Annotated in this window: 38 protein-coding genes and 1 tRNA gene; 20 read left to right on the top strand and 19 right to left on the bottom strand. The window is 34.6% G+C overall.

Annotated elements, in window-relative coordinates:
* Positions 1 to 86 precede the first annotated feature (86 nt).
* The 3 genes from uvrC to Q0543_RS06970 are packed head-to-tail and all read right to left on the bottom strand — an operon-like array spanning position 87 to position 6,586.
* Positions 87 to 1,886 (bottom strand): excinuclease ABC subunit UvrC, encoded by a 1,800-nt coding sequence (uvrC, locus tag Q0543_RS06980; protein WP_299250739.1) that lies wholly within the window; start codon positions 1,884 to 1,886, stop codon positions 87 to 89.
* Between the two features lie 10 nt (positions 1,887 to 1,896).
* On the bottom strand, positions 1,897 to 4,188 hold the full coding sequence (locus tag Q0543_RS06975) for a transglycosylase domain-containing protein (RefSeq protein ID WP_299250737.1): 2,292 nt from the start codon (positions 4,186 to 4,188) through the stop codon (positions 1,897 to 1,899).
* A 34-nt stretch (positions 4,189 to 4,222) separates the two neighbouring features.
* Complete coding sequence (locus Q0543_RS06970; RefSeq protein WP_299250735.1) at positions 4,223 to 6,586, bottom strand: tetratricopeptide repeat protein; 2,364 nt, start codon at positions 6,584 to 6,586, stop codon at positions 4,223 to 4,225.
* A 115-nt stretch (positions 6,587 to 6,701) separates the two neighbouring features.
* Here Q0543_RS06970 and Q0543_RS06965 point away from each other — a divergent pair, with 115 nt between their 5' ends.
* The 11 genes from Q0543_RS06965 to Q0543_RS06915 all read left to right on the top strand — a co-directional run bounded on the left by Q0543_RS06965 (position 6,702) and on the right by Q0543_RS06915 (position 15,227).
* Positions 6,702 to 6,941: an AtpZ/AtpI family protein gene (locus Q0543_RS06965; RefSeq protein ID WP_299250733.1), complete on the top strand. Its 240-nt coding sequence runs from the start codon at positions 6,702 to 6,704 to the stop codon at positions 6,939 to 6,941.
* A complete protein-coding gene (locus Q0543_RS06960) occupies positions 6,919 to 7,332 on the top strand; it encodes a hypothetical protein (protein WP_299250731.1) in 414 nt (137 codons plus the stop codon). Before Q0543_RS06965 ends, Q0543_RS06960 begins: the two co-directional genes overlap by 23 nt.
* Positions 7,322 to 8,407 (top strand): F0F1 ATP synthase subunit A, encoded by a 1,086-nt coding sequence (atpB, locus tag Q0543_RS06955; protein ID WP_299250729.1) that lies wholly within the window; start codon positions 7,322 to 7,324, stop codon positions 8,405 to 8,407. The genes Q0543_RS06960 and atpB overlap by 11 nt, the downstream gene beginning before the upstream one ends.
* Positions 8,408 to 8,446: 39 nt before the next feature.
* Entirely contained in the window at positions 8,447 to 8,686 is a 240-nt protein-coding gene (atpE, locus tag Q0543_RS06950; RefSeq protein WP_299250728.1) for an ATP synthase F0 subunit C, read from the top strand.
* Between the two features lie 79 nt (positions 8,687 to 8,765).
* A complete protein-coding gene (locus tag Q0543_RS06945) occupies positions 8,766 to 9,269 on the top strand; it encodes a F0F1 ATP synthase subunit B (protein WP_299250726.1) in 504 nt (167 codons plus the stop codon).
* Between the two features lie 9 nt (positions 9,270 to 9,278).
* Positions 9,279 to 9,827 carry an ATP synthase F1 subunit delta gene (gene atpH, locus Q0543_RS06940; RefSeq protein WP_299250724.1) on the top strand — a complete coding sequence of 183 codons (549 nt, stop codon included), beginning with the start codon at positions 9,279 to 9,281 and terminating at the stop codon, positions 9,825 to 9,827.
* 12 nt (positions 9,828 to 9,839) lie between these two features.
* On the top strand, positions 9,840 to 11,420 hold the full coding sequence (atpA, locus tag Q0543_RS06935) for a F0F1 ATP synthase subunit alpha (RefSeq protein WP_299250722.1): 1,581 nt from the start codon (positions 9,840 to 9,842) through the stop codon (positions 11,418 to 11,420).
* Positions 11,421 to 11,423: 3 nt separating this feature from the next.
* A complete protein-coding gene (gene atpG / locus Q0543_RS06930; protein WP_299250721.1) occupies positions 11,424 to 12,311 on the top strand; it encodes an ATP synthase F1 subunit gamma in 888 nt (295 codons plus the stop codon).
* Positions 12,312 to 12,371: 60 nt separating this feature from the next.
* Positions 12,372 to 13,211 carry a hypothetical protein gene (locus Q0543_RS06925; RefSeq protein ID WP_299250719.1) on the top strand — a complete coding sequence of 280 codons (840 nt, stop codon included), beginning with the start codon at positions 12,372 to 12,374 and terminating at the stop codon, positions 13,209 to 13,211.
* The gene (locus Q0543_RS06920; protein WP_299250717.1) at positions 13,208 to 14,422 is read left to right on the top strand and encodes an RsmB/NOP family class I SAM-dependent RNA methyltransferase; all 1,215 of its coding nucleotides are present in this window, start codon (positions 13,208 to 13,210) and stop codon (positions 14,420 to 14,422) included. Before Q0543_RS06925 ends, Q0543_RS06920 begins: the two co-directional genes overlap by 4 nt.
* Positions 14,423 to 14,510: 88 nt before the next feature.
* The gene (locus Q0543_RS06915; protein ID WP_299250715.1) at positions 14,511 to 15,227 is read left to right on the top strand and encodes an OmpA family protein; all 717 of its coding nucleotides are present in this window, start codon (positions 14,511 to 14,513) and stop codon (positions 15,225 to 15,227) included.
* A gap of 51 nt (positions 15,228 to 15,278) precedes the next feature.
* On the opposite strand, the gene Q0543_RS06910 is transcribed toward Q0543_RS06915, so the two are convergent.
* The 8 genes from Q0543_RS06910 to guaB form a co-directional block, all read right to left on the bottom strand.
* On the bottom strand, positions 15,279 to 15,755 hold the full coding sequence (locus tag Q0543_RS06910; RefSeq protein WP_299250713.1) for a CYTH domain-containing protein: 477 nt from the start codon (positions 15,753 to 15,755) through the stop codon (positions 15,279 to 15,281).
* Positions 15,756 to 15,900: 145 nt separating this feature from the next.
* A complete protein-coding gene (locus Q0543_RS06905; RefSeq protein WP_299250711.1) occupies positions 15,901 to 16,866 on the bottom strand; it encodes a MoxR family ATPase in 966 nt (321 codons plus the stop codon).
* A gap of 1 nt (position 16,867) precedes the next feature.
* Complete coding sequence (locus tag Q0543_RS06900; RefSeq protein WP_299250709.1) at positions 16,868 to 18,211, bottom strand: peptidylprolyl isomerase; 1,344 nt, start codon at positions 18,209 to 18,211, stop codon at positions 16,868 to 16,870.
* Positions 18,212 to 18,355: 144 nt separating this feature from the next.
* Positions 18,356 to 20,674 (bottom strand): peptidylprolyl isomerase, encoded by a 2,319-nt coding sequence (locus Q0543_RS06895; RefSeq protein ID WP_299250708.1) that lies wholly within the window; start codon positions 20,672 to 20,674, stop codon positions 18,356 to 18,358.
* A 115-nt stretch (positions 20,675 to 20,789) separates the two neighbouring features.
* Positions 20,790 to 21,212: an ATP-binding protein gene (locus Q0543_RS06890; RefSeq protein WP_299250707.1), complete on the bottom strand. Its 423-nt coding sequence runs from the start codon at positions 21,210 to 21,212 to the stop codon at positions 20,790 to 20,792.
* Positions 21,202 to 21,537, bottom strand: a complete 336-nt coding sequence (locus Q0543_RS06885) for an STAS domain-containing protein (protein ID WP_299250705.1) — start codon at positions 21,535 to 21,537, stop codon at positions 21,202 to 21,204. The genes Q0543_RS06890 and Q0543_RS06885 overlap by 11 nt, the downstream gene beginning before the upstream one ends.
* Before the next feature lie 43 nt (positions 21,538 to 21,580).
* A complete protein-coding gene (locus tag Q0543_RS06880; RefSeq protein ID WP_299250703.1) occupies positions 21,581 to 23,632 on the bottom strand; it encodes a GAF domain-containing SpoIIE family protein phosphatase in 2,052 nt (683 codons plus the stop codon).
* Positions 23,633 to 23,652: 20 nt separating this feature from the next.
* The gene (gene guaB, locus Q0543_RS06875) at positions 23,653 to 25,125 is read right to left on the bottom strand and encodes an IMP dehydrogenase (RefSeq protein ID WP_299250701.1); all 1,473 of its coding nucleotides are present in this window, start codon (positions 25,123 to 25,125) and stop codon (positions 23,653 to 23,655) included.
* Between the two features lie 156 nt (positions 25,126 to 25,281).
* Here guaB and Q0543_RS06870 point away from each other — a divergent pair, with 156 nt between their 5' ends.
* The 4 genes from Q0543_RS06870 (at position 25,282) to Q0543_RS06855 (ending at position 30,508) form a co-directional block, all read left to right on the top strand.
* A complete protein-coding gene (locus tag Q0543_RS06870) occupies positions 25,282 to 25,704 on the top strand; it encodes an Rrf2 family transcriptional regulator (RefSeq protein WP_299250699.1) in 423 nt (140 codons plus the stop codon).
* Positions 25,705 to 25,855: 151 nt separating this feature from the next.
* On the top strand, positions 25,856 to 28,474 hold the full coding sequence (locus Q0543_RS06865) for a TonB-dependent receptor (RefSeq protein ID WP_299250697.1): 2,619 nt from the start codon (positions 25,856 to 25,858) through the stop codon (positions 28,472 to 28,474).
* Between the two features lie 224 nt (positions 28,475 to 28,698).
* Positions 28,699 to 29,457 carry a DUF2490 domain-containing protein gene (locus Q0543_RS06860; protein ID WP_299250695.1) on the top strand — a complete coding sequence of 253 codons (759 nt, stop codon included), beginning with the start codon at positions 28,699 to 28,701 and terminating at the stop codon, positions 29,455 to 29,457.
* Between the two features lies 1 nt (position 29,458).
* Positions 29,459 to 30,508 carry a sulfite exporter TauE/SafE family protein gene (locus Q0543_RS06855; protein ID WP_299250693.1) on the top strand — a complete coding sequence of 350 codons (1,050 nt, stop codon included), beginning with the start codon at positions 29,459 to 29,461 and terminating at the stop codon, positions 30,506 to 30,508.
* 25 nt (positions 30,509 to 30,533) lie between these two features.
* On the opposite strand, the gene Q0543_RS06850 is transcribed toward Q0543_RS06855, so the two are convergent.
* Together Q0543_RS06850 and prmC are read right to left on the bottom strand one after the other, a co-directional pair.
* On the bottom strand, positions 30,534 to 31,628 hold the full coding sequence (locus Q0543_RS06850; RefSeq protein WP_299250691.1) for a glycosyltransferase: 1,095 nt from the start codon (positions 31,626 to 31,628) through the stop codon (positions 30,534 to 30,536).
* 46 nt (positions 31,629 to 31,674) lie between these two features.
* A complete protein-coding gene (gene prmC, locus Q0543_RS06845; protein WP_299250689.1) occupies positions 31,675 to 32,547 on the bottom strand; it encodes a peptide chain release factor N(5)-glutamine methyltransferase in 873 nt (290 codons plus the stop codon).
* A 69-nt stretch (positions 32,548 to 32,616) separates the two neighbouring features.
* Here prmC and ribD point away from each other — a divergent pair, with 69 nt between their 5' ends.
* From ribD to Q0543_RS06830, 3 genes are read left to right on the top strand one after another with little or no spacing between them, the layout of a single operon-like run.
* Entirely contained in the window at positions 32,617 to 33,675 is a 1,059-nt protein-coding gene (ribD, locus tag Q0543_RS06840) for a bifunctional diaminohydroxyphosphoribosylaminopyrimidine deaminase/5-amino-6-(5-phosphoribosylamino)uracil reductase RibD (protein WP_299250687.1), read from the top strand.
* Positions 33,653 to 34,312 (top strand): DUF2461 domain-containing protein, encoded by a 660-nt coding sequence (locus Q0543_RS06835; RefSeq protein ID WP_299250685.1) that lies wholly within the window; start codon positions 33,653 to 33,655, stop codon positions 34,310 to 34,312. The genes ribD and Q0543_RS06835 overlap by 23 nt, the downstream gene beginning before the upstream one ends.
* Before the next feature lie 7 nt (positions 34,313 to 34,319).
* Complete coding sequence (locus Q0543_RS06830) at positions 34,320 to 35,147, top strand: nucleoside-diphosphate sugar epimerase (protein ID WP_299250683.1); 828 nt, start codon at positions 34,320 to 34,322, stop codon at positions 35,145 to 35,147.
* Here the strand turns inward: Q0543_RS06830 and Q0543_RS06825 are convergent.
* The gene (locus Q0543_RS06825) at positions 35,144 to 35,341 is read right to left on the bottom strand and encodes a hypothetical protein (protein WP_299250681.1); all 198 of its coding nucleotides are present in this window, start codon (positions 35,339 to 35,341) and stop codon (positions 35,144 to 35,146) included. The genes Q0543_RS06830 and Q0543_RS06825 overlap by 4 nt on opposite strands.
* A 116-nt stretch (positions 35,342 to 35,457) precedes the next feature.
* On the opposite strand from Q0543_RS06825, the gene ilvA reads away from it, so the two are divergent.
* A complete protein-coding gene (gene ilvA, locus Q0543_RS06820; RefSeq protein WP_299250679.1) occupies positions 35,458 to 36,711 on the top strand; it encodes a threonine ammonia-lyase IlvA in 1,254 nt (417 codons plus the stop codon).
* Positions 36,712 to 36,750: 39 nt separating this feature from the next.
* Here the strand turns inward: ilvA and Q0543_RS06815 are convergent, their stop codons facing one another.
* Positions 36,751 to 39,297, bottom strand: coding sequence for an AsmA-like C-terminal region-containing protein (locus Q0543_RS06815; RefSeq protein WP_299250677.1), 2,547 nt, complete (start codon positions 39,295 to 39,297; stop codon positions 36,751 to 36,753).
* Between the two features lie 100 nt (positions 39,298 to 39,397).
* Between Q0543_RS06815 and Q0543_RS06810 the strand changes: the two genes are divergently transcribed.
* Positions 39,398 to 39,475 (top strand) — tRNA-Val (locus Q0543_RS06810).
* Between the two features lie 771 nt (positions 39,476 to 40,246).
* Here Q0543_RS06810 and Q0543_RS06805 read toward each other — a convergent pair.
* Genes Q0543_RS06805 through Q0543_RS06790 form a run of 4 tightly spaced genes read right to left on the bottom strand, consistent with a single transcriptional unit; the run spans position 40,247 to position 45,025 of the window.
* A complete protein-coding gene (locus Q0543_RS06805) occupies positions 40,247 to 41,833 on the bottom strand; it encodes a DHA2 family efflux MFS transporter permease subunit (protein ID WP_299250675.1) in 1,587 nt (528 codons plus the stop codon).
* Between the two features lie 52 nt (positions 41,834 to 41,885).
* Positions 41,886 to 43,037 carry an HlyD family secretion protein gene (locus tag Q0543_RS06800; protein WP_299250673.1) on the bottom strand — a complete coding sequence of 384 codons (1,152 nt, stop codon included), beginning with the start codon at positions 43,035 to 43,037 and terminating at the stop codon, positions 41,886 to 41,888.
* A gap of 34 nt (positions 43,038 to 43,071) precedes the next feature.
* Positions 43,072 to 44,403: a TolC family protein gene (locus tag Q0543_RS06795; protein ID WP_299250671.1), complete on the bottom strand. Its 1,332-nt coding sequence runs from the start codon at positions 44,401 to 44,403 to the stop codon at positions 43,072 to 43,074.
* Complete coding sequence (locus Q0543_RS06790) at positions 44,387 to 45,025, bottom strand: TetR/AcrR family transcriptional regulator (RefSeq protein ID WP_299250669.1); 639 nt, start codon at positions 45,023 to 45,025, stop codon at positions 44,387 to 44,389. The genes Q0543_RS06795 and Q0543_RS06790 overlap by 17 nt, the downstream gene beginning before the upstream one ends.
* Positions 45,026 to 45,351 lie beyond the last annotated feature (326 nt).

Genomic DNA, 45,351 nt, shown 5'->3' with positions numbered 1-45,351 from the left:
ATACGATAACCCTGTTATTCATAAAAAACAAAAAAATCCCGCTATATGCGGGATTTTTTTGTTTTTTATGAATAACAGAATCAATTTTAATTTATTTCTTTATTCAATTGTTTAAATATCTTTTCAGCTTTAGAATTTCCGATCACCTTAGATAAGTCATCAAAAGATGCCTCTTTCATTCGCTTTAGAGATTTAAAATGTAGTAATATCTTTTTCTGAGTTGCGGGGCCTATTCCTACTAATGCACTAAACTCTGTCTTTACAATAGTATCTGCACTTCGTTTTAATCGATGAAATGTAATTGCAAATCGATGCGTTTCATCTCTTATTTGCTGAATTAACTTTAAACTTTCAGAACGCTTATCTAAATACAGCGGATCATTATCGCCAGGGAAAAATAATTCTTCTAAATTTTTCGCAATACTAATAATTGGTATCTGTCCATAAATCTCTAAATCCTTTAACGCTTGGCAAGCAAACGACAATTGTCCTTTGCCACCATCTACTATAATTAAGTTCGGAAATGGAATGGATTCATCTTTCATTCTTTTGTACCTGCGGTATACAATTTCGTACATAGAGGCAAAATCATTAGGCCCCTCAACTGTTTTAATATTAAAGTGTCTGTAATCTTTTTTAGAAGGCTTCCCATTCTTATAGCAAACCATTGCGGCAACAGGATTTGTTCCTTGAATATTGGAGTTGTCAAAACATTCAATATGTGTAGGTAGATCTTTTAAAGACAAATCTGCTTGCATTGTTTTCAATATCCGAGTCTCAGGTTTTTCTTTTTTATTTTCGTCATATCGTGTAAGGGTGTGCCATGCATTTTTTAAGGACAAGTCAATCAATTTTTTCTTATCTCCTATAATGGGAATGCTCACTTTGCAATAATTGCTTAAAATTGGCAATTCGATATTACAAATGACTTCTCGATTTGAATCCCATCCTTGCTCATGTATCATAAATAAAGCATGCATGAGCAATTCTTCGTCAGACTCTTCTAAAACCGCTTTTAATTCGATTGTGCGCGTTTTGATTATAGAGCCGTGTAATATACTCATAAAATTTACTGCAGCTCTTAAATCGCGTTTAGCTATCGTGTAAACTTCAATGTTATTTATGTCTGGGTTGACAATCAAATTGCTTTTCTCTAAGCCTGAAACAGAGTCAAATCGCTCTTTATAGAAGAGTGCTTTTTCAAATTGAAGATCTGAAGCAGCATGATTCATTTTTTCTTGATAAAATCTCTTAACGGATGTGTAGTTTCCCTTTAATATATTCTTGACTTGGATGATTGATGTGTTATAATCCTCAATTGATTGTTTTCCTTCGCAAGGTCCTTTACAATTGCCAATATGATATTCTAAACAAACTTTAAATTTGCCGGATAGAATGTTTTTTTCTGAAAGATTTAAATCGCAGGTACGAATAAAAAATGTTTTACGTAGCGATTCTACTAATGAATTCATTGCCCGCACACTTGTATATGGGCCATAATAATCCCCTTTACCCTTCTCTATTTTTCTCGAAGTGATTAATGTAGGGAAATTCGTATCTGTCAAACAAATAAACGGATAGGTCTTATCGTCTCTTAATAATACGTTATACTTCGGTTTGTTTTCTTTTATTAAATTATTCTCTAATAAAAGAGCTTCGTATTCAGAGTTTACTAATGTGTATTCTGCATGGTTGATCTTGCGAACCATGCTACGTGTTTTTTGATCTAGGTTTTTCTTATTGGTAAAGTAATTCGCAACTCTTTTTCTTAAACTTTTAGCTTTACCAACATAAATCAATTCATTCTCATTTGAATAAAATCGATACACCCCTGGTGAAAATGGCAATTCTTTTAATAGCGCACGTATTGATTCTGTGTCTAACATACATGAGATATTAATAATCTTGAATAACTTGTTTTTTTGTTTTCTGGTTGGGATTAGAAGTATTTGTACTACTTGATAAGGTATCTGTCTTTATTTTTTTGCAGTTTATTTCTACGCTCAACGGTTTTGAAGGCATGGGGAAACGTTCTTTAATAATCCCTGTTTTAGGATCGTTGTATACTTTGTTCATGAATATTGCCCATATAGGCATTGCCATTCGAGCCCCCTGTCCATCATCCATCGTTCTGAAGTGAATGCTTCTGTCATCACCACCAACCCATATACCTGTGGTTAATTGAGTTGTTATTCCAACAAACCATCCATCTGAATAATTTTGAGTGGTTCCAGTTTTACCACCAATTTCCGCACCATTCCAAAGCAATCCATATTTATTTAAGCCCAATGCTGTGCCACCTTTTTCTTCGGTTGCTCCTTTTAACATGTGAACCATTAAATAAGCAGTTTCTTCACTTAGCACCTCTCTATGTTTAGGAACAAACTCTTGTAAGATTGTTCCATTTTTATCTTCTATTCGTGTGATAAACATTGGTTCTATCCAAACACCTTGATTCACAAATGTGCTGTAAGCGCCAACCATATCATATAATGACACGTCAAATACACCTAAACATAATGCTGGGACAGCTTCTAGATGAGACGTAATACCCATCCTTTCGGCATAATTCACCACCGTTTGTGGACCAACCTTTTTAATTAAATTCGCTGTTATACTATTGATGGAATTTGCCATGGCTTTCCGAATGGAGAAAAGCTCGCCGCTATATTTACCATCGCTATTTTGGGGGGTCCAAGTTTCATTCTCGTCACCTGTTTGAAATGTAACCGGTAAATCGGGAAGTTCATAACAAGGGCTATACCCTAAGTCAATTGCTGCAGTATATACAAAAGGCTTGAACGTTGAACCTGGTTGTCTTGCACCCTGTTTTACGTGGTCATATTTAAAATGCTTGTGATCGATACCTCCAACCCACGCTTTAATATACCCACTGTGTGGATCCATTGATAACATACCTACATGCAAGAAATGTTTGTAGTAACGAATCGAATCCATTGGGCTTAACATCGTATCAATTTCACCTTTCCAACTAAAAATACGCATGGGTATTTTTCGATTCATTGCCATCCAAGTTTTTGAAGTATCACCTTCATAAATAGCTTGAAACATTTTCCAACGATCGGAGGATTTTGCTACGCGTTCAATAAAGTTTGGTATCTCCTTAAATGCCTCATCTCGCCAAGGAGTTTTATTTTTCCAATAGGCAAAAAATTTATTTTGCAGATACGCCATGTGTTCATAAACAGCTTCTTCAGCATGCTGTTGAATGCGTGAATCAATGGTTGTGTAAATTTTTATTCCATCTTCATACAGATCTAAATCTCTGTCTTTGCACCACTTTAATAAATAGCGTGTAATATAACTCCTAAAGTAAGTAGCAGAACCGTTGTTGTGATTTTCGACTTGATATTTCAAACCAATGGGCTGACTAGACAATTGCAATTGTTGTGCCTTACTAATGAATGCGTATTTCTCTAACTGTTGAAGAACGGTGTTTCTTCTTCCAATCGCATTTTCGGGATTATAGATAGGACTGTAAAGAGTTGGTGCTTTAAGTAAGCCAACAAGCATTGCAGCTTGATTAATTGTTAAACTGTCTTGAGGTATACTGAAAAATGTATTTGCAGCAGTAACAATTCCAAATGAATTACTGCCAAAATCTACTGTATTTAAATACATGGTAATAATTTCCTTTTTTGTATAGGAACGCTCAATTTTAACAGCAGTTATCCATTCTTTTGTTTTATTAATAGCTAAGCGAATTTTATTGTTAGATTTTGAAAGTTCACCTTCATACTTTTCACCTCTAGTTTTAAATAGATTTTTTGAAAGCTGTTGTGAAATTGTGCTTGATCCACGTTTGTCACCTTTAAAAAGGTACCATAATATAGCAAAGCTACCTTGCAAATCAATGCCAGAATGTTTTTCAAAACGAATGTCTTCTGTTGCTAATAAGGCATTGATCAAATTAGGGGAAAGGTTTTCGTAAGAAATATTCGTCCTGTTTTCTCTATAATATTTTCCGAAAATAATTCCATCAGCAGTGTATAGTTCAGATGATAAATTTGTTTTGGGATTTTCTAAGGTTTCTAAATTTGGCATTGGACCAAACCAATTTGACGTATTTGAAGAGACCATGTAGAACCAGCCCCAAATAAAGGCTACTCCTAAGATGGAGAAGATCCAAATAAGACTAATTGCTAAACGGACAATTTTATGTTTCATTCAGATGTAGTTTATTTCAAATTAAATTAAATAATTATTTCGCTTCTATCGTATTAGAATTATCAATCGGGGGATTTGGATTCTCTTCGATAGTACTGTCAGGTAAGGGCTGTGACGTGTCAGATTCTTTCAACTTTAAATCCTCCACTTCTTTCGCATCAGTACTTGCTCGTTTATCAAGCGCTTCTGACAACTTTGTTGCCAATGGAACGAGCTTACTTTCAGGATAAAGCTCTGTGAATGCCTTTATATCTGATTGTATAACGTCTAATGCAACAGCAGTGTTTGGATTCTTTATTGTACAAAGAATTTTCATATACGCTAACTTGTCTAAAATACCGCTGTCGGGATATTTTAAAATAATACTACTAGCAATGGAATCTGCTTCCGAATATTGATTGTTTTTATACAAATTGTAAACATCTTTATATTCAGACTCAGCAAATTTATTTGCAATTTTTGAATCTCTATAATAATTGGGGTTGCGAATCAATTTTGAATAAATCGAATTTGGATGTTTTGTGAATAATTCATTTTTATAAAAAGCCACTTTTTCAGAGTCCTTTTTATTAAGATAAATGAGATATAAATTATACAAAACTTCTGGCTCATATTCTGTATCAGGGTATCTTTTCAATAAGGTGTTGTAGGTACGAATGGCCCTGTCTGGCTCATCTAACTTATGATTATATATGGATGCAACTTGAAATAGCGCCTCTTCAATATTTTTATTGGATTTTATTTTTGCCTCTTCAGAATACGGTATATCAGCGAGATATTTTTTTCGATCAATCTTTAACGTTTTTACATCGCTCTTTTCTTCATCACTGGCTGCGGTGCTATCTGTTGGAGTATTTAAAGAATCTGCTTTAGCGTCTCCTGCAAAATCTATGTTTGCTTCTTTTTTAGATCGGCGCCAATTGTCTTCAAGTTTTCGCGTGCCCCACTTTTGTTTAAAATCTTGTTGGCCATTTTGTACAGCAGCAGCATTTGAAAAATACCAACTTTTTGCATTTGGATCATTATTTGTAATTGCACCAATTGGCGCATCAGTGGAATTTGCGGCTAGTTCCTTTTGTTTTTTTAGAGCTAATTGCTGCGCTTTATATACAGCTTGTTCTCGAGCAACAAGAGTATCTATTAATTTATTTAAGGATATGGTATCTAACTTTGCTACCGCTAAAAGACTGTCTTCTCGTTTGATGGTATTTAAATGTTTAACAAACTCATCTAAGACTTTATCGCGTTTTGCAATTAATGGATATCGTTTATCTTTTTTATTAAATGTTTGAGCCGTACTGTCATAATAAGCTGCAGCATTTTCATAGTCTTCAAGATCTTCGTAATAAATCTCAGCTAATTTTAAATAGGTAAAACCTTTCTGGCTTCCACCAGACTTGCTGGCTTGAGAAGATTTTTTCAGATATTCAATTGCTTTGGGTTTATTCTTTTGTTTGTATTCAAACAATCCCATTTCATAATAAATCTTATCTTTATATTCTTCGTTTTTAAGATCTTTTAAAAGTTTTGTATAGTATTTATTTAATTTCTTTACTGCATCCGGGTTATTAACATCCGTCACTTGAAATAGATTTAATTTTGCATTGAAAAGCATTTCATAAGGCGGATTAGATTTTACCACCTTATGGTAGTTTTTGTAAGCCATTGTATCGTTATTATTGAGTTGGTAAAGTTGGCCAACTATAAAATACATACGTGAGCGGATATCTCTTTTTTTCTGTATTGGTGCGGCTTCTTCAAGTAATGGAATCATCTCATCATACCGTTCAAAATAACGCAAATAATCGGCTTGAGTGACATTAAACAATGCCGTATTTTTTTTTGTAAGTTTCCCTTGTTTTAAAATATGATCCGATACCGTTTTAGCATTGTCATATTGATTGGCGGCCATATATGCTCGCATTAAATATATCAATCCTTCTATTTTGTCATCTTCATTTTTGCCATTCGCATTCATGTATTTATACGTGTCCATTCCTTTTTTGAACTCACCTTTATAAATACGACATCTTCCTACCAAAATATAGCTATCATCAACATAGTCGCTATTCTTATGTCTACGGATGGGTATGGATGCTTTTTTGATAATATCATCTAATTGCGTTGCTAAAGCTTTTGTTTTATTCGTATCCACGGGTGGGATAGGTTGCAGAATTATATTGTAATTATCTTCTTTTAAATCATACACTTTTACTTCAACAAGTTTCATGCGTTCACGCGCTAAAAAAAATGCATTATCACGGGCAAGTAAATTATGGTACGTGCGTCCAAGGAAAGAATTGCTTTCTTGAGAGCATGAAACAGAAAGGAGTCCATAAAATGTTAAGATCAAAAATAGGCTTAACGAGATTGTTGTATGGCGTTTATTTATATTCATTTAGTCAAAGATAGTAAAACATAGAAGTTTTATTAGATACATTAGAACGATTTCGATAAAAATAGATTGTGCAAAAAAACTTTCTAAGCGGTTAATAAAGTGTTACCTTTGCACAATGAATACGGAAGAACGTAAAGTGAAAAAATCATCCTTGACAGGCTTTTCAAAATATTCTGCTATTGGCTTTCAAATGATTGCTACAATATGCGTTTTTGGAGCTATAGGATGGTGGCTAGACCGCCATTTTAATGTTGCCGGAAAATTGAATACTGTTTTTTTTATGCTTTTTGGCGTGATTGGCAGTATTACGAAATTTATAATGGATGTCATCAATGAACAGAAAAGAGGAGAATAGTTCGATTGTTTCAAACTTTTGGTTTGGCTATACAATCATACTAATTCTAACATCAGCAGTTGGACTTATATTGTCGCATATAAAGCCAGAGTTTATTAGCGACTATTTTTGGATGATACAAGGGTTTTTTGGTGTTATTTCAATTTTGTCTCATTTAATATCAAATTTGGGGCTTAAAAGCAGAGACGAATTCCATACATTTTACTTAGGATCAATGGCTGTACGCTTCATTTTATCGCTATTTTTCATCCTATTAAGCTTGGTTTATCTATCAGGGAATAAGATTACTTACGTAGCGAATTTTTTTATTCTCTACATTATATATGCTTCATTTGAAATTTATCACTTATTGCGTAACTTGCGCGCCGATTCAAAGAGAAATGACTACTAAAATTAACAAAATTCTATTACTTCTTCTACTGACAACTTTGTCAATAGCAGGTTTTGCAACGACTGAGCATAAAATCCAAGAAGAAGAGACTGGAGAAGAATCAGTATTCAATCCAGGTGAAATGATTATGCACCACATTGCTGATTCGCATGAATGGCATTTGTTTCATAATGAATCTATACATGCAGTAATACCTCTTCCCATAATTCTATATTCTTCTGAATTGGGCTTAGATGTATTCTTATCGAACAAATTTGACAATGCAAAACATACGTATTTTGTACCTAAAAAGGAAAATTTTGGTTATAAAATGCATCATGAGCATGTGGTGTTGGTTGATGTATTAGGAAATGAAGTACACAGTGCACACGTTTATGATTTCTCTATCACCAAAAACGTAGCTTCTTTAATTTTAAGTGCTATTGTATTAATACTTGTGTTTACTGCCGTAGCTAAAGGGTATGTTAAAAATAAAGGAAAAGCACCTTCAGGTGTGCAATCATTCTTTGAACCAATCGTTGGATATATAAGAGATGAAATTGCTGTGAAAATGATTGGACCGAAATACGAGCGTTTCATGCCATACTTATTAACGGTATTTTTCTTTATCTGGTTCAACAACCTTTTGGGCTTAATGCCAGGCGGTGCAAACTTAACAGGAAATATCGCTGTTACATTGATGTTAGCAATAACTACATTTATAATTACGACAATCAATGGTAATGGAACTTATTGGAAACACGTTCTATGGACTCCAGGTGTACCACTTCCTTTAAGAATAATTATTTTACCTATTGAGATTATTGGTTTATTGACGAAGCCATTTTCATTGATGATTCGTTTGTTTGCTAACATCACAGCGGGCCACATTATTATCCTAAGTTTCATCGGTTTAATTTTCTTGTTTAAAAGTGTTTATATCGCACCATTGAGCGTAGCTTTTGGCTTGTTTATGACATTCTTGGAATTGTTTGTTGCTCTTATTCAAGCATTCGTGTTTACATTGTTGACAGCAATGTACTTCGGCTCTTCTGTTGAAGAACACGCACACGACGATTACGATCACGGACATTAATTATCTCTTGTTTTCATTCAATAATAAATAAATACAACTATGTTAAATTCAATTTTATTAGATGGTCTTGCATTAGCAGGTGCTGGTATCGGCGCAGGTATTGCAGCATTAGCGGCAGGTTTAGGTATCGGTCGTATCGGTAGCAGTGCAGTAGAATCTATTGCACGTCAACCATCTGAGAGTGGAAAAATTCAAACTGCGATGTTGATTGCAGCTGCACTTATTGAAGGTGTTGCTCTTTTCGGTGTAGTAGTTTGTCTATTGATCGCTCTAGCGTAATTGCTAAAAAAGCATATTCCGTTGACATTAGGTCTCGGAATATGCTTTACTTATTGAAAAAAATATTACTACACTATATATGGCATTATTAAGTTTAATTACACCAGATTTAGGTCTATTCTTTTGGCAAACAGTAATCTTCTTGATTACCTTATTCTTATTGTCAAAGTTTGCTTGGGGGCCAATCATGAGCGCAATGAAAGAGCGCGAAAATTCAATCACAGATGCATTGTCTGCTGCAGATAAAGCGCGTGCTGATATTGAAAAATTACAGGCTACAAATGAAGCATTACTAGTTGAAGCGAGATCTGAGCGCGATCGTATTCTTGCAGATGCACAAAAGGCATCTTCAGTAATGATGGAAGATGCTCGTTTGAAAGCTTCAACAGAGGGTAATCGCTTAATGGAAGCAGCACGTGTATCGATTCAAACTGAAAAGAATGCAGCATTGAATGAAGTTAAAAATTATACCGCTACCTTAGCACTTGATATTGCTGAAAAAATTCTTAAAAAAGAATTAAGCAATTCTGACGAGCAAAAGAAATTGGTTAACGAATACATCAAAGAAGTTAATCTGAACTAGTACGCCATCATGAAAGAAACGAGAGTAGCATATCGATATGCAAAATCGCTGGTAGATCTTGCAGCGGAAAAAGGAGTTTTAGACCAAGTAAATGGCGACATGGCTGGTATTGAATCTGTATTTAAACAGAATCATGAATTGGCTAGCGTTATGAAAAATCCGATTATCCAAACGGATAAAAAAGCTGGAATTTTGCGCGCATTATTCGGAACGAAAGTTAGCCCGTTTACAATGTCATTATTGACATTACTTACAAACAAGCATAGAGAAAATGTAGTTTTTGAAATTTCTTCAGAATTTCAAAAACAATACCGTGAGAAGTTGGGTATTAAAATTGTTGAGGTTACAACTACTCAAGCTATTACAGACGACCAACGTGCTAATTTCAAATCAATCATGGCTTCAAAAGCGAATGTTGTTGAATTGGTTGAAAAAATAGATGAATCTATTTTGGGTGGTTTTGTATTGAGAATGGATGATTTACAAGTTGATGAATCTGTTCGCACAAAACTGCAGACAATAAAGAAAAATTTTACAGAACAAGTTATAAATCACTAAGTATTATCATATATGCTAGACGTTAGACCAGATGAGGTATCTGCAGTATTAAGACAGCAGTTATCCAATTCCTTGACAGAAGCTCAATTAGAAGAAGTTGGTACAGTTCTTCAAGTGGGTGATGGTGTTGCTCGTATTTACGGCCTTACAAAGGCTCAAGCTGGGGAATTATTAGAATTCGAAGGTGGCTTAAAAGGAATGGTATTGAATCTTGAAGAAGATAATGTTGGTGCCGTTTTATTAGGTGAATACAGTGCTATCAAAGAAGGTTCTACAGTTAAAAGAACGAAACAAATTGCATTCGTAAATGTAGGCGAAGGCATGTTGGGTCGTGTAGTAAATACACTTGGAAATCCAATCGATGGTAAAGGTCCAATCACGGGTGAATTATATAAAATGCCATTGGAACGTAAAGCTCCAGGTGTTATTTATCGTCAGCCAGTAACAGAACCTTTACAAACAGGTATCAAAGCAATTGATGCAATGATTCCGATTGGTCGTGGTCAACGTGAGTTAATTATCGGTGACCGTCAGACTGGTAAAACAACGGTTGCATTGGATGCAATTATCAATCAAAAAGAATTTTACGATAGAGGCGAGCCTGTATTCTGTATCTATGTAGCATGTGGTCAAAAAGCATCTACCATTGCAGGTATTGTTGGTACGCTTGAAAAATATGGCGCAATGGCATATACAGTAGTAGTTGCTGCTACTGCATCTGATCCAGCTCCAATGCAATATTTTGCTCCATTTACAGGCGCTGCAGTTGGTGAATATTTCCGTGACACAGGTCGTCCTGCATTGGTTGTTTATGATGATTTATCAAAACAAGCAGTTGCATACCGTGAAGTTTCTCTTTTATTAAGAAGACCTCCAGGACGTGAAGCATATCCAGGAGATGTATTTTATCTTCACAGCCGTTTATTAGAAAGAGCTGCAAAAATCAATAAGTCGGATGCTATTGCAGCAGCGATGAATGATTTGCCAGATTCTTTAAAAGGTGTTGTAAAAGGTGGCGGTTCATTAACTGCATTGCCAATCATTGAAACACAAGCGGGTGACGTTTCTGCGTATATTCCTACAAACGTAATTTCTATTACGGATGGTCAAATATTCTTGGAAATCAATTTATTTAACTCGGGTGTTCGTCCAGCTATTAACGTAGGTATCTCGGTATCTCGTGTAGGTGGTAATGCACAGATTAAATCAATGAAAAAAGTTGCTGGTACATTGAAATTAGATCAAGCACAATTCAGAGAATTGGAAGCATTTGCTAAGTTTGGTTCTGATTTGGATGCATCTACTAAACTAACAATTGAACGTGGTAGAAGAAACCTTGAAATATTAAAACAAGCGGCTTTCTCCCCTGTAGCTGTTGAAGAACAAGTAGCGACAATTTATGTTTCTAACAACGGCTTCATGGATACAGTATTAGTTAACAAAGTGCGTGATTTTGAAAAAGAATTCTTAAGCACATTAAGAACGTCTTATAAAGACACATTGAAAGAAATCAAGTCTGGTAAAATAGACGACGCAGTTACTGAAGTATTGAAAAAAGTAGCAAAAGAAGTTGCTGTAAAATATTCTAAATAAGTTATGCCTAGCTTAAAAGAGGTACGAAATCGAATAACTTCTGTAAATTCTACACAGCAGATAACAAAGGCCATGAAAATGGTATCTGCTGCTAAATTGCGAAGAGCTCAAGATAGAGCAATGAAAATTCGTCCGTATGCTGTAAAGTTAAACGGTATTCTACAAAACATTTCTGCATCACTTGAAAATGCTTCAGAAAATGTCTATGCAGAAGAACGAGAAATAAAAAGAGCATTGGTTGTAGTTGTTACTTCAGATAGAGGTTTGGCAGGTGCGTTTAACTCAAATGTGGTTAAGAGATCCATAGCGTTTGTTGAAGAAACATATCCCGAATTATATGCAAATAAAAGTGTAGACTTTTTATGCATAGGTAAGAAGGGGGGCGAAGCAATGACCAAACGTGGCGAATCAACAAATTTGAAATATCAAGGTTTGTTTCTGAATCTTAGCTTTGAGACTGTTCGTGCTGCATCTGAATACGTAATGAACGCATTTGTTGAAGGCGCTTATGATCGAGTAGATGTTGTGTACAATGAATTCAAAAATGTGGCAACACAAATTATTCGTACAGAACAATTCTTACCTGTTAAAAGTGAGCCAACTTCTTTCATTTCAAAAGTAGAATCAGAGGTAGATTATATATTTGAACCATCTAAGGTTGAGATAGTAAAAGAATTGATTCCCAAATCATTGAAGATTCAATTCTACAAATTTGTATTGGAATCGAATGCATCTGAACATGGCGCACGTATGACAGCAATGGAAAAAGCTACAGAAAATGCAAAAGAAATGTTAAAAGCATTGAAATTAACGTATAACCGTTCTCGTCAGGCCGCGATTACAAAAGAGATATTAGAAATTGTTGGTGGTGCAGAAGCATTGAGCAACTAATTATACTTATTACAATTAAAGAGTCACGCCAAAAGCGTGACTCTTTTTTTATACACGCAAATGGGAAAGCATATTCTATATCTTCATCTTTGGTTGGCACTGATTGCATTGCTACTGACGATGGAATGTGTTGTTTACTTTTCTATTCCTATAGCCTTTTATCCATTCGCATGTTTTTCTGCAACTGCAACGCTGTTTGCCTACAATGCACATACGCTGTTGTCCATAAATTCGAATAAGAAAACAACCGAATTGACAAGTTGGGCAAAGAAACACTACTATCATGTTGTATTTTTCACTCTAGTTGGATTCCTCGGATGTGTTTTTTTTAGTGTTTATTATTTTTCGCTGCTTCAGTGGGAAGTATTAATGGCAGCTGGTGTAATCTGGATATTGTATGAAAGTGTGATTGCATTCGTAAATAAGCGAGGTCTTATTATTACCAATAACTATTCGTTACTTAAAAGCCTTGTACTTGCATTTGTATGGACGGTTATAACCGTAATACTTCCACTTACCAAGTCAACGTTGACGTTTGAAGGCAATGCAGCGTTATTTGTGTTGATTCGGTTTTGCTTATTTGCATTGATATCTCAATTGTTTGAGTATAGAGATTTATATACAGAAAAATTAAACACAGGGTCACTCAACTTGGTTGGCAAAACAATCGGCTATACAAACCTGACTTTATTATGTAATTTTTTTGTTTTAATTATTGGCATACAATTAATCTATATTGAAATCAATTTTGCATTTAAGCTAGCTACCTCCCTACAATTGATTGCCATTATATTTTTCATTCGAATTAAAAATATTGTAACCATTACTCCAAGCATGTTGTTATGGGATGGTATACTTATTGTTACGCCTTTGTGTAGTATACCTTTTTATTATTTATGAAACTCCATCCAAATATCATTGCATCGGTTATAGATTCGTTGAAAAAGATTTTCGTCGAGGGCAAGCATGCGGATGATGTTGTTCGAAATGTGTTGCAAAGCAATCCAAAATGGGGATCTAGGGACAGACGATTTATTGCAAGCTCAATATACAGCATTGTGCGTTGGTGGAAGAAATATCTTTTTATTGCTAACGTAACCGAACAAGATACAACTTGTTTTGAGCACGTGCTTTCAATTTATTTACTCGAAACTTATGGAGAGGATTTAAAGACACCTTTACCAACGCCTATAGATGATGTTCAATATAAAGTACGCGTTGCTGAGGCAGCGGTGATTCGGACTGTTGAGAACGCTATACCAGATTGGATGGATACGCTAGCAGTGACTGAATTGGGGGAAGACGTTTGGGAGAAAGAAATAACTTTTTTAAATAAAGAAGCAGACGTTTTTATTCGAGCAAATACATTAAAAATCAGCTCGAATAAATTAATTGAGGTTTTAGAAAAAGAAGATGTAGCTGTAAAGCCGTTCGGCGATTTTTCAGAAACACTCAAACTAGATGCACGCAAACCATTACAACGTTTGGTATCTTTTTTAAATGGCATGTATGAAGTACAAGATGTGGGCTCTCAAGAAATTGCTCATTATTTAAATCCAAGACCCAATGCAAAAGTAATCGATGCTTGTGCTGGAGCAGGTGGTAAGACATTGCATATAGCTGCGCTCATGAAAAACAAAGGCCAAATTATTTCAATGGATATTGAAGGCTTTAAATTGAAAGAATTAGAGCGTAGAGCAGTACGTGCAGGAATTGACATTATTAAAACGAAATCCATTGTAAGCAACACCATAGCATCCTTGAAAAATTCAGCAGATTATGTACTGTTAGATGTGCCCTGCAGTGGAATTGGTGTACTGCGTAGAAATCCCGATGATAAATGGAAATTATCTAAAAATCGAGTTGAAGCGCTTATAAAAATACAACAAGAAATTCTTCAAGAGTATTCTATGATGGTTAAATCTGGAGGTGTACTGGTGTATGCAACGTGCAGTATTTTACCTTCAGAAAATGATAAGCAAATAGACGCCTTTTTAGCCCTGAATGGTCAATTCGAATTGGAAAAGAAACAAACGATTTATCCATCACAAGGCGGGGATGGGTATTTTATGGCTCGAATGACAAAAAAGCTTAGTAGAAATGCTTACTAAACACTTCGTTAATCGTATTTATTAATAGTTGTTGTGTTATTTATTGTACTGATAATTGCTAACGACCTTATTTTAAATACTATATAGTATGGTGAACAAATACATATACGTCGTTTTTTTTATTCTTTTTTATTCGATTTCAAGCAATGCACAAATCGTCAATACCCTCAAGTCTTCTGAGGATTCTGTATTGGTAAATTTTATCATTACGGATTTGGATAGTGTACCCATTGAAAATGCGCGTCTTGTAATTACTGCAACAGACAAATCCTTAGTAAAAGAAGGCATGAGTGATGTTTCAGGAAAATATTATATGTTGTTGCCAGAAGGAAAGTCATACAATATGGTCGTCTATAAATTTAGGACAGATTTTCCAATAGTTGAACTCTTGACATTGACCATTGAGAAAGGTCGGTATTCTTTTGATCAAGAAATACGCATAAAACTCATTCGAGATTATGCTCGAATGTTTACCTTAGACAATGTCTATTTTGATGTGAATAAATGGGATATCAAGCCTGAATGCACCTATGCGATTGATAATTTATACAACACATTGATGATGAATTCCAATATGAAAATTGAAATTGCAGGCCATACAGATAGCGATGGCGATGCGAAGGATAATTTAATATTGTCACAACACCGATCTGAGTCTGTAATGAATTATCTGATAAAAATGGGCCTTGATCCAAAGCGTGTGCAAGCTAAAGGTTATGGCGAGTATAAGCCTATTGCGCCTAACGATAGTGCGCCGAACAAAGCTATGAATAGAAGAACAGAGATACGTGTGTTGGATGAATGATTTCACGAGACGTTTTACTAAAAAACGTTCAATTTAAGTTTAAATAGATTTTTATATCCAATCTTTAAAAGGCTTTTCAATCAAAGCAGAATTAAAATATCTAAAGTCAGACGTTACTTCCTCAACCACCCAATCCGGTTTCTTAAAGGATTGTTCTGCGCTTTCTAATTCAATTTCTGCGACAATCAAGCCTGCATTATCACCTTCAAACACGTCTACCTCCCAAAGATTCCCTTCGAATCGTATTTCGTATCTATTTTTTTCAATTGTTTTTTCTGTAAAAGTAGATAATAATTCAAGCGCTTCCTGTTTCGGTATTTCGTATTCAAATTCGCTACGTGACAAGCCGTCTGCAGTGCTTTTACCTTTAATTGTTATAAATCCTTTGAAGTTTGTGGCGCGCACACGAATGGTCTTGCCTGGTTCGCTGTGCAGGTATCCTTGGATGAAATAATTAGGAAGTGGTTTTTTTAACGTATTCCATTGTGAATGATCAACTAGGAATTTGCGTTCAATTTCGAGAGCCATAAGAAAGTATGAAGTACTAAGTACAAAGTATTAAGTATAAAAAAAACAGTTATTTCAGAATTTTTTTAATTCCAAATTAACTGTTTTTGTTTTTTTTAGAACAAGAGTATTAAGAAGTCACTTTAAGCTTTAGGCTTTAAGCCTACTATAACAGTTTTTTAATGATATCATCGGTTGTTATTCCTTCCGCTTCTGCTTTGAAATTGCGTACAATTCTATGACGAAGCACTGGTAATGCTACTGCTTGTACGTCTTCTATATCTGGCGAATATTTTCCATTCAAAAGCGCTGCACATTTAGCTGCTATAATTAAATTCTGAGATGCTCTTGGTCCTGCACCCCAATCCAAGTACTTCTTCGTCCATTCATGTGCGTCAGCGCCGTCTTTACGTGTTTTATGAACAAGCTTCACTGCATATTCAATTACATTGTCAGGCACAGGTACTCGACGAACAAGTTGTTGGTATTGAAGAATTTTCTCTGCGTCTATTATGGACTCTAATGTTTTTGTAACGCCAGAGGTTGTGTTTTTTACAATTTCAACTTCTGATGCATAATCTGGATAATCTAAAATAAGATTAAACATAAAACGATCAAGTTGCGCTTCAGGAAGAGGGTAGGTGCCTTCTTGTTCAATCGGATTTTGAGTAGCCAAAACAAAGAAGGGTTTTTGTAGGGGATACGTGTGGCCGGCAACGGTAACAGAATACTCTTGCATTGCTTCTAATAAAGCCGCTTGGGTTTTAGGCGGCGTTCTATTGATCTCATCTGCCAATACAATGTTCGCAAAGATGGCGCCTTTATTGAATACGAAGTTTCTGTTGTTATCTAGTGTTTCAGACCCAAGTATATCACTTGGCATTAGATCTGGTGTAAATTGAATACGCTTGTAACTCAGTTTCAACGTAGTTGCAATAGTATTGATTAAAAGTGTTTTTGCTAAGCCAGGTACGCCTACAAGTAGGCAATGGCCTTGGCAAAATATAGCAGTTAAGGCTTGGCGAACAGTTTCATCTTGCCCAATTATTACTTTTTTAATTTCTGAAAAAAGTTTGTGATAAGCCGCATGCATTTCATTGGCTAATTCAACATCGTTTTGGTTTGTTGCCATGTTATTGCGTAATCATTAGTTCACATTGCTGATATTCATCGTCGATATCAATAAAGACCTTTGCTTTGGTTTTATCGAACCATTCGTTCACTGCGTTGTTTCTTTTTTCTTCTAAGGCAGCAGAATAAATTTTTTGATAATCATCTTTTAAGTTGGCTTGGTGAGCCGGCACTTTCTTTTGGTAATAGATAATCCGTACTGCTTCTGTACCATCTTCCATTGTAAATTTTGTCGGCATTGAAATTTCGCCCACTTTCATGGTGTCAATTACAAAAAATATTGCCGGTTGTAAATCTTCTTGTGCGATGCGCGTGCTTCCGGTTTGAGGATCTGTAAACATACCTCCATTAAATGCTGTTTGTTTATCAGAAGAATATAGTTTTGCAGCTTTAGCAAAGGAAATGCTATCAATAATTATTTTATGTCGGAGTGAATCTAGAAATTCTGCAGGGTATACTAAATCTTTTGAACTCGATTCTGCTTTAATTAAAATGTGCCGCGTATTATATTCAACGCCTCTGCGTTCAATCAATTGAATGATGTGAAATCCAAATTGAGATTCAATAACAGGAGAAGTTTGGCCGATTTGCAGTCTACTTGCAGCAGCTTCGTATTCAGGAACGAGCTCACCTTTTTTAAAGAATCCAATTTCTCCGCAATTTTTTGCAGATACCACATCTTGAGAAAATTGTTTTGCCAAACGACAGAAGTCTTCACCATTTGCAATACGTGCACGAATCTCTTCTAATTTTTGTTTGAATTTTAACTGATCATTTCTGTTGATTTCTGGCAAGCGCACAATTTGCCCAATTTCAACCTCAGAAGAAAAATAGGGAAGAGAATCTGCTGGCAATTTTTTGTAAAATTTCTTTACATCGCTAGGGGTAATTTTAACGCCAGCTGTAATGGTGCTTTGCATTTTTTCTGTCACCATTTGATCTCTAATCTGAGGATACAATTCCTCCTTTAGTTGATCTATTGTTTTGTTATAGTAGCTTTCTAATTTAGCAACTGTGCCAAATTGTTGAATGAAGTAATCCATTCTGCGGTCAATTTGCTCGTATATAATATCTTTTTCTACTGTTACAGAATCCATAACTGCTCTTGCAAGCATCATTTTATTTATAACGAGTGTTTCAAGGACACGGCATTTAACGTCATCTGGAGTTTGCATCATCTGCGCTTCTGGACTACGCATAAATTGCAAATATGAAATCTCAACTTCAGATTTAAGTACAATTTGATTGTCAACTTTTGCAACTATTTTATCAATGACCTGTTGGGCGTTGACACTATAGAATTGAGTAATAAATACTACAAAAAGGGTAATGATTCTTAAAAGCATGAATTATTGGCGCTAAATCGGTACTGTAAATATATTTATAAACGATGGCTTGTCCTAATACTGTATAATGAAACAAGATGAATCCGTATAAATACGAGCTTAAATTGGTTAAATAAATAAAAAAGGGCCTAAGCCCTTTTTTATTTATTTAACCAATTTTTGAAGTTCTGTTTGATTTATCTCTACGGGGTATTTGAGTTTTAATTCTTTTATCCATTCAGATTCTAAATATCCTTGATAGTCTGATATTACCAATCCTCTAGACTCTTCAAATGTTTTATTTCTAGGTTGTTCAATGCGGTCAATAACAATTAAGTAATTTCTATTATTGTGCACGAACGTGCAATTACCTTCCATCCAAGAACACTTGTTAATCAATTCGTTTTCGTTTTTTCCAAACATGCCTTCTGTTACTTGCAATGTTAATGGCGTTTTAGAATTGTATTTCGTTTCTAAGTATTTTTTTGAAGTAGTAAACAATTGCAAGTTTGCAAAGCGATCTGCTTGACGTTGAGCTTCTGTTTTACGTGCTGGTGGGTTAGCTGCATACGTAAACACTATTTTCTCTTCAGAAACACCTGCATTGCGAATGAACGCTACTATTGAATCTTTTCTATGCGCCAATATGGAAGCGTTCTCACTTTGATCTTTACTAAGATTAATGGTTAGGCTATATTGTTTGTCTTTTCTAAGTAATGCGATAGCTTTGTTTAATTGAGCTTTGCCAGCTGTATTGATAGCAGCAACATTTTTATTGAAGCTAATATTATCAAACAATTGCTCTTTAACGAGGTAGTTTGCTGATTTAGAATCAACCGCAACTTTGTCTAATGTAGCTTGGTCGATTGCACTAAAGATATATGCATGCGCTCTTTCTCCCCACGTATATTTTGAATTGTTTGCGTTGAAATATTTTCGCAAACCAGCAGTGTCTGTAGAGGCTTTATTCCAAACCCTCTCTTCCATTAATTGGAATAACAATATCCCATCGTGATATTCTTTAGAAAGCATTTTGTAGTCTACATATTTTTCAGGCAAATGGGCTTCTTCATATTCTATAAGACTTGCATTTACGAAATTTGTATACAATATATTTCTCATGTACGTAGAAGGAGACGTATTTTTAACTGCATGTTGATTTTCAAAAACGTACGCAAAAAAGTCCTCCGCAGTGTATTTATCCTTATTAATGGTAAATACCGTTATATTATTTTTATCACTTTGTTGAAACGACCAGTTGCCAATAAGAAGACTGCTGTCTGCTTTGCTTATTGCATAATCAATACCTTTCGAGTTTTCAGTGAAACTGTTTTCTTTTTTTAGTCGAGCAATAAGCATTTTTTTATTCAAGTCTGAACGAGAATCTTTTGTTACTTTCGCACGAATGCTTGGCTCTAACTCTACAAATGTCCCTAGAGGTTTGCGTTCAATCAATTTTATAATATGCCAGCCATACGGTGTTAATATTGGTTTTGAATATTGACCAGGAGTGTTTAATGTATAGGCAGCATTTTCAAAAGAAGGGATCATTTTACCTGTAGAAAACCATTGTAGTTCACCTCCGTTTGCTTTTGAGTTGGCATCATCCGAAAACTCACTGCACAATACGTTCCAGTCGGCACCTGATTGTAATTCTTTATAGATCTCTTCGATTTTATCCTTTGCTGCAATCGAGTCTGCTTTGCTCATGCCTTCGCTATATCGAGCCATTATGTGCGCAACATGAATCTGTCCTTGTGAAGGTCTTCTGTCAACAACTTGTACTAAATGATAACCAAACTTAGTGCGAACAGGTTTGGAAACGGAACCTACTTTAGTAGCGTATGCGGCCTCTTCAAATTCATACACCATTGAAAGCGCTGTAAAGTATCCTAAATCTCCTTTATTGTTTTTTGCAGAAGGGTCTTCAGAGTATTCAGCAGCCAATTTACCAAAATCTTCTCCTTTCGTGAATTTATCTCTAATTGCAGTGATTTTGTTAAAGGCGATGAGCGTGTCTTTAGGGTCGGCATCAGGACTACATAAAATCAAGATATGGCTTGCTCTTATTTCTTCTTTCATGCGATCGTATGCCTGCTTTACGAGCATTTCAGTAACACCTTTCTCTGTTAGGTATGGCTGAGCCAATTGTTTTTGGTAGCCAGCTAGTTCTTGCTTAAATGCTTCTGTAGTATCTAAGCCAAGCGATTCTGCTTCAATTACTCTAAGTTTAAATTTAGTATACAGATTTAGATATTCGTCTAAACTTGCTTTTGTGTATGCATCTGCACTTTTGCCGTTATTTTTATCATAGACATAGGCGAAGTCTTTTGTGGAAATAGATTCGCTACCTATTTTAAGAATCGTAGGCTCGGATTCTGATGTAGTTGTTTTGGAAGAAGATGTTGCTGTTTTTTCTGTAGCACAGCTATAGATTAGGACGCTAGAAAATGTAGCAGCGACAATCCAAATAGGTAATCTCATAAATCAGATTAGATAAAATAAATGTATACTCTGTATAACGTTTTAATAGTAGTTATGGTATAACTGACGTTAATTCAAATACAAATTAGGAGTTTTTTGTTAAGTAAAAAAATGCTTATGCAAACTTAAGCGTTTTGCGCAATAATAAAACGGTATATGGTTCGGATCTAGATATTTCGATCGAATCCATTATTTTTTTAACCAATAAAAGACCAATACCACCTTTGCGTTTCTCAGCAATAAGTTTTCTAATATCAGGTGATTCATGCGAATTAATATCGTATAGATCACCTGTATCTCTAATTAAAAAAGTAAAATTATTGTTTTCATGTTGAATCTCAAGCTCAATATTGTTAGCGGCTTCAGATTGATTGGCAGGTGTATGTAGAATTCTATTTGCGCATACCTCATCTACTGCCAAAACCATCATGTTTATTTCAGGGGCAGGCACAGACATATTTTGGAGCGTAGTACTAACAAAATCTCGCACCAATTTTAGGTTTTCAGGATTGCGCGCTATTTTAATTTTATTGTCCAATTGCTTTTGCTTCTTCTTTTGTTTCTACAATTTTAATAAGCTCATCTAATCCTAGGATTTGGAATACATTCCGAACCTTTTCGCTTAGGTGACATAAGACAAGTGAAATGTTATTTTCTTGGAAATCTTGAATGTAAGACATAAAAACACCTAAACCAGCAGAAGAAATATATTCTAATTGCGAACAATCAACAATTAATTTTGATTCTTTGTTCGTTACGGCTTCTTCAATTGCTTGATCTAGCTGAATGCTTGAACTTGCGTCCAAATCTCCTTCTATTCCAATTATATAATATTCATTTTCCTTGAAAGTTGTTATACGCATAAACTTGAATTAGGTATGTATAATGTATTAAAAATTTTTATAATTAACTAAATTTTAAAATAAGAAGGGTACAATCATCTTCAAATTGGGTACTTCCACTAAAATGTTGCACATTTTCAATGATTGTGTCCACAAGCTGTTTGGGAGTAGAGGTTGCATTTTCAACTCCCAATTGTTTTAACCGTTCATACCCGTACTCATCTCTGGAAGCATTATGCGCCTCAACTAAACCGTCTGTATATAAAATAAGAATGTCTCCTGACTTATACGACAAATCGTATTTATGTATATGCTTTTTATAGGTACCATTTCTGCTTAAACCTAAACCTAACCCTTTACCGTCTAAGAAAGACGCACTATGATCCTTGCTATCGATAAGTATGGCTGGACAGTGACCAGCTCGCGCATATTCAATTGTTTGATTTTCGGTATTTATTACGAATAAACTCAGGGTGATAAAATTCTTTTTTTCAAGGCAGCGACCAATAGCATTATTGGCATGATTCATAAAATCGTCTACTGGCAAATCAAGTGTTACTAGACTTTGAAAGACACCTTTCATTTGAGCCATATTGAACGCAGCACTTGTACCATGACCTGAAACGTCACCAATTGCGATTGCAAATCGTGTAGGAGATAACTCATACGAATCGTAGTAATCACCACCAACTTCTTTGGCTCCTTTTGAATATACACTCAATTCAATTGAGATATTTAAAAACATGGATGTAGGCAACAAACTTCGCTGAACATCTTTTGCAATTTTCAACTCTTCTTGATACCGTTCTGTTTGAATAGCATCAGACATAAGTCTGAAGTTTTTTATGGAAATAGATGCTTGACTAACAAAAGTAAAAATGATATCAACCATTTCTTTATCAAAACCATCGTGCAGATTTTTTAACAGAACGAGGGTTCCCAGCAGTTGATTATTTGACATCAATGGGATTAATAAAAAAGATTTAAACCCAAGGTGTTTTATTTTATCTGTGTGTTGGTAAGCAACGATATCTTTTATGTATTGAGGTTCTGAAGTAATGTTGATTTGATTTTTACGCAATGCTTTTTTAATTTCAAAAACATCGTATTCATCAATCCCTTTATTTTTAAATGCTTTTAGTCCACCGTTATTATCCCTTATTTCCAACCAAGCAGCATCTGCCATAACGGTAGTCATGCTGCTTGTAACAAGCATGTCGTACATATCTTCTTCTTTTTCTCCAACTTGAAGTGATTGGTGCAATTTTTGAAAAAGCATAACTTCTCCAAATTTCTGTTCAAACACAGAAGACGTTGGTAGATTAAATAACAGTACAAGTAATGATACAATACAATTCAACAACATAAACCCGAAAATAGCTTGTATAAAAACGTTTTCAGCCAGATCTATTAATAGATTGCTTGTAATGTGATGTTCATAGATACGCTCTAAAAAAGAAAGAATGATGATTACAATAAGACTTAACAACAGGATACTTCTCCATTTTTGTTTGTAACTCAAAAACGCCACCCATTTTAAATTGAACGCAGATATCAAACCCAAGATTGTTAATGGCGATGAAAACGCTAAGAAAACAGGGTCGGATATATCAAATGAAAAGAAATTACTGATTACACTTAGCAATGTTAAGTATTCAAATATATGCCATACAATATTGGTACGATTTGATTTTTGATACAAGATCATTTTTTTCCATACATAGAAACCATTGGCAAGGAAAATAGTGATAATGCCAATATTTACGTGATAGAGAATATTGGAAACAAGCGGATCACTTAAGAAAATGGTATTCTGACTAAATAGACCAAAAGATTTAATGATTAAGGAAATAAAGACTGTAATTGCACCTGTAATAAAAACTTGCCATAATAAATCATTAAAATGGCCGGTACGCTTCGTTCCAATATCTACTTTAAAACCTAGAAATGTAAATAAGAAAAATGTACTTAAAAGGATATTCAATATAATATCCGAAAAAAATAATGGTATGAAGGATTGTGAGAATTCAATAACAGCAATATCGTCAGCTAGTATTAATAACCAGCTGACGATTGCTAAAAGAAAATAACTATTTCTGAGATTTTTTGAATTCACGATCTATATTTATAGCACGATTATCTACTACTGTAATTAGGTGCTTCGCGCGTAATTTGAACGTCATGTGGATGACTTTCTTTTACTCCTGCAGCCGTGATTTTTACAAATTTTGCTTTTTTCATGGCATCTATATTTTTAGCACCACAATAGCCCATGCCGGCTTTTAAACCACCTATAAGTTGATAAACAACTTCATAAGCTTTGCCTTTATAAGCGATTCTTCCAACAATACCTTCAGGTACTAATTTTTTACTATCCTCTTCCGCATCTTGAAAATAACGATCTTTAGATCCGTCTTCCATGGCTTCTAAAGAGCCCATACCTCTGTATGTTTTATATTTTCTGCCTTCGTAAATAATTACTTCGCCTGGCGCTTCTTCAGTACCTGCAACAAGCGAACCGATCATTATGGTACTGGCACCTGCAGCGATGGCTTTACATACATCTCCAGAAAAACGAATCCCACCATCTGCAATCACTGGGATTTTATATTTTTGAAGTGCTTTTGCACATTCATAAACAGCATACAATTGCGGTACGCCTACACCTGCTATAATTCGAGTGGTGCATATAGAGCCAGGACCAATGCCAACCTTAACGGCGTCTGCACCCGCTTCCGCTAATGCTTTTGCAGCGTCACCTGTTGCTACGTTTCCTGCAATCAATTGCAATGTTTTAAATTTCTTTTTAATGTTGCGAACAGCGTCAATAACATTCTTAGAATGTCCGTGCGCTGTATCAATACTTATAACGTCTACGCCAGCCTTTACAAGTGCTTCGATCCGCTCCATCACATCTGCTGTTGCGCCAACTGCAGCGCCAACACGCAAGCGACCAAACTCATCTTTACATGCCATCGGACGATCTTTCTTTTTAAGAATATCGCGATACGTAATAAGTCCTTTTAACTTCCCTTGTTTGTCAATAACAGGTAGTTTCTCAATTTTATATTTTTGAAGAATTTCTTCGGCTTTTGTCAAATCAATCCCTTCAGGCGCAGTTATTAAATTAACTGCGGTCATAATTTTAGAGATAGGCTTATTTACATTTTTTTGGAATCGCAAATCACGATTGGTTAGTATACCAACTAATTTCTTATTTTTATCTAAAACGGGTATACCTCCAATTTTAAAATCCTTCATGATTTTGAGTGCATCTTTTAGAAGCGCATCATCTTGAAGCACAATTGGGTCCATGATTAGAGCGCTTTCAGAACGCTTTACTTTTCGTACTTGCTCTGCTTGCTTTTCAATAGACATGTTTTTATGAATAAAGCCTAAGCCTCCTTCATGCGCCATAGCAATAGCCATTTCATATTCCGTAACGGTATCCATTGCTGCAGATACGAGAGGAATATTTAACTTAATAGTTTTGGTAAGATATGTAGAAGTGTCCGTATCGCGAGGGAGAACCTCAGAATAGGCTGGGATTAATAGGACGTCGTCGTAGGTTAACGCTTCGCCTGCAAATTTAGATGAATCAGATAGCATCGCAAATAATTTATATTCGGTTACTTATTTGCAGGTCAAAATTACGTAATTTTCCGCTATTTAGAAAGTATTATTTTGGATTATTTCAATCTTTTTGGTTCGAAAATTATAAATGGCTATACTTGAATATAAATAAAAGGACATTTCAATACATATATGTTATCCAAAAAAGCGAAATACGCTCTAAAAGCCTTGCTTTATTTATCTAAAAATAATTTAAAGGGAGTTACACTTATTGCTGAGATTTCCGAAAACGAAGGGATTCCTAAAAAATTTTTAGAGCAGATACTATTGGAACTCAAAAAACAGGGTATACTTCAGAGTAAAAGAGGAAAAGAAGGAGGGTATTTTCTTGGGAAAGCTCCCTCTGAAATAATTATTGGCCATGTTGTTCGAATTATTGATGGTCCTTTAGCTCCAATTCCATGTGTCAGTAAAATGGCATATAGGCGATGTGACGAGTGCGTAGATGAGAAAACCTGTGAAATACGAAATTTATTTTTGCTAGTTCGCGATGCAACCATAGAAATTTTGGATAATACAACATTAAGTCAGCTCGAACAGAAAAATATTTTGTAATAAATATTTTGACCTTAATTTTATTCTGACTTATTTTGTCTATCAAATCGGTAGAGATAGTATGAAATATAGAATTTAATCATGAAAATTCAAAATATTTAAAAAAATTAGTCTACTATATATATAGAGTTAATATTAAATGATATTAAAAATGAAACAAACAATTAATTATTATTTACAATTATCCAATAAGATTGGTTATGTAACAGGTTTAAGTAAATACATTTCTGTGATTTTATTTGTGCAAATTCAGATTAGTAGCTTTGCACAGACAGAATCATATACTATTGAGGGTAAAGTCCTAGATACAACATCAAATGAATCAATAATTGGTGCTATTGTAAATAGAGAAGATGGACTTATAGGTACTCAAACTGATGTAGATGGGAGTTTTTCATTAATTTATACTGGACCATTACCCGTTAAATTTCTAGTGAATTACATGGGTTATAAGGAACAAACATTTGTCGTAGACAAAGACAATGTGGGTGGGCTATTCACAATTAACTTAAATGCAGATACTGAAAGTGCTGTAGTTGTAATTTCTTCAAGACGGAGAGATGAAACAATGCAAGATGTTCCAATACCAGTTTCGGTTATTGGAGGAACAAAAGTTGAAGAAGCAGGTGCTTTTAATGTAAATAGAATTAAAGAATTAGTGCCTTCTGTACAATTGTATTCTTCTAATCCTAGAAATACAGGTCTCAATATTAGGGGTTTAGGATCTCCATTTGGCTTGACAAACGATGGACTTGATCCCGGTGTTGGTTATTATGTGGATGGGGTATATTATGCACGTCCCGCAGCTACAACGTTGGATTTTATTGATGTAGAGCGTATTGAAGTTTTAAGAGGTCCACAAGGAACGTTATTTGGAAAGAACACTACAGCGGGAGCATTTAATGTAATTTCTAAAGCACCTAGTTTTAAATCTGGAGGAGTTTTTGAAACAAGTTTTGGTAATTTTGGATATATACAATCAAAATTATCTGTCACTGGACCTTTGAGTAAAAAGCTTGCAGCAAGAGTGTCATTTTCGGGAACTCAACGTGATGGATTGATTTACAATCAAGCTACAGATCAAAAAGTGAATGATATTAATAATTTAGGTTTTAGAACACAACTACTTTATAATGCATCTTCGAGAGTTAAAATTACATTTATTGCAGATGCTACTCGTCAACGTCCCAATGGGTATGCCCAAGTTGCTGCTGGTGTTGTTCCTACCCAACGGTCAGATTATCGCCAATTCAATTCAATTGCAACGGATTTAAATTACAAACTCCCAACGTTGAACGCCTTTGATAGAAGGATAGATCAAAATACGAATACACGTTCAAACAATGACCTTGGAGGTGTTTCATTAAATGTAGACACTAAAATTGGAAAGGGAACTTTAACTTCAACAACTGCTTGGCGTTATTGGAATTGGGACCCATCTAACGATCGAGATTTTACAGGATTAAATGCTATATCCTTATCTCAAAATCCTTCAAAACAGCAACAACTATCACAAGAAGTTAGATATGCAGGAACTCTTTCCAATCGATTGAGTGGTGTGGTTGGTTTATTTGCAATGGGACAAACTGTTAAAACTACTGGAACAGAAGAGTCTGGCTCAGATCAATGGAGATTTTCTAGAACAAGTGCAAGTCAAACAGGTATGACATCTGCTTTATTAAACGGATATGGAGCGAATACAAATTCAACATTGAATTCATTTACGGGAGCTGTATTTGGACAGGTAGATTGGTCTATCATTCCCAATCGCTTGCATGTATTGCCTGGCTTGCGATATAATTATGATTATAAATACGCAGATTATGATAGAACAACGTTTGGCGGCTTGCAAACAACAGATCCTGCACTTCTAGCATTAAAAAAATCAGTGTATTCAAATCAATCTTTCACAACGAAAGCAACCAATAATAACTTGTCGGGAAACTTGACGGTTTCATATAGAGTTCATAACAGCATAAATACCTATGTAACCTATTCGAATGCGTACAAACCAGTAGGTGTAAATGTTGGGGGATTACCAACGGATAAAAACGGAAATGCAGACTTGAGTTTGGCTATTGTTAAACCAGAATATACGAACCAATTTGAATTCGGTGTCAAAACAACTCCAGCAAAAAACGCTGTATTGAATTTCGCCTTGTTTGATACGGAAGTGAAAAATTATCAAGCGAATGTTCAGTCACCGGAACTTGGAGTGAATAGAGGATATTTAGCAAATGCAGAAAAAGTTCGCGTACGTGGTTTTGAAGTAGATGGTAATATTAAAGTCAATAAATATTTGTCATTTAATGGAGCGCTTTCATATACTGAAGGTATATACCAGAAATTTACGAATGCTCCTTTACCATTGGAAGAGACTGGTTCTAAGGTGTCTTATAAAGATATATCAGGAAGTACTCTGCCAGGAATTTCTAAATGGGCAAGTTCAATCGGTGCAGAGATTGCATTGCCAGGTAAATTAATAACGAATGAAGGTAAATATTTCTTTGCAGTAGATAATTTTAACCGCTCAAAGTTTTCATCTAGTCCTTCTCCATCTCAATACTTAAATATCAATGGCTATTCATTATTCAATGCTCGTTTAGGATTTCGTGCAACAAAAGGTTTGACTGTTTTTGTTTGGTCAAGAAATGTATTTAATAAAAACTATTACGAACAATTATTGCCTGCAAGTGGTAATAATGGATTATACGCAGGTGTATTGGGTGATCAAAGAACGTTTGGAACAACATTTAGATATGTATTTTAACCAATCAGAACAGCTTAAAATAAATATTAAAATAGATTAGTCTCATCAATTTTAGATTATTTATTCGCTGTTAGATTTATGAAAACAATCTATTTTAATTCGAAAACATAATTAATGAAAATATAGTTTGTGATTCTTTATAAGTAGATATACATTTGTCCATTAAATCGGTAGAGATTAAACTTTACTCTCTACCGATTAATTACTTGTAATAAGTTTTGGACATGTATAAAAAAATATTGCTTTTAATGGCAATTATTGTTTCTGTAGATTCATTTGCGCAATCAAAGAATATCTATCACGATAATTTTATTTGGACGCAATATGTTATTAAGGGACAATTTGCAAAAAAATGGAGTGCATCGCTCGATATTGGCTATCGTTCACATAATTATGCGGATAAAGTTGCTCAATATTACGTTCGTCCATTTATAACCTATCAAATCTCATCCAAAGTTAATGTACTTGCAGGATATGCATATTTCGAATCAAGCCAATACTTAAATGGATATCAAAACTTTATGCGTCCAGAAAACAGGTTGGTGCAACGATTGACAGTAACACAAAATGTTGGTCGTGTAGAAATTAAACACCGATACAGAATTGAAGAGCGTTTTATTCGGAATGCTAAAAAAGATGTATTGGTTAATGGATCAGCATTTTCCGTTCGTTTAGCCTATCAAATTTATGCCGCATTGCCACTTAATAATACCAAAATAAAAGAGAAGACAGTTTTCCTTTTTGCATTTAATGAGTTGTTTGTTTCTTTCGGGAAAAATATTTTCAATAACTTTGATCAAAATAGGCTGGCAGGTGGAGTAGGTTATCAATTTACAAAAGGGTTAAGTGCGAATATGTATTATCAAAATATTTATGGACAGCAATCCTCAAGTTCAAAAATATATGCTTACAACACATTTGGTGTGACAATAAACCAAACAATAGATTTTACAAAAAAAGAAGATACTTCAGCAAAGAATTAATATGGAAGAAAATAATAAAATCAATCAGCTAGAAGACGAATTGGCAGACCCTAATTTGCAAGAAGAACTAATACAAGAAATAAATAAAGACAATGAACGAAATCCTATTTATAAATTCCTTGCACTAGGATTGGGGCTATTGCTAATAATTGCATTTGGAATAACTTGGCTATTGAATAGTGCATCTCAAGAAACCTACGAAGGCGTAACTTCTTTTTTGGGCACTATTTTCAATAAAGATTTAATTGGTTATTTGTTTGTTGGTTTACTCGCTCAAATGGTAGACGGGGCATTAGGCATGGCATACGGAGCAACTGCTACATCTTTCCTCGTTAGTATTGGTGTAACCACTATGAATGCAAGTGCAAGTATTCACATTGCAGAAGTATTTACTACAGGCGCATCTGGCTTGTCGCATTTAAAATTTGGAAATGTTAATAAGAAACTGTTCCGAAACTTATTGGTACCAGGCATTATCGGTGCAGTTCTCGGTGCTTTGGTATTGTCGTTTCTAGAAAAGGGGACTTTCTTTTCTGAAGACGATGTTAAAAAGTATATCAGACCTGTTACGATGATCTATACCATGATATTAGGGATTATCGTTTTGCGGAAAGCCTTAGCTAAAACACAACCAAAAAACAAAATTACAAAAGTTACACCACTCGCACTGTTGGGTGGATTTATGGATAGTATTGGTGGCGGTGGCTGGGGGCCAATAGTTACATCTACGTTAATCAGTAGTGGACGTGCAATAAATTACACAATTGGCTCTGTAAATCTTGCAGAATTTTTTGTAGCGCTTGCAAGTTCATTAACCTTTATTGTTTTTGCAGGCTTAGATCCAGGTTTGTGGCAAGTGATTATAGGGCTTATTATTGGGGGGGTATTTGCAGCTCCATTTGCTGCCTTGTTAGTTAATAAAGTAAAGAAAAAGCCCTTAATGATTTTTGTTGGGTGTTTTATTATTTTCTTAAGTATCAATACACTTCTAAAATTGGCATTCAGTATTGATATTTTCAAATCGTTTGCAACATTCATTATGGGTAAATAACGAATCCTTTCAGGCTGTATTTAAATTAAGAAGTACAGTCTGAAATAATTTTTTCATAAAAATTATTTAACGCTACTATATACAGATCCTTTTTATAATTAAGCGCCATTAATTTACAGTCTTTAACCGTTTTATTTATTGTTTCTGGATTCAAATAAAATGCTTCTATTTTTTGTGCTAAATCAGTTGGATTTCTTGCATTAAAATAGATCGCTTTATTATTAGTAATTTCTTTTAATGTGGGGATGTCTGAAATAAGTAAAGGCAACTCTGCCGCCATCGCTTCTGCAACGCTAATGCCAAATCCTTCAATAATTGCGCAGGATACAAATAAATCATGTTCGTTCAACAGTTCGGAGATGTCTTCTTTACTTCCCAGGAATGTAACAGGAAGGTTGTGTTTATTTACATATGCTTGTAACATGTGTATGTCGATACCATTTCCGCAAATATTGGCATGTATGGGTATGTGTTGCAAAAGCCTGAGTGCCTCTAAAAAAACAATGTGATTTTTTTCTGTTTTTAAATTACCAACAGAAATAATGTTTAGCTTTCTTTGAAAGTTAGAGAGGCGATTACTCCTTTCTTCAAAAAAAACATCTTCGATATAGTTATACATTACATCACTATTCTTGATTTTTACATCAAAATCATTTGCCGCCTGTTGTGTTTTTGAAACGTGTAAAATTTTAAAATTATTTTTTTGTGAATAACGATCCACAACCTTCATAAGTTGTTTTGAAATGCGTGCCTTAAATCTCGGATATTTAATTCTATAATATACACTATGATATGTTTGTATAACTTGTATGTTTTTTATTTTCGCAAAGCGAATATATAAACTAGAAAAATATAAATGGGTGTGTATTATGTTGGGTTTTATTGTAGCAATACACTCATTTATTTTTTTTAAAATTCTAAACGTGTCAAATGGGCCAGTAAAGTTTAAACATGTAACTTCAACAACACCTGGAACAGAATTCATTATGGGTGTTTTTGTAGGAAATAAATAAATAATATGGTGTTCAAAATTGTTCAATTCAGGAATTGAGCCAACCAGTAGAATCTCAGCACCTCCTTTGGTGAACGTATCTATTATGTGTAGAATTTTTGGCTTCAATGTGTTGTCATTTATAAATTAAAATACGTCTGGCAATAAATTAAGTTCATAACGCTTCTATTTTTTGTGCTTTGAAAAATCGATCTTTTCCAAAAGAATCTTTTATTATTACTCCATTTAAAAAGCCATATTTTTTGGCTAGTTCGAGCATTTCCAGACCTTTTTGTTCATTTATCTCAGCATAAATTATACCTGCTTCATTAAGCGATTTTTCTGCAAAACATAAAAGCGCATCATAATAAACCAATGCATTTGTGTCGGGGACAAATAGGGCTAGGTGTGGCTCAAAGTCAAGTACATTCATTCTCATAGATTCCTTTTCAGATTCTAGAACGTAGGGAGGGTTGCTAACAATTATATCAAAGGTTTCAGATGCAAGTGGGGTGGCAGATAAAAAATCGCATTCTATAAATGTTACAGATGCTAGTTGGTTTTTATTGTTGTTTCGCGCCATTTCTAAAGCAGAAATGCTAATATCTATGCCTATAACTTTTGATTGCGCGATGTGCTTTGATAATGAAATTGCAATACACCCACTACCTGTTCCGATATCTATTATTGACGGAGCAATATGCACATTCTCGTTAATAATCATTTGGACCAGCTCTTCTGTTTCTGGACGTGGAATTAGAGTGTTTGAGTTAAGGGAATAAAAGGTATCATAAAAAAAAGCTTTTCCTACTACATATTGAACAGGTGTATATTGGTTTAGCTTGTTTAATGCGGATTCAAACATTTCCTGTTGGCTTTTATCCCAAGCAATCTGTTTGTTCAACATAATATCTATTTTACGAAGTTGAAAAAGATCTTCTAACAGAATCATTATAACACTTTCTTTTTCGGGACTTTCATAAACATTTAAGTCTCTTTTAGCGTGTTCAAATAGGTATTTAGCTGATATTTCTTTTAATTGATCCAATTGTGAATAAGTTGTATGAACCTGTAAATGGGTGTAATCGTTATACTAAAGATCAAAGATACATTAATTATGGATTCTGACGAAAGATATATGAGACGGGTGTTGGACTTAGCTATGCTAGGCTCTGGAAACGTAAGTTCAAACCCAATGGTTGGTTGCGTAATTGTAAAAAATGGTCAAATTATTGGAGAGGGGTATCACGAGCGTTTCGGTCATCCCCATGCTGAAGTTGATGCTATTCAATCTGTTGTAGATAAGTCTGAATTAGAAGGTGCAACCCTCTATGTAAATTTAGAGCCATGCTCTCATTACGGGAAAACGCCACCATGCTCGAATTTAATCGTGGAGCATAAAATTGCGCGTGTTGTATTTGCCAACATCGATCCAAATCCATTAGTAGCGGGTGCTGGCTTTGAGTACTTAATGACAAATGGCATTGAAGTTATACAAGGCGTTTTAGAAGAAGAGGGGAGAGCATTGAACTGCCGTTTCTTCACTTTTATGGAAAAGAAGCGACCCTATATTATTTTAAAATGGGCCGAAACTGCAGATGGTTATCTGGCTAAAGAAAATTTTGATTCGAAATGGATTAGCAATGAAGTGTCACGCAAATTAGTTCATAAGTGGCGTTCAGAAGAAGATGTTGTATTGATTGGCACGAACACCGCCTTGTATGATAATCCAAGATTGAATGTACGCGACTGGACAGGCAGGAATCCTGTGCGCGCATTTATTGATAAGCAGTTGCAGGTACCTCTTGGTGCACACTTATTAGACGGATCTCAAGAGACTATTTGTTATAATTATGTTGAGCAAGATGTACGGAATTTAGTTGAGTACGTCAAAGTAGATCCCATGGACAATATGGTGGACGTTATTATTGAAGATATGTACGTGCGTAAACATTTATCTATACTTATTGAAGGCGGTTCAAAATTGTTACATTCATTTATTGAGAAAGGAATGTGGGATGAGATACGAATATTTAGGTCTCAAAATGAATTTGGATCTGGTATTGAATCACCCGTTATTCGCGCAAAGGCATTTAGCCATGAAATGATTCTAGACGATGAATTGATTGTTTATAAAAATAAATCAAAAGAATATGCATCTGAGCTTAACGCTTAATTTCTTAAAAAAGTTAGCAAAAAATAACAATAAGGAATGGTTTGATAAAAATCGTTCTACCTATGAAGAGGTTAAGTTAGAAGTGAAAGTATTGGTAAAAGAAGTTGTTCAAGCTATTGGGCAGTTTGATCCATCAATATCAAATCTTGAGCCGAAGGATTGCATGTTTCGGATAAACAGAGACGTGCGGTTTTCTAAAAATAAAAGTCCATATAAAACAAATATGGGTTTTATGATTGCACCAGGGGGTAAGAAGTCATTAAAGTCTTGTTATTATGTACACATCGAACCTGGTAATTGTTTCCTTGCTGGAGGGATACACATGCCTATGCCCGAACAATTAAAGTTGATACGTCAAGAAATAGATTATAATGGCGACGCTTTGAAAACCATTTTTAAAAGCAAGTCGTTTAAAAAATATTTTTTAGATTTTGATCAAGACATGAAATTGGTGCGTTTGCCTAAGGATTACGTAGAACCGCATACATATTCAGATTGGTTGAAACTTAAAAGTTATACTGTAACCATGCCATTTGAAGAAACCGTCTTAACGGATTCAAAAACAATAGAAAAAATTAGCAAACCCTTTAAAGAGATGTATGCATTGAATCAATTTTTAAATGCCGCATTAGATTAAAATACACATGAGTACTATTTCCATTATAGGCTGTGGTTGGTTGGGCTTCCCACTAGCAAAGCGACTGATCCAAGAAGGCCATTCCATAAAGGGTTCTACTACACGTTCCGAACGTTTTTTGGAATTTGAGAATGCAGGTATTAAGCCATTTTTATTGAAAGCTAAAAATGGTACATGGGAGGGCACAGATATATCAAACTTATTGCAGTGTGATATATTAATCATATCTATACCACCGGGCACGCGCAAGAACCCCGACAGTTTGCATGCTGTGGAAATCGAATCGCTCATGCTATTGATACAAAAAGAAATGTACCCCATTAAAAAAATTATTTTTACGAGTACCACATCTGTTTACAAAAGCACAAATTCTATAGTAGATGAAGATTCAGTAAAACACGAAGACGATGCTGGAAATAAAATAGTGTATCAGGCAGAACGACATATTTTATCGAGCGAAATTCCTGAGAGGCTTGTTCTACGATTGGGTGGACTTACAGGATATGAGCGCATTTTGGCGCGCTTCTTTGCAGGTAAAGAGGAATTGGCTGGTGGAAATGAACCTGTAAATCTGGTGCATAGAGATGATGTTATTTCTTCTATTGTGTTTTTGTTGAATGCTAAAAAAGTAAGCGGAACCATTAATGTATGTTCACCTATACATCCAACTAAAAGGGATTTTTATACATTTTTATGTGCAAAGTTTGAATTAATGCCTCCTCGATTTCCAGAAAAACTTGATGGCGAATGGAAGCAGATTTCATCGGACAAACTTACACAATTAGGATATAAATGGATTTTTGAAAACCCATTAGACTTTACATATTCCTCTTAATGGTGATGGTGATCGTCGTGTTTTGATAAATAGGGATTTAAAACCAAGCCCAATACAAATACAGCTACCCAAGTAGGGTATAGGTATACATAATGTTCAACAGTTTTGCCCATTACCCATAAAATACCTTGTGCGACAATGGTGAAAATAATGCCTACCAGTGCGATTACTTGAAAAGAGTTCATGTTTTTCATATACCTAAGTTAGATATAATATTTGGTTTTTTTGTTAGTTGCTCTCATAGAATGTATTTTTGTACGGATTATTAATGGAATTAATCGTTAATAATTGAATTTGAAAGAGAACTTATATGAATCCTAAGGTACAAATTGAAGATATTGTAGAGGCTGCAAAGCGCTTGAAAGGGGTTGTAACACATACACCATTAAATAAAAATGAACACCTCTCTCAAGAATTTGGGTGCAATTTGTGGTTGAAGCGCGAAGATTTACAATTAGTACGTTCATATAAACTTAGAGGCGCTTATAATTTTATGTGTAGCCAAAAAAGGGAAGATGTTGAAAAAGGTATTGTGTGCGCAAGTGCAGGTAATCATGCACAGGGCGTTGCCTATTCCTGTAAAGCTTTAAAAATAAAAGGGCATATATTTATGCCAAGCACTACCCCTAAGCAAAAAGTTTCTCAGGTTAATTTTTTCGGAAAAGAATATGTGGAAGTAGTGCTTGTGGGTGATACATTTGATGATTCCTATAAAGAAGCAATGAAGTATTGTACAGACAATGGTTTGTTGTTTGTACATCCGTTTGATGACCCCAAGATTATTGCCGGACAAGGTACTGTTGGCTTGGAAATAATGGAAGATATTTCAGTACCAATAGATTATATTTTTGTGCCAATCGGCGGCGGCGGTTTAGCTGCAGGTTTGTGTACGTATGTAAAAACGTTTAGTCCAAATACAAAAATTATTGGTGTTGAGCCATTGGGAGCACCGTCAATGAAGCGGGCTTTAGAAGCGGGCAAAGTTGTTGTGTTAGATGAAATTGACAAGTTTGTGGATGGTGCTGCAGTGAAACGTGTAGGTGAACTGAACTTTCAAATTTGTTCCGAGTATTTAGATGATGTACAACTTGTGCCAGAAGGTAAAGCGTGCAGTACGATTATAAAATTATACAATGAAGAGGCTATTGTTGCTGAGCCAGCAGGAGCATTAAGTATAAGTGTGCTGGATTATTACAAAGACGAAATCAAAGGTAAAAATGTAGTGTGCATTGTAAGCGGAAGTAATAATGATATTGATCGCATGCAAGAAATTAAGGAGCGATCGTTGTTATACGAAGGGTTGAAACATTATTTTATCATTCGCTTTAAACAACGCTCTGGTGCCTTACGCGAATTTTTGGATGAAGTACTGGGGCCTAATGATGATATAACGTATTTCGAATATACAAAAAAGACGAATAGAGAAAATGGTCCCGCAATGGTTGGCGTTGAAGTAAAATCGAAAGAAGACTTTAATCTATTGATTGAACGGATGGAATACAAAAATGTAGATTACACCTTGGTGAATTCAGATTCAAACTTATTTAGTTTTCTAATTATGTAATTTGGATAGATAGGGTTGTAATATAAGTTATAACCCTATCTACTCGAAATCAAAATATTCTTCTTCTTGTGTTTTTCTTAATTGTTCTTCTTCAAAATCCTTCTTCTTAAAGAGTGATTTTAATTCATTTTTTTCTTTTTGAAGATCAGATTTAATTTTTTCTGCAACTTTTTTCTTGTCGTATGTAATTTTAAAGTCGCTTGTTGTCCCCTGCACAATTAGAAATAATTTCATCTCTCCTTTAGGATCTTGACGTAAGGCCCCAAATGCTGCGTCTGAATCTATTTTATTTTTCTTCAAATTTGCAATCGGATAAGCAACATGGTATAAAATTTTCCCGTCAAAGCTATGCGTTCCCGAGAAGCTAATTTTGCCAGCTGTTGAGTTTATTGTCATGTCTGGAATTTGAATCACTTCATTGTAAATAGAGAAATGATTATTTATTTCAGAAAATTTAATATTATCCAAATCGTCAGTTTCTAAAAAACGAGAAATGCGTTTCATAGTTTCGAAGTTATTCAATTCTCCATTCACAATACTAACATCGGCATCGCATACTATGGAGCTTGGAAGAATGTTTAAGTGATTATCTAATTGCAATATTAAGCTTAGGTCCGTTGATATTTTCCCTTTTAGATTCTTGTTTGTTATGTAGGTTTGTGAAAAGTTTTCGAACACATAAAATACACTGTCAATGTCCATTGATTTTATTTTTGAATCTGTATTTATTTCTATTGACTTCTCGTTTAGTATTTTTAAACTCGTCCTACCCGTACATGTTCCATTGCAAAAATTTAAATTTGTATTTGTAAAATTCAAATACGGATATACCCAATCGATTTTGGTAGAAATATTCCGTGCATGTAAGCGTTGGTAATTCATGCTTGCCGCTTTTAGATTTAAGTCTAATTTATAATCTTTTAGTGCTGGCATGATGAAATCTTGATTAGAAGATTTTTTTGTGCGCGTATCAGACATTAGGATATCTTCCAAGAAAATGTTGCCCATTGCTAAATCTGCTTGTACATAAACGGATTGATTGGGGAGGATTAATTTCCCTATCAAATTTCTAAATATACCTGTAAGCACTACATCATTTTTGCCTACCTTAAGATGCATGTTATCTATGGATATATCATTTTTTGTAAAGATGCAATATGCTTCGTCGATTGAAATAATGTGAGGGTATGATTTGATTTTTGTGATGACGTTGCGAAAAGATAAGTCTCCAGTGGTTTGAATATGTTCGTATCCTTTTTTTGATTTTAAATCTTCTGTTCTTCCTTTAAACTCTACATCAAAACCTATTTCACCTGAGGCCTGCTCAAAAATATGATTGGGAATTACTTTTAAAATTTTATCAAGTACTAAACTCCCTTTTAGGTGCAAGTCTACATAAGGAGAGCTGAAATCTGTAATGGAGCAGAATCCTTCAATGTTTTTTCCGTCTATTTCTAATTTTATATTCGACAGTTTTACACTCGATGTTGATAAGTCACGTTTGGACCCATTTGTATACGTCCCAACTAAAAAAGCATTCTTAATCTGCTGTTTGTATTTGGGGTGAAAAAAAGAAGCATTTTCAAACCCAAAATTCACCAATATGGCTGGGCTTTCTGTGTCATAGGTGCTGCCTTTAATGGTGCCATTAAAATGGATATTTCCACTGCTTTGGTACTCTTGTATGACTTTAGAATATGCACTGGGTAGAATGGATGTAAATGTGCTTAAATTGCTTTTCTCAGCTTTGAATGAAAAATCTATATATGACTTATTCAAGTCATAGAAGCCGTTTAATAAATAATTAGACTCATTTATTTTTACAGAAGAAGGTTTGATGGTTAGTATTTCGGCGTCTGTTTGATACGTGATGGTTGATTTAATTAAGACATCTTTATTTGGCAAGAAAGAATTTTCATTTATTAATATTTCATCCGTCAATATATTGCTTTCAAGTTCAATGGAAAGTAAATTGTTTGCCATTGAAAGAGATGCGTCCGTTTGGTTAAAATAACCTCCATAAAAGTGATTGGTTAATTTATAATCGTAAATGAATTCTATTTTTTTAAATTGAATGTATGATATAGCAAAATCTGTTTGCTCTTTGTTCGCAGTAGTATCTTTTTTGAAAATCATAAAATTATGACTTCCATCAAAATCCGTTCTTAAATGGATAAAGCCATTTTCTAGATATAATTTATCTATTTGATAATCGCCTTTCCACATTTCGAATAAATCGAACGTTATAAGTACGCGCTCTAGTGAAGCAAAAACAGTTGGTTTTATGCTGTTGGGTTCGTAGATTTTTACTTCCTGAAACCCAACGGATAGCTCTGGAAACTTTTCAAATAAGCTTATATCGATTTTTTTAGAAATGTCGACTTTGGTAATAAGATGTTTGTTTATTTGCATGGATGCCATGTAAATAAGGTCATCTTTATAGAAAAAGAGTATAGCCGAAGCCAAACCAAAAAGCGCAAGTAAAGATAAAGCGCTATAAATAAGTACTTTTTTGAATATTTTCAGAGTGGTATTAGGGCTTAAATATTTGTATGTGAAGCACGTAAATTCTATTGATAAATGCAACGTAGAAATTTTACGAATATTTTATGAAAATGTTTTGCAATTAAAATAAAAACTCGTATGTTTGTGCTCCCAAACAACAAGAGATTGTTGGAGCGGAAAAGGGAGATTAGCTCAGCTGGTTCAGAGCACCTGCCTTACAAGCAGGGGGTCACTGGTTCGAACCCAGTATCTCCCACCAATGGAAAGCCTTACAGAAATGTAAGGCTTTTTTTATTAATAAGGTTTTATATTGCATTGAGATTCGGTTTTATATTTTTATTATTTAACATGTTTCTTTTTTATATTCATCAAAACGAGATGCTTATTATACAGGACATATAGCGGATCAATTATTTAAGAGCATCTTCGCAAACATAATTCAAATCATAAGGTCTTTTTAGGTGGGATAGGAGATTAGGTCATCTGTTATACTCTAATTTTTTACAACGAAAAAATTGGAGTATAAGTGAGAACGGGAAGTAAAAGCATGGAAAAGCAGGATACGAATTATTAAACGGATTGAAAGGATTGATTCTTTAAAGTGGTTGCGTGTATTCTGTATTTCAAACGGGAGTGTCACCGGTTCGAACCCTGTATCTCCCACAAATCAAAAACCTTACAGAAATGCAAGGCTTTTGATTATAAGGTTTTCTTACTCTTCAAAATTCACGACAATTGCATATTTTGACCTTCGACATGTCGAAGGTTGTAATAATAAACAGATTAAGAATGATCTATTTATTTTGTTTGAAAAGAAAAATAGTACGGAATGGTAAATTTTGCAGGTGATTGACCTAAAAGAAACAATTATGACGAATGAATATAGAGCTGAAATTTAATTGGATTTGGTGTAAAAAAGGTCAAAGATCTTGAAAATATGTTCCCTAATAATAGGCTGCAAGAAAACATAAAAGGTCACTTTTGCAAATTACAGAAGTGACCTTTTTGTCGTTACAAAATAAATGATCAATTAATGTGCGCTTGAGGTGTCAACATGTGAATTGCCTTTGTTGTTGCGCAGTAAAATTAAAACAAAGGGAACGCAAATTAGAAACATCAAACCTAAGTAAAGAAAGGCATCCATATACGAAAGTATAACTGCTTGTTTGGAAATTCCCATATCAAGTAGCTTATAACTTTTTGCTAATGCAATTTCTGGAGAAAATCCTTGGCCGATAAAAGCATGTTGCATTTGGTTGATTCGTTCCATGGATGTGCCATCTGTTGCGGTAAGGTGAGATGCAATATCTGAACGGTGTAATGCGGTTTTTCTGGTGATAAGAGTGTTGATAATGGCAATACCAAAGGAGCCACCTAATTGTCTCATAAGTCCCGTAAATGCCGCGCCCTGACCAATCTCTTGTCCTTGTAGTTTGGATAAGGCCAGATTTGTAATTGGAATAAATAGCAAGGCCAATCCAACACCTCGCACAATTAACATCCAAAAGAAATCGGTATTCGCAGTATCGGGAGATATAATTCTATATCCCCAAAAACTAAATATAAAAAACAAGAACATACCCAGTGCAACTAAATATTGAGGCGCCGTTCCCTTTTTTAACAAAGCCCCCATTACAGGCATCATAAGTCCTGTTGCGATAGATGCCGGCAACATTAGCATGCCTGCTTGTAAGGCAGTCCATCCTAATATAGACTGAGTATATAACGGAACAATGAAGGTGGAACCATATAGTCCAAAGCCCAATACAAAAGACAATATAGTTCCAATTTTTAAATTGAAGTCTTTTAATACTTTAAAAGATACGATCGGATTTTTATAGACACTTTCTCTCCATATAAAAAAGAAGAACCCAAACACAGCCAACACCGAACATATTAAAATGCTGTTGCTGCTAAACCAATCTTCTTCTTGACCTTTTTCAAGCACATATTGTAAGGAGCCAATACCGACGGATAAAAGAATGATGCCCCACCAATCTACGTTTCGTATGGGCGTTTTTTCAGCATACTTAGGGCTACGCACAAACTGTAAGGTTAAGATAGTAGCAACAATACCAATTGGAATATTGATATAGAAAATATACGGCCATGAATAATTGTCTACAAGGTATCCTCCGAGTGGAGGGCCTAGGGTTGGACCAACAATAATACCTAAACCATAAATGGCTTGAGCCATACCTCTATCTGCGGCAGGAAAGCTTTCAGTTATGATGGTTTGAGATGTTACCAATAGTGCTCCACCACCAATACCTTGTAATAAACGAAACAATATCAATTCATTAATTGATGTCGCATTGCCACATAAAAATGAGCAAACTGTAAATAAAATAATGGATGCTGCAAAGTAATTTCTTCTCCCAAATTGAGCCGAGAGCCAACTTGTCATAGGCATTACAATAACATTTCCGATGGCGTAGGCAGTTATTACCCAGCTGACTTCAGCAATAGTGCAGCCTAAGTTACCACCCATTTCATTGATGGCAACATTGACGATTGTTGTATCAATAACTTCAAGCAGTGCACACAATATAGCAGTTAACGTAATAATTATTCTACGTGGACCATACTCAACTAAGGATTCTAGTTCTAAAGGCATGACGATTTATTTAATGTTTTAAATCTTTCTTAAAAGAACTTATTGAGGTAATTTATTTAAAATGTACTTCTGCAATAACATTCATACCTGGGCGTAATTGGTTCACTAATGGGTCGTTTTTGTCTGTAAACTCAATTCGAATAGGAATGCGTTGTACAACTTTAACAAAATTGCCACTTGCATTATCAGGAGGGAGCAATGCAAAACGAGAACCAGTAGCGGGAGAGAAGGATGCTACCTTTGCGTGAAATTCATGATGTGGAAAAGCATCTACTTCAATTGTAGCAGATTGTCCAATCTTCATTTTTTCCAACTGGGTTTCTTTAAAGTTTGCTGTAATCCATGTGTCATTATTTAATACGATTGTACAGATTTGTTGTCCTGCTTGAACCAATTGTCCTGGCTCTAAATTTACAGAAGAAATTTGACCGGATGCTTGAGCAATAATAAATGTATAGGATAAGTTTAATAGAGCACTTTGCAAATCTGCTTCACGTTGTTTAATAACAGAAGACGCTACTTTGACTTGTTGTCCTGTTGCGGAAGATTGAGAAAAAACTGCTTCTGATTGACTTTCTGCAGATTTTTTTTGATCTACCAAAACCTTTAATTGAAGTTCTGCAGATTGTTTTTCTGCTAAAGCTTGTTCGTATTGTTGCTCTGTGATGGAATGGTCTTTTGCTAAGTCATCGTAGCGGGCATAATCTTTTTGGGCTCTCCATAAACGAACTTTTGCTGCTTCGATATTTGATTCTGCTGTTGTGATATTTGATTTAGAAAAAGTACTGTTTGCAATTGCTGCAGATGTATTTGCCGTTGCAACCGTTAGTGTACTTTTTGCATTTTCTAATGCTGCTTGTGCTTGCATTACTTTAATTTCCATTTCTCTATTATCTAGAATTAATAAAGTATCTCCTTTTTTTACATATTGATTATCTTTGATTCGGACTTCAGATACATATCCTGCTATTCTAGGGATAACAGGGCTTATATTTCCATTGATTTGCGCATCTTCTGTTTCTTCGTTGTTTAGTGCGTGCATATATTTTGATATACCATAATAACCGCCAACAGCAACTAAAATAATTAGTAATGTAGTAAATATTTTATTTTTCTTTTTATTTTCAGGTTGTGCAGTTGTGTCCATTGGTGCAGGCTTTTGTTGTGTAGTATTATTTTGACTTAGTTCAGTAGTGTTTGCCATAATAAATTATACGCTATAGTGTTTTTTAAATAAATTAGTTAGAAGTGGTAGCAGTATCAGATAAGGTTCCCGTTAGTTGCTTTAATTTGTTATAAGCGACTGTTGCATCTGCTTTTGAATTTGTATAGTTTAATTCTGCTTGTAAATGTTGTACATCGGCATCTAATAGCTCTGTAGTTGTAACCAAATTATTCCGGTATTTGTTTTTAGTGATTTTATTATTTTCATCTGCTAATTCTAAGGCCTTGGCATACACATTGATTTTTTCTTTGCTTACAATGTATCTTTCGAATGCTTGAGTGATTTCCAGTTTGATTTGATCATTAAGAATACTCTCTCTTAATTTAATATCTGTCAGCGCTATTTTTGCGGAATTTACTTTTGCTCCAGTTTTCCAAATAGAGGAAATGTTATAGCTCAATCCAATTCCACCATTCCATGCGTTTGTGATGGTTATAAAACTTGGTACATAGGCTGCAAAATAGCCGCCAGTAAGTTTTAACGAAGGATAGTAATCGGCTTTAGCCATTCGGATACCTGCAAGCGCAGACTTTTCTCTGTATTGAAGTGCTGCAATCTCGTTTCTACTAGTGAATGCTTGTTGTTCGTACGTTTCATACGTGCGGTTGTCTTCAGTTAAGCTAAAGGAGTTGCTGTCGATTTCTATCCGAGTATTTTCCTCCAATCCTAACATTAAATTCATGTTTAGATTTGCTAACTTCCAATTACTTTCCGCATCCAGTAGCGCAAGTTCAATATTGGATTCTTGTAATTGTATGCGTAATAAATCATTTCGCGCTACAATGCCTTTTGATTCTAAGTTTTGAAAATCAATTGTACGTAGTGCCGCTTGTTTTAAATTCTCTTTAATAACAGTGACATTCGATTTGGCTTTATATAGATTGCTATACGCTTCAATTGTGTTTTGTATGATTGCATCTTTATCTACTTCTACATCTAGCTTTACTGCCTGCTCAAGATATTTTGCAGATTCAATTCCGTTTTTTATTTTGAATCCGCTAAAAAGAGGTAGTGATGCCGTTGCCATCGTGAAGCCCGCCTGGTGAATATTGGGGGGTGTGGTATTTTCAACCAGTGGTCCTGAAAGTTTTGGTTTTGTGATGAGTAAGTATGATCCTGAAATACCCGCATCAGGTAAGCGATTGTTTGTAGCTTCTTTTACAGAAGTTTTTGCACTTTCCATTTTCGAAAGTGTCAATTTTAATTGTTTGTTATTTTGAATGCATAAATTAATAGCATCCTGTAACGATAAGAATTTATTTTCCTGCGCAATGGAAATGTTGGATTGTGAAATTATAACTATAAGCGCTATCCGTATGATGGTTTTTTTAAGCGATAGATTCATCTTTATTTTTTTTTATTGCTTTAATAAATATTTCAGCTATGATATTGATGCGAGTTTCGATTTCTTCGAAGTCACTTTTCTCTAATACATAAGAGTTTCTATTTTTAATTGTGAGTGTTCTTAATCCTTGTGCACTTGAAATGTATGCATCGGCCATAGTTTTGGTATTCATATTATTAAACTCTTTTTTTTTGATACCTTCTTGAAAGATCGATTCTATGAGTTCCGTTTCAGCCTTCATAAATACTTCCATTAGGTTACCTAACAATGGTTTTACATGATCCATTGTCATTTTAAGCTGCGTGAGGTTTACAAATACTTTCCTTAAATACGTGTGCCTATGTTTGGTATAATTGAAGAATTTATCTTCAGCAGTCTTCTCTTCTTGTATTAATTGGCGCATTTCATTTAAAAAAAAATCTTGCTCGCGTTTTACGACTGCTCTAAAAAGGGTGTCTTTATCTGCAAAATAATAATAGAGGGATGCCTTGGATAAACCAATATCAGACGCGATTTCTGTCATGGTTGTTTTGCTAAGCCCATAATATGCAAAACGCTTTTGAGCAGCATCAATTATAAGCGTGAGCTTGCAGTTTTCTGCATTGGTGTCATTTTCGACCATTTGACTATTCGAATATTATAGTCAAATATATTAATAAAAGTATTTTCTATTGTATTTGATGTACTTTTTATTTTACAATAATTTTTATTGGTCTGATTATTATATATTTATATTTTTTATTGTAAAACGAATCTTAAAAAGCGAAAAGCGAGAGTGTTGTATTTATATAGTGGAGTATAAGTATTAACTCAAAAAAACAACCTATTGTATTGTTTTTTTGAGTTAATTAATGTTCGTATTTTTGATATATATTCCAAACATTGGATTTAGGTCTTAGATTCAATTAATAAACGCAACGGCTAGCCGTTGCGTTTATCGCGGTCAGG

This window comes from uncultured Cytophaga sp., assembly GCF_937863595.1.
GTDB lineage: Bacteria > Bacteroidota > Bacteroidia > Cytophagales > Cytophagaceae > Cytophaga.
The sequence above is the reverse complement of the archived record's forward strand: the minus strand, read 5'-3'. Positions and strand labels throughout refer to the sequence as shown.

Coding starts and splice junctions, on each gene's coding strand:
- uvrC (WP_299250739.1), bottom strand. CDS start 1,886: ATGTTAGACACAGAATCAATACGTGCGCTATTAAAAGAATTGCCATTT.
- Q0543_RS06975 (WP_299250737.1), bottom strand. CDS start 4,188: ATGAAACATAAAATTGTCCGTTTAGCAATTAGTCTTATTTGGATCTTC.
- Q0543_RS06970 (WP_299250735.1), bottom strand. CDS start 6,586: ATGAATATAAATAAACGCCATACAACAATCTCGTTAAGCCTATTTTTG.
- Q0543_RS06965 (WP_299250733.1), top strand. CDS start 6,702: ATGAATACGGAAGAACGTAAAGTGAAAAAATCATCCTTGACAGGCTTT.
- Q0543_RS06960 (WP_299250731.1), top strand. CDS start 6,919: ATGAACAGAAAAGAGGAGAATAGTTCGATTGTTTCAAACTTTTGGTTT.
- atpB (WP_299250729.1), top strand. CDS start 7,322: ATGACTACTAAAATTAACAAAATTCTATTACTTCTTCTACTGACAACT.
- atpE (WP_299250728.1), top strand. CDS start 8,447: ATGTTAAATTCAATTTTATTAGATGGTCTTGCATTAGCAGGTGCTGGT.
- Q0543_RS06945 (WP_299250726.1), top strand. CDS start 8,766: ATGGCATTATTAAGTTTAATTACACCAGATTTAGGTCTATTCTTTTGG.
- atpH (WP_299250724.1), top strand. CDS start 9,279: ATGAAAGAAACGAGAGTAGCATATCGATATGCAAAATCGCTGGTAGAT.
- atpA (WP_299250722.1), top strand. CDS start 9,840: ATGCTAGACGTTAGACCAGATGAGGTATCTGCAGTATTAAGACAGCAG.
- atpG (WP_299250721.1), top strand. CDS start 11,424: ATGCCTAGCTTAAAAGAGGTACGAAATCGAATAACTTCTGTAAATTCT.
- Q0543_RS06925 (WP_299250719.1), top strand. CDS start 12,372: ATGGGAAAGCATATTCTATATCTTCATCTTTGGTTGGCACTGATTGCA.
- Q0543_RS06920 (WP_299250717.1), top strand. CDS start 13,208: ATGAAACTCCATCCAAATATCATTGCATCGGTTATAGATTCGTTGAAA.
- Q0543_RS06915 (WP_299250715.1), top strand. CDS start 14,511: ATGGTGAACAAATACATATACGTCGTTTTTTTTATTCTTTTTTATTCG.
- Q0543_RS06910 (WP_299250713.1), bottom strand. CDS start 15,755: ATGGCTCTCGAAATTGAACGCAAATTCCTAGTTGATCATTCACAATGG.
- Q0543_RS06905 (WP_299250711.1), bottom strand. CDS start 16,866: ATGGCAACAAACCAAAACGATGTTGAATTAGCCAATGAAATGCATGCG.
- Q0543_RS06900 (WP_299250709.1), bottom strand. CDS start 18,211: ATGCTTTTAAGAATCATTACCCTTTTTGTAGTATTTATTACTCAATTC.
- Q0543_RS06895 (WP_299250708.1), bottom strand. CDS start 20,674: ATGAGATTACCTATTTGGATTGTCGCTGCTACATTTTCTAGCGTCCTA.
- Q0543_RS06885 (WP_299250705.1), bottom strand. CDS start 21,537: ATGCGTATAACAACTTTCAAGGAAAATGAATATTATATAATTGGAATA.
- guaB (WP_299250701.1), bottom strand. CDS start 25,125: ATGCTATCTGATTCATCTAAATTTGCAGGCGAAGCGTTAACCTACGAC.
- Q0543_RS06870 (WP_299250699.1), top strand. CDS start 25,282: ATGTTATCCAAAAAAGCGAAATACGCTCTAAAAGCCTTGCTTTATTTA.
- Q0543_RS06865 (WP_299250697.1), top strand. CDS start 25,856: ATGAAACAAACAATTAATTATTATTTACAATTATCCAATAAGATTGGT.
- Q0543_RS06860 (WP_299250695.1), top strand. CDS start 28,699: ATGTATAAAAAAATATTGCTTTTAATGGCAATTATTGTTTCTGTAGAT.
- Q0543_RS06855 (WP_299250693.1), top strand. CDS start 29,459: ATGGAAGAAAATAATAAAATCAATCAGCTAGAAGACGAATTGGCAGAC.
- ribD (WP_299250687.1), top strand. CDS start 32,617: ATGGATTCTGACGAAAGATATATGAGACGGGTGTTGGACTTAGCTATG.
- Q0543_RS06835 (WP_299250685.1), top strand. CDS start 33,653: ATGCATCTGAGCTTAACGCTTAATTTCTTAAAAAAGTTAGCAAAAAAT.
- Q0543_RS06830 (WP_299250683.1), top strand. CDS start 34,320: ATGAGTACTATTTCCATTATAGGCTGTGGTTGGTTGGGCTTCCCACTA.
- Q0543_RS06825 (WP_299250681.1), bottom strand. CDS start 35,341: ATGAAAAACATGAACTCTTTTCAAGTAATCGCACTGGTAGGCATTATT.
- ilvA (WP_299250679.1), top strand. CDS start 35,458: ATGAATCCTAAGGTACAAATTGAAGATATTGTAGAGGCTGCAAAGCGC.
- Q0543_RS06805 (WP_299250675.1), bottom strand. CDS start 41,833: ATGCCTTTAGAACTAGAATCCTTAGTTGAGTATGGTCCACGTAGAATA.
- Q0543_RS06800 (WP_299250673.1), bottom strand. CDS start 43,037: ATGGCAAACACTACTGAACTAAGTCAAAATAATACTACACAACAAAAG.
- Q0543_RS06795 (WP_299250671.1), bottom strand. CDS start 44,403: ATGAATCTATCGCTTAAAAAAACCATCATACGGATAGCGCTTATAGTT.
- Q0543_RS06790 (WP_299250669.1), bottom strand. CDS start 45,025: ATGGTCGAAAATGACACCAATGCAGAAAACTGCAAGCTCACGCTTATA.